The sequence below is a fragment of the Velocimicrobium porci genome (assembly GCF_009696045.1).
GTDB classification, from domain to species: domain Bacteria; phylum Bacillota; class Clostridia; order Lachnospirales; family Lachnospiraceae; genus Velocimicrobium; species Velocimicrobium porci.
The window spans coordinates 115,343-162,883 of sequence record NZ_VUMT01000004.1; the positions used below are offsets into that span (position 1 = coordinate 115,343).

The 47,541-nt window shown below is 35.0% G+C and carries 43 protein-coding genes and 1 tRNA gene (1 of these 44 running past the window's edge); 3 read left to right on the forward strand and 41 right to left on the reverse strand.

Translation table 11 applies throughout. The features are described 5' to 3' along the window. On the forward strand, nucleotides 1-1,177 hold the 3' portion of the coding sequence (locus tag FYJ58_RS04235; RefSeq protein ID WP_154517717.1) for a M20 metallopeptidase family protein. 50 nt of this gene lie to the left of the window's left edge; the window shows 1,177 of its 1,227 coding nt (coding positions 51-1,227); its start codon lies beyond the left edge, outside the window; the stop codon is at nucleotides 1,175-1,177. Nucleotides 1,178-1,754: 577 nt separating this feature from the next. Further along, entirely contained in the window at nucleotides 1,755-2,192 is a 438-nt protein-coding gene (gene tenpIN / locus FYJ58_RS04240) for a type III toxin-antitoxin system TenpIN family toxin (protein ID WP_154517720.1), read from the forward strand. A gap of 477 nt (nucleotides 2,193-2,669) precedes the next feature. Here the strand turns inward: tenpIN and metA are convergent, their stop codons facing one another. The 5 genes from metA to FYJ58_RS04265 all read right to left on the reverse strand — a co-directional run bounded on the left by metA (nucleotide 2,670) and on the right by FYJ58_RS04265 (nucleotide 8,047). After that, nucleotides 2,670-3,575 carry a homoserine O-acetyltransferase MetA gene (gene metA, locus FYJ58_RS04245; RefSeq protein ID WP_154517723.1) on the reverse strand — a complete coding sequence of 302 codons (906 nt, stop codon included), beginning with the start codon at nucleotides 3,573-3,575 and terminating at the stop codon, nucleotides 2,670-2,672. A gap of 57 nt (nucleotides 3,576-3,632) precedes the next feature. Next, nucleotides 3,633-5,585, reverse strand: a complete 1,953-nt coding sequence (gene ligA, locus FYJ58_RS04250; protein ID WP_154517726.1) for an NAD-dependent DNA ligase LigA — start codon at nucleotides 5,583-5,585, stop codon at nucleotides 3,633-3,635. A 7-nt stretch (nucleotides 5,586-5,592) separates the two neighbouring features. After that, nucleotides 5,593-6,318 (reverse strand): pseudouridine synthase, encoded by a 726-nt coding sequence (locus tag FYJ58_RS04255; protein WP_154517852.1) that lies wholly within the window; start codon nucleotides 6,316-6,318, stop codon nucleotides 5,593-5,595. Between the two features lie 221 nt (nucleotides 6,319-6,539). Beyond that, nucleotides 6,540-7,244: a DUF975 family protein gene (locus tag FYJ58_RS04260; protein WP_154517729.1), complete on the reverse strand. Its 705-nt coding sequence runs from the start codon at nucleotides 7,242-7,244 to the stop codon at nucleotides 6,540-6,542. 50 nt (nucleotides 7,245-7,294) lie between these two features. Then, entirely contained in the window at nucleotides 7,295-8,047 is a 753-nt protein-coding gene (locus FYJ58_RS04265; protein WP_154517732.1) for a hypothetical protein, read from the reverse strand. Between the two features lie 262 nt (nucleotides 8,048-8,309). Here FYJ58_RS04265 and FYJ58_RS04270 point away from each other — a divergent pair. Beyond that, a tRNA-Arg gene (locus tag FYJ58_RS04270) sits at nucleotides 8,310-8,383 on the forward strand. 119 nt (nucleotides 8,384-8,502) lie between these two features. On the opposite strand, the gene FYJ58_RS04275 is transcribed toward FYJ58_RS04270, so the two are convergent. The 36 genes from FYJ58_RS04275 to FYJ58_RS15135 all read right to left on the reverse strand — a co-directional run bounded on the left by FYJ58_RS04275 (nucleotide 8,503) and on the right by FYJ58_RS15135 (nucleotide 47,423). Continuing rightward, nucleotides 8,503-9,495, reverse strand: a complete 993-nt coding sequence (locus FYJ58_RS04275; protein WP_154517735.1) for a DUF5688 family protein — start codon at nucleotides 9,493-9,495, stop codon at nucleotides 8,503-8,505. A 112-nt stretch (nucleotides 9,496-9,607) separates the two neighbouring features. Continuing rightward, nucleotides 9,608-10,297, reverse strand: coding sequence for a hypothetical protein (locus FYJ58_RS04280; RefSeq protein ID WP_154517738.1), 690 nt, complete (start codon nucleotides 10,295-10,297; stop codon nucleotides 9,608-9,610). Then, nucleotides 10,278-11,834 (reverse strand): putative bifunctional diguanylate cyclase/phosphodiesterase, encoded by a 1,557-nt coding sequence (locus FYJ58_RS04285; RefSeq protein ID WP_154517741.1) that lies wholly within the window; start codon nucleotides 11,832-11,834, stop codon nucleotides 10,278-10,280. The genes FYJ58_RS04280 and FYJ58_RS04285 overlap by 20 nt, the downstream gene beginning before the upstream one ends. A 99-nt stretch (nucleotides 11,835-11,933) precedes the next feature. After that, complete coding sequence (locus FYJ58_RS04290; protein ID WP_154517744.1) at nucleotides 11,934-12,449, reverse strand: CYTH domain-containing protein; 516 nt, start codon at nucleotides 12,447-12,449, stop codon at nucleotides 11,934-11,936. 97 nt (nucleotides 12,450-12,546) lie between these two features. Beyond that, a complete protein-coding gene (locus FYJ58_RS04295) occupies nucleotides 12,547-16,647 on the reverse strand; it encodes a DUF5057 domain-containing protein (RefSeq protein WP_154517746.1) in 4,101 nt (1,366 codons plus the stop codon). Between the two features lie 38 nt (nucleotides 16,648-16,685). Further along, nucleotides 16,686-17,195 (reverse strand): hypothetical protein, encoded by a 510-nt coding sequence (locus FYJ58_RS04300; RefSeq protein WP_154517749.1) that lies wholly within the window; start codon nucleotides 17,193-17,195, stop codon nucleotides 16,686-16,688. Between the two features lie 15 nt (nucleotides 17,196-17,210). Further along, a complete protein-coding gene (locus tag FYJ58_RS04305) occupies nucleotides 17,211-17,684 on the reverse strand; it encodes a type II secretion system protein (protein ID WP_154517752.1) in 474 nt (157 codons plus the stop codon). A 21-nt stretch (nucleotides 17,685-17,705) separates the two neighbouring features. Then, nucleotides 17,706-19,919 (reverse strand): hypothetical protein, encoded by a 2,214-nt coding sequence (locus FYJ58_RS04310; protein WP_154517755.1) that lies wholly within the window; start codon nucleotides 19,917-19,919, stop codon nucleotides 17,706-17,708. Between the two features lie 7 nt (nucleotides 19,920-19,926). Beyond that, nucleotides 19,927-21,030, reverse strand: a complete 1,104-nt coding sequence (locus tag FYJ58_RS04315; RefSeq protein WP_205839144.1) for a prepilin-type N-terminal cleavage/methylation domain-containing protein — start codon at nucleotides 21,028-21,030, stop codon at nucleotides 19,927-19,929. 15 nt (nucleotides 21,031-21,045) lie between these two features. Beyond that, nucleotides 21,046-21,717, reverse strand: coding sequence for a hypothetical protein (locus tag FYJ58_RS04320; RefSeq protein ID WP_154517760.1), 672 nt, complete (start codon nucleotides 21,715-21,717; stop codon nucleotides 21,046-21,048). A gap of 11 nt (nucleotides 21,718-21,728) precedes the next feature. Further along, on the reverse strand, nucleotides 21,729-23,381 hold the full coding sequence (pilM, locus tag FYJ58_RS04325) for a pilus assembly protein PilM (protein WP_205839145.1): 1,653 nt from the start codon (nucleotides 23,379-23,381) through the stop codon (nucleotides 21,729-21,731). A 197-nt stretch (nucleotides 23,382-23,578) separates the two neighbouring features. Next, nucleotides 23,579-24,274 carry a prepilin peptidase gene (locus FYJ58_RS04330; RefSeq protein WP_154517765.1) on the reverse strand — a complete coding sequence of 232 codons (696 nt, stop codon included), beginning with the start codon at nucleotides 24,272-24,274 and terminating at the stop codon, nucleotides 23,579-23,581. A gap of 28 nt (nucleotides 24,275-24,302) precedes the next feature. After that, the gene (locus FYJ58_RS04335; RefSeq protein ID WP_154517768.1) at nucleotides 24,303-24,788 is read right to left on the reverse strand and encodes a type II secretion system protein; all 486 of its coding nucleotides are present in this window, start codon (nucleotides 24,786-24,788) and stop codon (nucleotides 24,303-24,305) included. A 154-nt stretch (nucleotides 24,789-24,942) separates the two neighbouring features. After that, the gene (locus FYJ58_RS04340; RefSeq protein ID WP_205839146.1) at nucleotides 24,943-26,151 is read right to left on the reverse strand and encodes a type II secretion system F family protein; all 1,209 of its coding nucleotides are present in this window, start codon (nucleotides 26,149-26,151) and stop codon (nucleotides 24,943-24,945) included. A gap of 128 nt (nucleotides 26,152-26,279) precedes the next feature. Further along, on the reverse strand, nucleotides 26,280-27,338 hold the full coding sequence (locus FYJ58_RS04345; RefSeq protein ID WP_154517774.1) for a type IV pilus twitching motility protein PilT: 1,059 nt from the start codon (nucleotides 27,336-27,338) through the stop codon (nucleotides 26,280-26,282). A 1-nt stretch (nucleotide 27,339) separates the two neighbouring features. Beyond that, nucleotides 27,340-29,076 (reverse strand): GspE/PulE family protein, encoded by a 1,737-nt coding sequence (locus FYJ58_RS04350; RefSeq protein ID WP_235912543.1) that lies wholly within the window; start codon nucleotides 29,074-29,076, stop codon nucleotides 27,340-27,342. A gap of 417 nt (nucleotides 29,077-29,493) precedes the next feature. Next, entirely contained in the window at nucleotides 29,494-30,882 is a 1,389-nt protein-coding gene (gltA, locus tag FYJ58_RS04355) for an NADPH-dependent glutamate synthase (protein ID WP_154517777.1), read from the reverse strand. Continuing rightward, nucleotides 30,882-31,772: a sulfide/dihydroorotate dehydrogenase-like FAD/NAD-binding protein gene (locus tag FYJ58_RS04360; protein WP_154517780.1), complete on the reverse strand. Its 891-nt coding sequence runs from the start codon at nucleotides 31,770-31,772 to the stop codon at nucleotides 30,882-30,884. Before FYJ58_RS04360 ends, gltA begins: the two co-directional genes overlap by 1 nt. A gap of 215 nt (nucleotides 31,773-31,987) precedes the next feature. Then, nucleotides 31,988-33,166: an iron-containing alcohol dehydrogenase gene (locus FYJ58_RS04365; protein ID WP_154517783.1), complete on the reverse strand. Its 1,179-nt coding sequence runs from the start codon at nucleotides 33,164-33,166 to the stop codon at nucleotides 31,988-31,990. 322 nt (nucleotides 33,167-33,488) lie between these two features. Next, nucleotides 33,489-34,256 carry a Rossmann-like domain-containing protein gene (locus FYJ58_RS04370; protein ID WP_235912544.1) on the reverse strand — a complete coding sequence of 256 codons (768 nt, stop codon included), beginning with the start codon at nucleotides 34,254-34,256 and terminating at the stop codon, nucleotides 33,489-33,491. Next, nucleotides 34,216-34,950 (reverse strand): ATP-binding cassette domain-containing protein, encoded by a 735-nt coding sequence (locus tag FYJ58_RS04375; RefSeq protein WP_154517785.1) that lies wholly within the window; start codon nucleotides 34,948-34,950, stop codon nucleotides 34,216-34,218. The genes FYJ58_RS04370 and FYJ58_RS04375 overlap by 41 nt, the downstream gene beginning before the upstream one ends. A gap of 1 nt (nucleotide 34,951) precedes the next feature. Then, nucleotides 34,952-35,752: an ABC transporter permease gene (locus tag FYJ58_RS04380; RefSeq protein ID WP_205839147.1), complete on the reverse strand. Its 801-nt coding sequence runs from the start codon at nucleotides 35,750-35,752 to the stop codon at nucleotides 34,952-34,954. Continuing rightward, complete coding sequence (gene modA, locus FYJ58_RS04385) at nucleotides 35,752-36,567, reverse strand: molybdate ABC transporter substrate-binding protein (protein ID WP_154517791.1); 816 nt, start codon at nucleotides 36,565-36,567, stop codon at nucleotides 35,752-35,754. The genes FYJ58_RS04380 and modA overlap by 1 nt, the downstream gene beginning before the upstream one ends. A 96-nt stretch (nucleotides 36,568-36,663) precedes the next feature. After that, the gene (locus FYJ58_RS04390) at nucleotides 36,664-37,308 is read right to left on the reverse strand and encodes a Crp/Fnr family transcriptional regulator (protein ID WP_154517794.1); all 645 of its coding nucleotides are present in this window, start codon (nucleotides 37,306-37,308) and stop codon (nucleotides 36,664-36,666) included. 163 nt (nucleotides 37,309-37,471) lie between these two features. Next, the gene (gene sigK / locus FYJ58_RS04395) at nucleotides 37,472-38,110 is read right to left on the reverse strand and encodes an RNA polymerase sporulation sigma factor SigK (RefSeq protein WP_154517797.1); all 639 of its coding nucleotides are present in this window, start codon (nucleotides 38,108-38,110) and stop codon (nucleotides 37,472-37,474) included. A gap of 175 nt (nucleotides 38,111-38,285) precedes the next feature. Beyond that, nucleotides 38,286-38,741: a hypothetical protein gene (locus FYJ58_RS04400; protein ID WP_154517800.1), complete on the reverse strand. Its 456-nt coding sequence runs from the start codon at nucleotides 38,739-38,741 to the stop codon at nucleotides 38,286-38,288. Nucleotides 38,742-38,765: 24 nt separating this feature from the next. Next, entirely contained in the window at nucleotides 38,766-39,848 is a 1,083-nt protein-coding gene (locus tag FYJ58_RS04405; RefSeq protein ID WP_205839148.1) for a pentapeptide repeat-containing protein, read from the reverse strand. Between the two features lie 81 nt (nucleotides 39,849-39,929). Beyond that, on the reverse strand, nucleotides 39,930-40,376 hold the full coding sequence (locus tag FYJ58_RS04410; protein WP_154517806.1) for a polymorphic toxin-type HINT domain-containing protein: 447 nt from the start codon (nucleotides 40,374-40,376) through the stop codon (nucleotides 39,930-39,932). A 50-nt stretch (nucleotides 40,377-40,426) separates the two neighbouring features. Beyond that, a complete protein-coding gene (locus FYJ58_RS04415; RefSeq protein ID WP_154517809.1) occupies nucleotides 40,427-40,804 on the reverse strand; it encodes a hypothetical protein in 378 nt (125 codons plus the stop codon). Between the two features lie 333 nt (nucleotides 40,805-41,137). Continuing rightward, the gene (locus tag FYJ58_RS04420) at nucleotides 41,138-41,503 is read right to left on the reverse strand and encodes a hypothetical protein (RefSeq protein WP_154517812.1); all 366 of its coding nucleotides are present in this window, start codon (nucleotides 41,501-41,503) and stop codon (nucleotides 41,138-41,140) included. 9 nt (nucleotides 41,504-41,512) lie between these two features. Next, a complete protein-coding gene (locus FYJ58_RS04425; RefSeq protein WP_154517815.1) occupies nucleotides 41,513-42,376 on the reverse strand; it encodes a polymorphic toxin-type HINT domain-containing protein in 864 nt (287 codons plus the stop codon). Then, complete coding sequence (locus FYJ58_RS04430; RefSeq protein WP_154517818.1) at nucleotides 42,373-42,804, reverse strand: hypothetical protein; 432 nt, start codon at nucleotides 42,802-42,804, stop codon at nucleotides 42,373-42,375. The genes FYJ58_RS04425 and FYJ58_RS04430 overlap by 4 nt, the downstream gene beginning before the upstream one ends. Nucleotides 42,805-43,519: 715 nt before the next feature. Then, entirely contained in the window at nucleotides 43,520-43,957 is a 438-nt protein-coding gene (locus FYJ58_RS04435; protein ID WP_154517821.1) for an SUKH-3 domain-containing protein, read from the reverse strand. Nucleotides 43,958-43,979: 22 nt separating this feature from the next. Beyond that, nucleotides 43,980-45,443: a polymorphic toxin-type HINT domain-containing protein gene (locus FYJ58_RS04440; protein ID WP_154517824.1), complete on the reverse strand. Its 1,464-nt coding sequence runs from the start codon at nucleotides 45,441-45,443 to the stop codon at nucleotides 43,980-43,982. Between the two features lie 662 nt (nucleotides 45,444-46,105). Next, nucleotides 46,106-46,594 carry an SMI1/KNR4 family protein gene (locus FYJ58_RS04445; RefSeq protein WP_154517827.1) on the reverse strand — a complete coding sequence of 163 codons (489 nt, stop codon included), beginning with the start codon at nucleotides 46,592-46,594 and terminating at the stop codon, nucleotides 46,106-46,108. Nucleotides 46,595-46,607: 13 nt separating this feature from the next. Continuing rightward, nucleotides 46,608-47,423: a polymorphic toxin-type HINT domain-containing protein gene (locus tag FYJ58_RS15135; RefSeq protein WP_328597797.1), complete on the reverse strand. Its 816-nt coding sequence runs from the start codon at nucleotides 47,421-47,423 to the stop codon at nucleotides 46,608-46,610. Between the last annotated feature and the right edge of the window lie 118 nt (nucleotides 47,424-47,541).

The following is a 47,541-nucleotide window of genomic DNA, read 5'->3' on the forward strand; positions in this document are numbered from 1 at the left end:
TATAGCTAACAGGCGTTATCTTCATACGCACGCCGAAACAGGATTTGACCTGACAGAAACCATTTCCTATGTAAAAAATGAACTTATTTCAATGGGTTGCACACCAGTTGACTGCGGAAAATCTGGCATTGTCACACTTATAGGTGGTCAAAAAAATGGAAAAACATTTTTACTTCGTGCTGATATGGATGCACTTCCAATAGAAGAGGAGGCAGATGTTACTTTCCGCTCACAAACTGGAAAAATGCATGCTTGCGGTCATGATATGCACACTTCTATGTTGTTGGGAGCCGCACGAATTTTAAAAGCCCACGAATCTGAAATTGAGGGAACGATTAAACTAATGTTCCAGCCAGCTGAAGAAATCTTCGAAGGTTCCAGCGACATGATTCATTCCGGCTTATTAAAAAATCCAGATGTCGATGCAGCTTTAATGATACACGTTATGGCAGGTCTTCCATTTGAACCTGGTACTGTTGTTATATCCTCACCAGGTGTCAGTGCACCGGCAGCAGACTATTTTGAAATTCGTATTCAGGGAAAAGGCTGTCACGGTTCTATGCCAAATACCGGAGTTGATCCAATTAATGTTGCTGCTCATATTTTAATTGCCCTTCAAGAAATTAATGCAAGAGAACTGGCATTAATGGACAAAGCTGTATTAACAATCGGAACAATTAACGCTGGTGTAGCAGCAAATGTAATTCCAGACACAGCCGTTATGGGTGGTACTCTCCGAACTTATGATGAAGACGTAAGAGATACCATCAAAACAAGAATGTCAGAAATCGTGTCAGGTATCGCCTCTACTTTCCGTGCAGAGGCAGAAGTCGTATTTGGAAGCGGTTGTCCAACTTTGGTTAACGATCAATCCCTTTCTTCTTGCGCTGAAAACTATCTAAAAGAATTACTTGGTCAGGAAAAGGCCTTTACATCTGAACAGCTTCAGGCAATGTCCGGACCGGGAAAATCATCAAAGACGGCTGGTTCAGAGGATTTTGCATATGTAAGCCATGAAGTTCCTTCCATTATGATAGCATTAGCGGCCGGTCAGCCAGAAAAAGGCTACTGTTATCCACAACACCACCCAAAAGTAAAGTTTGACGAAACAGCTTTATCAACTGGAAGTGCTGTTTATGCCTATACTGCAATGAAATGGTTAGAAGAGCATAAATAAATTAAAACTATAATCACCTTTCAATGGTATTTCGCCCACTTTACAAACTCAACAATAACACACAAAAAAAGAAAATATCAATGATAAAACTTCTTACCGTATTACACTTAAAAATGATATTCTTCTATATTACTGTAATAACACCTTAAAATTGATTGCTAAAGGTGGGATATTAAGTGGAGATATTTATCAATTATATCGTTCTGAGTATTTGGAAAGTATGAAACAACAAAACAAAATGGTTTGTTTGCTGATTACTAAAATTGAAGAAGATATAAAACAAATGTTGTCGTGGAAAAATTAAAAGTTTGTATATTATGTATAATTAATTATTATTTTTTTGATTGTTTTTCTACTGTTAATTCTGTAAAAGTTTGTTATAATATAGATAAAGATATCTCTTTATCTTCCTGGTAGAAGATTTCTCGTAGAGCCACGAGAAGTAAATTAAAGAAAGCTCATAGAGAATATTTGGTTGTAGGGCGCAACCAAGTAAAAATAAAGAAAAGTCCACTGAGAAGATATCTTCCTCTGGTTTGGAAACAGACCAGAGGTTTTTACTATAATGGAGATAACTATGCAATATACATTTTTATCAAAGAAATTTTATGAAGATTATTCTAAAAATAAATACCCACAAATAGAAATGAAAGAAAATAGACCTTATGCTCATATTTATCTTGAATTATATGGCTATACTTTCGCCATTCCGCTTAGGTCGAATATAGACCATCCACATGCATTTTTTACAGATAAGAAAAATAAATGTGGTGTTGACTATTCTAAATCAGTTGTAATTACCAATCAAGATTATATTGATACGTCTACTAAAGTTTTCTTAAGAAATAACGAGTTTAAAAAATTACAAGGAAAAGATTACCGAATTAAGAAAGAATTTCAAAAGTACATAGAATTATATAAAAGAGCTAAAACTGATAAAAATGTACCTCACAGAGATAAAATAATAAGCTTTTCTACATTACAATATTTTGAAGAATACATAATGAAATTATAAATGGTCTTTTAAAAGGAAAGAATTGAAAATAAAAAGTTATTTTAATTTATAATCGTAAATTTTAGAGTTGCTACATTTGTAGTAACTCTTTTTTATATAATCGGAAATTCCTTCTGCCGGAGGAACCTATAAAAAAAGTCCTGAATAAAAGCGGGCACAGAAACAGGGCGATTACTGAAAGAGGTCTATATAGAAACCTTCTTCTGGTTCATCACTATCCTAGTTGTCATCTTCGCTTAGGAAATAGTGCATGTCCAATAAATCTGACTCTGACATGTTTTTGACGAGTTTTGCAATCATCCTCTCGGGTGGGTTTTGAATGTATTTGTTGCGAAGTTCCTCTAGAGCTTTTGAATCCATGATTGTTTACATCTCCCTGTCTACTGATATAGACAGTATGAAGCAGACAGGAAGATAAATCAAGAATCCTTTAAAATCCCTTAATATAGCTTATTTACTGTATTTCCAAGCATTTACCTACAACTCATATGGCGTCATCTGATATACATAATAATTCAGCCAATTAGCATACATCGTATTCGCATGTCCTCTCCACCGAAGTAGTGGCTTCTGATCTGGGTCATTATTTGGATAATAATTTTTTGGCAGCGCAATTTCAAGACCTTTCTTTTTATCTCTTTTATATTCCGCATCTAAAGTCATTCGGTCGTATTCTAGATGTCCCAATACAAAGATTTGTTTTCCTTCTTTTGCATAAACAATAAAAACTCCTGCTTCTTTCGATTCTGCCAGAATTGTTAAATTATCATTTCCCAATATTTCTTCTTTATTTACTCCTGTATGGCGGGAATGAGGTGCCCAGAATACATCATCAAAACCTCTTACAAATGGACACTTTCGATGAAAAACTTCATGCTCAAATAAACCAAACATTTTTTTATCCAGCAAATATTTATGTACCCCATAATGATAATAAAGTCCTGCCTGAGCTCCCCAGCATATGTGCAATGTTGACGTCACATGTGTCTTAGACCATTCCATAATTTTTTTCAATTCATCCCAATATGCCACCTCTTCAAATTCCATCTGTTCAACCGGTGCCCCCGTAATAATCAAACCATCAAATTTTTGTTCTTCCACATCCTCATAAGTCAGATAAAACTTATCTAAATGACTCGCCAATGTATTTTTTCCAATATAAGATGCAGTTGTTAAAAAAGTTACATCTACCTGCAATGGTGTATTCGATAGACTTCGAAGAAGCTGCACTTCGGTTTCTTCTTTCAATGGCATTAAATTTAATATCGCAATTTGTAATGGTCGAATGTCCTGTGATAACGCCCTGTTTTCATCCATCACAAATATATTTTCATTTTCTAATACTTTTTTCGCCGGTAAATTATTTTGAACTTTAATTGGCATCTTTTTACCTCCCCTTTTCATTTGAACTTATACTGCTGTAACATGACCTACAAAATACTAAAGCATATCAATAAATTCCTGTTCTGTAATAATTGGTACACCTAGTTCTTTTGCTTTTTTATTTTTCGATGAATTAGATTCTATATCGTTGTTAATCAAATAATTTGTCTTTGAAGTAACAGAACCTGTTACTTTACCCCCTTTTTCCTCAATTACTGCCTTCACCTCGTTTCGATTTGCAAACTGGTGAACAGAACCGGTAATAACAAAGGTAAGCCCTTCTAATGACTGTTCCTCTTTATTCTCTTTCATTTCTTCTAAATGAATTTCTTTTAATAAATCATCAACAATTCGATTATTTTCCTCTTTCTCAAAATACGCTTCAAAAAACTTTGCAATTACCTCTCCCACACCTTGGATTTCTATCAATTGTTCGGCTTTTGCATGTCGGATTTTTTCAAATTCATAGCCAAACTCTTTACAAATCAATTTAGCATTTGATAAACCAATATTAGGAATACCCAGACTGTACAAAAATTTAACTACATTAGTTTTTCTGCTTTTTTCAATCGAATCCATCATATTTTGAAATGATTTTTCTCCAAAACCTTCCATTGTGACAATCATATCCTTATGCTCATTTAATTTGTAAATATCCGCAATCTCTTTTATTATTCCAATATTAATCAGCTTTTCCAACGTTGCCTCTGAAAGCCCTTCAATGTTCATCGCGTCCCTGCTCACAAATAAAGTAAGTGATTTCACTTTTTTGGCTAAACATTCTTTATTTATACAATATAATGCTTTTACGCCGTTTTCATTTTTAATAACTGTTTCATGTTCGCATACCGGGCAATGTTCAGGTATCGGCAAATTACCACTTTTTGTTAAATTTTCTGCAATTTGTGGTATAATCATATTTGCTTTATATACAGTTATTGTATCACCTATTCCAAGCTCCAAATTTTCAACAATACTAATATTGTGAAGACTTGCTCTGCTTACCGTCGTTCCTTCTAGTTCCACCGGCTCAAATATCGCAACCGGATTAATAAGACCTGTTCTTGAAGCACTCCATTCTACCTCAGTCAATTTTGTTTCTTTTATTTCATCTGCCCATTTAAATGCAATGGAATCCTTCGGAAATTTTGCCGTTCTCCCAAGGGACTGTCCATATGAAATATCATCGAATATGAGAACAAGACCATCGGAAGGAAAATCATTCTGCTCAATTTGCTTTGAAAACCAAAGAACGGTTTGCTCTATTGTTTCCTTTTGAACCATTTTTCCCTCAACAACCTCGAATCCCATGCTTGCAAGCCATTTTCTCTGTTCTTCTCTGGAATTCTTAAAATCAACTCCATCCGCTTGCACAAGTGCAAAAGCAAAAAAGTGAACGTTTCGTTTTGCCGTGATTTCACTATTTAACTGACGTACTGAGCCACTACATAAGTTTCTTGGGTTCTTGTATTTCGCATCAATCAAATCAATTTCCTGATTAATTGCCTCAAAATCCGAATATTTTATTACTGCCTCGCCACGTAAAACCAATTCTCCCTTATAAGAAATACGAAGTGGAAGATTTTTAAATGTTTTGGCATTATTGGTTATTACTTCACCTGTTACACCATTTCCTCTTGTTACCGCCTTCACAAGTTCACCGTTTTGATAAGTTAAAACAATCGTCAACCCATCCAATTTCCAAGAAAGAATTCCTTCTTTCTCTCCAAGCCAGTCTGCCAAAGCTGCGACCTCTTTTGTCTTGTCCAAAGAAAGCATCGGATACGCATGATTTTCTTTTGGAAGTTCACTTAAAACCTCATATCCTACTGACACAGTAGGACTACCAGCCATCACAATATTGGTTTCTTTCTCTAACTCAACCAGTTCATCGTATAACTTGTCATATTCGAAGTTACTGATTATTTCTTCTGCATCTTGATAGTAAGCCTTCGCTGCCTTATCTAACGTTAAAATTAACTCTTTCATCCGTTCCAACTTTGAATTCATATTTGTATTATTCCTCACTTCTACTATTTAGATTTGATTCTAAAATTTTCTTTTCCATTGGAGTTATTTTGCGGTATGTTCCCACTCGAAGCCGTCCAAGCTCAATATTCATAATACGAATACGTTTCAATCGGGAAACCTTATACCCTACAGCCTCACACATACGTCTAATCTGCCTGTTTAATCCTTGTGTCAAAATGATTTTAAAAGTCTTTTCATCAAGAACCGTTATCTTACATGGTCTGGTTGTCCGTTCCAGCTCTTCTAAATAAATTCCTTTCTGCATCGTATCAACCATTTCTTTTGTAATCTTTTTATTGACTGTTACAATATATTCTTTTTCATGATAGTTACTTCCCCGTAATATTTTATCAACAAGTTCGCCTTGATTTGTTAATAAAATCAGACCTTCCGATTCCTTATCCAGCCTTCCAATCGGATAAATTCGTTTTCCATAATTAATATAATCAACTATATTATTTTTATCCTTTTTGCTCGTTGTGCAGACAATTCCTCTTGGCTTGTGAAAGGCAATCAGAATATCTTCTTCCTCTTTTATCACAGGTTTCCCGTCAACTTTAATCTCCTGGTCTGGAAACACCTTTTCTCCCATCACTGCCTTTACACCATCCACAGTAATTCTTCCTGCTTCTAGCAATCGGTCTGCCTCTCTTCTTGAACAATATCCAGCTTCGCTTAAATATTTATTGATACGGATTCCTTCCTCTTTCATTGATTGCATTTCTCTTTCTCCTACTACATATCGTTAACTCTTTCGTATCCTCACTCATGAGGGACTTGCTCCACTTTGCGTGCCAGATGCGTGTTGCATACTTTTTGCAACAATACTCCTTTCGCATCTGTGCACATCCTCGCGGAGCGTTTTTGCTTTATAGGGGACGAAGTTTCCTATAAAGCAAGAGAGGGTGCACTTCTGCACCCTCTTATTATATCCTAAAAAATATTTTTTGAAAAGCCACATAACTCAGCTTCGTCTGTCACTCCTTCTTGCAGAACATGAGCTCTCTGTGCTGCATAAAGCTCTGCTTTTGTTGCTTCAATATATGGTGCAACAAATAAGATACCAATTCCACAAAGCAACAGACCCAAAAGTGACCATCCAATAAAGGATAATTCCAATACAAAAATATTCCATTTAAATCCATTTGTCATTTGACGGCTTAATTCAAATGCTCTCTTTCGAGAAATCTGTGGGTTTTCCATAATAATATATGGAACAAAATAATATTCATAAGTCTTTATTATTCCAGGTATGAAAAGCAATAAAGACCAAAGGAAGATGAATATCTGCTTTAATAATAGTGTCCCTATCGTATGCAAATAATTTCCGTTCGTAAATCCCGAAAACATGTCTGTAAACTCTGTGTCATACTGTCTGGAACGCATAAAAAAGTAACATTTTCCTGCAAGAAGCGGCAATGCCAAAAAAATCATAAACAAAAGCGTAAACGCAGTTCCTGAAAAGATAACAGTTGTAGGCAGCTCGTTTCCAAAAATCTTACTATAATTGGATACAATCTTATACGTAGAACCAACATTAGCAATTAATTCTCCTACTAAAACAACCGCAAACGATAACCAATAGGTTCGTTTTAACACCTCTTTGGCATTTTGTTTTAACTCTCTTCTAGTCCACATCCTATTTTCCCCTTTCCTCTCTTGGCAAATCCATTTGCCTATAATATATCTTATTCTGATTTTTTATCATTAGAAGTTTTCTCTTCTTTTGTTTCTTGTGTATCTTTATCAGAATTTGAAGCTTTTGTACCATTATTTAATACTTCTTCATTAAACTTCTTTAAATCTGCATCAATGCTTAACGCCTCTTCCAATTTTGTACTTACTTTATCTACTAAATTTTGGACTTCTTCCTCTTTATCGGTTTCTAAAATAAACTCACTAATCTTAGCATCTGCACCATTAAAAATCTGGAATTGTCCATCATCTGTTTTCTGCAGGTATAAACGACTTAATCCAGGTGCTAGTGTCTTTATATCTTTAAATTTATACTCACTATAAATATATACAAGATAGCTTCCTTTCTCAAGTCCCTTTACTGTATAACACTCAATATTTTTAACATCATCAACATATCTGTACTTAGCTTTTATTTCTTTTTTATTAATTAAATCAGGATTTGAATGGATTTCCTTTAAAAGATCCATATCACATTTCATTCCCCCACTATAATAACTTTTAACTAGCTTTATTATTTTTTTATTTGCTGTTTTTGTTAATACAGGTTCTTCTGGTTCTTCTGTTGGTTTTGGTGTTGCAGTTGTCTCTTCTGCTTTCTTTTCCGTATTTTCTGTTGCTTCTACTTTTTTTTCTACTTCTGTAGAAGTTTTTTTCGATGGTGATACAATCGAAAATACTACTAATCCAATAAACATTGTTGACATCGTTACTAATAAGACCATTTTTTTATATTTTAATTTCATTTTATTTCTCCTTTAATTACCCAAGATTCTATACTTTTTCATTCGGGTCATATCCTAAATAATATTATCAAATATATCCTGAAAAATCAATACTAATATTACCACGATTAACTGTTTTGTAATATTTTTGTAATATTTCTATTCTTTTCCTATTGATTATACCTCAAATTAAACTCTATGTAAATCAAATTTTTTTACAAAAGGTATTTACATTTCTAACCAGATTGTATATAATAGACTATGTGCTTATGAAAAAGTATTTGCATCCGTTGCATAGCTGGATAGTGCATTGGCTTCCGACGCCAAAGGTCGCAGGTTCGAATCCTGTCGGATGCATATAAGAATTCTAAAAACAGGGAAGAAATCTTCAATACTAGATTTTTCCCTGTTTTTATTAATACATATAATCTGGTGAAATAGTTCTTCTATCGTATTTCTTTTTATTTATCTTGCTTCTAGATAGAAAATGCATTGGTTTCTCTGGAATACAAATACACCTGATTCGATAAAACTTCTTCTTTTGGTACTTGTGTTCCATTTATATCTGATACCATCGCTTTTAAAACTTCTTTTTCTAATTTTACATCATTAGGGATTAATAGAACCTCATGAATACTACTCGGTAGTATATAGAAATCAGACTGATATGTTTCGGCGAAATCCCGAATCACATCTTCATAGATTAAAGTACCTGCTCCATTCCTTCCACAGGTATTCGTCAATACATAAATTGGCGGGCTATCACTTTTTTTCAAACCGCCGGTTAAAGAATTCATCACACTCTCGATAACTTTTTCCTTATACTCTTCTTCCAAAACCGGCATGGACTCCATCGTATAATGATCTAGAACTCTCTGTATATCTTGTTTTATAATTTCTTCTATCACTTCTTCCATTGTACAGATTCTAGCCGGAAAAATACGTGGTGTATTAATACTTGCAAGTTTTAATAATTCCTTTTTATCAATCTTCCATTCATTAAGCCAGTCATTGGTAACTTGGATTGTCCCAATCTCATTCGTATCTTTCCGAATCAGGCAGTGAAATACTATCGCCAAATCTAAAAATTTAAAATGAGGAATCTGCTCTAATAGCTCTTTATTTTTCTCATAGTTGACTAAGCGGTAAATAATACGGTTTTTTACTGCTTCAAAAGAAATATCAAGTGTATTATTCAACAACTCTTTTTCTCTTTTACAGTTTTCATAACAGCAGAGAATTTCTTCTACAATCGAATCAACCGATCTTCCATGACAAAACTCTTCATAAAACTCTTTTATATAAATACTAGGGGTAACCTTCTCTCCCTTCTTCAAAATTAAAATACTTTCGAGCTTCGTTCCATTATTTTTAATCACGGAATCTTTTGTAATCTCATACTCCTCTCCCATATAACATCTAAGCTTATTTATAACTGCATCAATAAATTGTACAATTGTATCTTCCATTCAATCTCCCCTTCTCAATTTAGTAATAGTAAAATGTTATTGTCCCTTATTTTACAAGTCTTACTCGAAAATAACAACTCCAATTTTCACCAAACTTTTTCTCTTCTTTTGTCTATTTTTCCGATGCCGCACTGTAAGCAATAAAAACTTGTCCCGGCAAATAGAAAAGCCACATACCAAGTCCGGAAATTTTTGTCATATGATTTAACATCTCAAAATCTAGATAAGAAGATGCCTGATAGATTCCTACATTCAAATCACACAGGAAATATAAAATAAAACCAATTGTCAAAAAAACAGCCTCTTTATTATGATGATAACTTATAAGCAGTTTACAAAGATTATAGGAAAAACAGGAAAAGTAGAAAATTGCGGTTTTTAAAACAACATCAATTTCTACTCCAAAAAATAAAAGAAGGAATAAAACAAACGCCGTTATGATCAGACAAATAACAACCTGGCAAATCATTTTTTTCCTTTCTCGCCCGCTCAGATAATAAGAATATAGTCCCTGAACACACAGAAATGCGAAAAGTCCTGGTAAATAATTTTCTGTGAACAAAAGAAAACAATCGGCTACCAAAAGAAATCCATAAATCCATTTAAAGATTCTCTGTTTCCAACTGCTTACTGCTTCTTTTGCACTCCAAACATAGAAAGCACAAAAGAAAATTCCAACATATTTGAAAATACCAGACAAAAGAATCTCTTGTCTGGTAATGTCTAATATGAAAAAATTAATATAAATAAAACTTTCAAGAATAAAAAATAATTCTGTTCTCCTAGAACCAAATCTCTCCATCTAATTTTCCGCCTTCCCGTACAATCTCAAGAAGCCGTCCTGCCGCTTTTGCAGGCACAGGCTCACTGTATAAAAACCCTTGTGCCTGATTGCATTTTGCATCTTTTAAAAAGTCTTCCTGGCTTCCACTTTCCACCCCTTCTGCAATGACATTGATACCTAATGCTCTTGCCAGAGAAATTAAAGTGGATATAATTGCTCTGCTATCTCTATCTTCGGTAATGCTGTCGATAAAACTTTTATCCAGTTTTAAACTATCCAAAGGAAGGTGTTTTAAATAATTCAATGAAGAATAACCGGTTCCAAAATCATCCAAGGAAAACAAAACACCTTTTTGTCTTAAGTCAAGAATACACTGCATTGTATAATTAATATCTTCAATCGCAATTTCTTCTTTAATTTCTAACTCCAAACAATTTGGAGCTATTCCCGTTTCCTCAATAATATTACTAACCATGGAAACCAAATGTTTATCTCTAAACTGTCGTCTCGAAAGATTGACTGCAAGAATCACGGAAGGAAATCCCTGATTCTCCCATTCTTTTAATTGTTCACAGGCTCTTTTTAATACCCATTCACCAATTGTTACAATCAAACCGGTTTCCTCGGCAACCTGAATAAACTCCGCCGGCAATATAACACCCTTTGTTGGATGATTCCAACGAAGTAATGCCTCGAAACCTATAATTTTCTCATTTTCCAAGTCAATTTGTGGCTGATAATAAATATCAAATTCCTGATTTGTTATTGCACTTCGAAGCTGAGCCTGAATTTCTATTTTGTCCATCAAATCTTTATTAATTGATTCATCATAATAAAAGTAAGTATTTTTCCCATTACTCTTCGCTGCATATAATGCAGAATCAAGATTTTTCAGCACGGTCTGAGTCGTCTTTCCATCCTTTGGAACAAGACAGACTCCAATACTTAATGTCACAAAAAATTCACGGGCAGCAAGCACAAACGGATAAGAAAAAATGCTTTGAATCTTTTTGATTTTTTCTTCATAGACACCAACATCTTCAATGTTCTGAGTTAATATAATGAATTCATCTCCACCAAAGCAGGATAAATAATCATTTTCGTCTGTAATCTGCTTAATCCGGTCGGTTGCATCAATAAGAAGCTCATCTCCATAGGAATGGCCAAGCAATTCATTAATTCGCTTAAAATTATCTAAATCAATATACATCAGGGCGATTGTTTCATCTTTTCGGAGCGTTTTTATCACACTATCTAATTGTTCTGTAAAAGCTGTTCGATTTGGAAGCCCTGTAATGTGATCGGTATATGCGGTTTTTTTATATTTTTCTTCGCTCTTTTTTAACTCTTCGTACTTTTCAATAATGATAGTATTTTCATTTTCTATCTTTTCATATTCTTCTTTTAGCTGATTATAACTTTCATTTATTTCTGTATATTTTTCTTTTATCTGTTCCTCTGCTTTTCTATTTTTACGATACTTTGTAATATAGTATAATAAGAAAAGAAATAAAAAAACACAAAGAATAGAAGTTGTAATTATTATCCAATTCATAAATAATCATTCTCCAACCAATTAATCTCTCTTGGTCATTATACTTGATTTTAATCGAAAAATCTACCTTTATCTATATTCTTAACAGATGATTCCATTTTATTCCTTTTCTTTTTCCGAGCGAAACAAACCTAAACCGTCTTCATAAATTAAATTTTTATTTAAATATCGTGAGTCAAAACTTACATCCTCATCAAACCACTCCGGAGCAATAAAATTTTTTGCCTGTTCTAATGAATCAAACTCTACCTCGACAAAACACAGCCCCTCCAACGCACCATGAAAAACGTCAAGCTCTGCTTTTCGCTCCCCTTCTAATGGAATGATATATCGTGTCTTTTCGATCATATTCCCATCTACTTTTTTCTTCAGATGCGTATAACCTTCTTCCGTCAAAAAGACCTCTACCTCTTGATTTACTCTCGCTTCTGCTTCTTCCTCATCCTCCGTTTTTACCCCAAGCTTTGATTTATAAGTAAGGATATAAGAATCATTACTTTTTCGAATTCGAATTACAGGTGATTCACATAAATACCCTTGTTCTATTCTTTTAGACGGATAAGTTTCATATCCTTCCGGTAAATATTTTACTGTATATTTCTTTTCGATTTCCATATTATATTATCTCCGTTCCTTTTTTTCTATTGTATCCAAACAGGCCTTTACTTGCAACTAAATTGTATTAATTTCCAAAGTAAAGGCTCGTTTTCTCTTAATCAAGTAAAAATAATGAACGTTTTTTTATTTCTACTTCTGCCACTCCCACTTGATTTTTTACATTTTTTGCATATATAATGACTTTTCTTTTTCCCTCAATGTTATAATTACTATTTTCATAATTAAAAGCATATCGACGTCCACTTACCAAACTGTTTCCGCTTTTTACCGAAAAAACATTATCTTTATCCGCATTAATGATTCTTCCCGAATCCAAATCCAACACGGAAGTAATTCTTGTACCATCCTCCATATAAATCTTTGCCTCCTCCAGATTTTCGGATAAGAGATTTACCTCCCATGGCACAAACACAATCTGTTGAGTCCCGGATTCCTCAAATGTATCCGTCTCATTTTTTGAAAAATCCTTATTAAGATACAAATAGTATGTATTTTTTCCTTCTCTTTCTTCCAGACACACAGTTCCTTCATTTTCGACCAAAACAACCGGTGGCTTATAAGAAGCCCGATAAGAAGCAATCATCGTATTGACAAATAAACGAACCTCCATATCATTTGTAACTTTTGAATGTCCCACGCCGGAATACGTTACATTACCCCTGTTATAGATATAATAATTATTTGTCGCATCTTTCGGAGAGACTCCATAAACATTACTGTTCTTATGAATTTTATCTTCAGCAAGACAATACCATACCGTTAATTTTTCATCTTCAGGATTTAATTGAAAATATTGTCCATGTGTAACAGCCGTTTCAAATCCGGGATCAATTTCATATGGATAGTGAGTTATCTGCCCTTCGTTTAAACGTTCAACACGATTTGTAGCACAATTGTCATCATTGTCTATTTTTAAATCCTTAAAATTCATATATTGCGGATAATATCCATAAGCATCTTCTAAGTATCCGCCCTGTGCAATTCGTTTTAAGGCGTAATAAGTATACCCATGTATTTCTTTATAACTATCCCTTCCATCTGGTTTTGTTGCTTTATCTTTTTTATCCAACTCCTCTTTAAGCTTTGTTCCCGAATATAAAAGCGGTGTTCTCGCCCCAAATCGGTCCATTCCCAGTGTTTCCCTAAAGTAAACACTGGCATGATATCCATAACCCTTTTGATTTTCTGAATTGTATAGGGAAGTCACGTCATGAGTAAACAATACACTTTTTCCCTGGTCAATAAAATACTGTATGTAATCCAATGCCCCATATTGATTTGAAATATCATCATACATATCAGCAAATCCGAGAATCAGCATATTATAATCCTTTAGTTCACTTGGTACAATCGGTTCATTTTTGTGAAACTCATTACCAGGCTGTTTAAAAATCTCCTCATATTCCTCTATTGTTTTCGTTTCAAATTGGATTGTATAATCATTTAAATTACTTGTATATTTTTTAAATTTCTCATCTTCTTTTAAGACCAGTGTACTATTATAGTTTGCATTGATTTGAAGCACTCGAATCTTTTCTTTTTCTTTTTTTGAACGCTTAACTGCACAATATCCTGTTTCCACCTTCCGAATCGCCCTGTTACCTGAATCAAAAATTTCAAGTTTCCAAGGTATCGCTCCGATGTACACATCTGGCAATGAGAAACCTTTTCTTGGAATTGTATATTCAGTTCCGTCTGCTCTAAAACCCCTCTCCCTGCTATAGATTACTTCTGATTTTTCATTTTCGTCAAAATGACCATCTCCATTTACATCTACAAATAACCTGACTCCATAGGATTTATCTTTTATCTCGTCCTCCGATTCAAGGCGGAATGTAAATGTAAATTCTTTTGAATCTCCATTTTCCGTTGTATTTATATAATTTGGTTTGTCAATCGTACCATCGCTATTGTTATCTTCACCATTATATTGATTTGGTTTTTTCAATAGGATAAGCTTTGGCCTTTTGGGATTTATGAAAGGCGAAAGGGAACCTGCATTCTCTTCACTGGCCAAATTATTATATTTCATTTTATTTTCTTTTACAAACCGATAAACATTAGAACTGGTATCAACAACTTTTTTTGTATAAGAAGTTTCTGTCCGATACAAATCTGAGTCCATCAATATTGGAAGACCAGCTTTCAAAAAATCCTCCAGTTTTTCTTTTTTCAAATTAGATATATCATTGCCTGGCAAACGACATGTTGTATCGTTTATTGTCGTCCCGAAAGAATTTTTTAACCATTTTACAGAATACTTTTCTCCACTAATAATTTTATCACCGACATGAAGGTATATTTTCCCATCTAAAGTACTATCATTATAAACCGGAAGCTGTTTTGTCCGAACCGAATCAATATAAAAATCCTTTAGCCGGAACGCACCACGATTTAACCCCATATAAATCAAATCATATTTGCTATTAATGTCCTCAATTCGTCCTATAAATTCAGATGAAGTCATAGGTGTTATTACAATTTTCCCTTCGATTGACGGAAGATACCACCGTAATGCAAACGAGTCCATTGTAAATTCATTACATGGTTCAATATCTAATACAGAAAATTCATCCTCTTCCTTTTCTTCTTTTCCCCTCTGATCGGGTCCGATAATATATTCAACTGCCGAAGCAGGCGATTTATCGGTATCATTTTTTTCTTTTAAATACTCCAAAAAAGAATGCGAATATTTTGTATCTGCAATTGCTCCCGTCGCATAAAAAGAAGTCATTGTATTATCTCCATTATAAGTAAACACATGACCATGAACGGATTCACTGTTTCCAACTTCCGGATCCAGTCGTTTTTCATTCCATTGCTCATTATCATTCCAATAAGTATATGGATTTTTCCCCGTTTCGCCAATTGCAGGATTGACCATTAAAAATGTATACTGTGTCCAATAAGTGCTTGCAATATCTTTTTGCAGGCTATATTTTCCATTTGCAATCAATGGTTTCTCCTCACCATCGTTTCCATAGAAAAATAAGTTATGGAATAAAACCGGATCCATTGTCCGAAGCATAATACCAAGTTTAAATACATTATTATTACTTCCGGTTAAGCTTGCATTTTCTCCGATAACCTTTTTGTTAAAATCATAAATCTGCGTTGTAACCTTTTTTGTATTCAAATCTCCAATTCGACCGGCTATCCCCTCCGTTATGAAATTCCAATCATAAATAACACTGACATAATCTTCTTTTGCAACTACCTTCTTAAATATCTTTTCAGCTGCTTCCCATGAAATATCATAAGTTCCAAATGTACTTCCTCTTTTTTTCAGTTCTTCCTGTTTAAAGTCTTTTCCATACTTCTCCCACATGGAAACTAACGCTTCATTATGAGAACGGTATTGAAATGAAATAAGATTCGCCTTATCGATCCATTGCAGATTCTGATTTAATTCATGCGGTTCAATCGTTTTAAAATAAACATAATAATTTTCCATTTCTGACTCAGAAGAAAGACCTAATGTCCGTTTTAAAAAGTTATTTTTATTTTTATATTCATATACTCCGCCTTTTCTCGTTCCTTTGTCTGTTCTCTTTGTATACCAGCGCTCTCCAGCTTCTTTCAATAATTTACCCGGTTCTGTATCAGTCTCCTTCATCCCATAAACACTGTGCCACACAATAGAGCCTTTTCCCTCTGTCGTTTTTTCCATTTTCTCCCATTGTTTATTGTTTTGGTTGAAATTTCCTCTTCCATTACCAACATACTCATAATAACCATATAATGTTGTTTCTTTTCCATCCTCCCAGCTATCTGCCAATTCTTCTTTTTCATCTAAAAAAACTGTCTTTTGAACCCATTTTACATCCGCTGTTCCCATTGACTTTAGCGTATCTAATGTAGGTTCTGTGGATGAATTTTTCGTCAGCATTTTATCAATTTCAATTGGTTCTGCACCTTCAAGCTGATAACCAAACTCAGCAACTCCTTTATAAGGAACGATTTCCAAAATAACAAAAGGATTTTCTTTACTTCCTCTTGGTTTCGTCCTATCTTTCTTAATCTGTTCAAGTTCTGTTATAATCGTTGTTTCCATAACGGGTTCTCGTCTTTCCGCTCTTTCCGCATGAAACCAAATGTTTTGAAAAAACTCACTCTGATAAAGTACAGTTCCAAACAAGCAAAATGCAACTGTTAACAGAATAATACGCCATTTTTTTCTTTCTTTATTCCTCATATAACAGACCCCCTCTTTCCTTCTACAATCATATTCTCCTAACTATTAAGTTCAACCAATTTATTACGCAGGCGAACCTTGTTTTCCACCTGGTATTCTCTGTTTCCCTGATTTAAAGTCAGAGAAACCGTAACTAATGACCCATCATTTTCAATGTTAATTGCCTTTACATGACGAGCCATCAGACATTCCTCGTTCGGTTCAAACGTTGCCTTTTCCTCTTTAAAACAATATAAGTTTGCCTGACCGTCATACCATAATATTTTCTTATCTTTTATCAGACTCGTATCTTCATTTATCTGATACAGAACACACTGTTGTTTTGCCAAATTATAATCCTCTATATAATTTGCCTCTAAAATACTGTCACAAATCTGATTCATAAGAATCTGAGATTCTGCTTGCAGGTTCAACTCTTTCTTTGCCTCATTATAACTTTTATTCCCTGTACTCAAAAAAATTGCGACTGATAACATTACTGTCATTGAAACCGCTGCTGCCAATATAATTTCAATCAGCGTTATTCCTTTATTCCCCAAGCTATTCATCCAATCCCTCCAATATCACGGCTCTAAATAGTGAAGCCCTGTATCTTTCACCAAATGAAGTCGATAAGTTCCATTCCCTTCAATTGTAATCTGACTACAGTAAGCATCATTGGAAAATGCTCCACCTTCTTTCTGATATCCTATTTTTATCATATTTTCTTCATTAATCGACTGCCCGTCTGCTTCTATAACAACCGAACTTCCTGCCACTTTTATCGCTTCTTTTTGTTCCAAATTTTCCCTTTTTTTATCTTTATCTAACGTTACAAAATAACCGTCAGCAGTCTTGAATAAATAAAAGTACCTTTTTTCTTTTTTACTCATTGTTTCCACTAAAAGTCGATCAAGCTCATCTTCAATCTTCGCAACACATTTTTTCGTATTTCCAAATTGAATATATTGAATTGCCACGAAAGAGGATCCAACGAGAATTCCTACTATTGCCATTACAACAATTATTTCAATTAAAGTAATTCCTTTGTTATTCAAGCGAATTCTCCCCTCCTCTTATCAATCCTTGTTCTTCTTCCAGTTTTCATAACTTACATACTTAGAATAATTTATTTGTTCGGAACTATTTTCCGAAACCTTATATTCTTTCAAGTATGAAACAATTATTTTAGTAGTATCTGCCTCTAAAAGCTGTTTTATCTTCTGTGGGTTTGCTGTAACTGATATTCCGCCAGACTTAAGAAATACATCTCTACCAGAAAGCAAAAGACCTTCAAAATCATCTGATACTGAAATATCCCCTGTGGCAACAACAATACATGGAAGCATATTTCCATCGTCATCGGTTCCATATTGCCTTCTCATATCACTATCCCAATTTATATCACCATCTGCCAAAATAACATTTCCATATAGAATTCCATCTTTATAAATAGCTCCTGTCTTTTGGTTCCTTTCCCATAAAGCTGCATCATTTTTTAATTTATCTACATCGACAATTCGCTCAAATAGTGGAAGCTTTGCCTTATCTTCTAACCGGACTTCTCCTTTTGAAGCTTCCGGTAATGTACCAATTAATCCTAACTGCCTTGATTTATATTCCCTTCCTTTTCTCACCGCATAACGTAACAACGTTGGTTTCAATTCATCATTGCTCAGTTTAATCCCAACATTCTGCCCATCTTTTTCTTTATATAACACAGCACCTGATAATAAAAGTGCCTGTTTTCCGTCTGCAAGCCGGATTCCTTCCTTTGTCATGTATGGGTCTGCACCAGAGGAAATCGTATGGCTTTTATAACGATAAAATTTCTCGTAAAATTTCTCTGCTAAAGCTTCGTTCTTAAAATTCAAATAGTAATAACATTCTTCCCCACTGCTTCTTTTTAAATAATAAGGAATCACCGATTGCTCCTGATTAATATATTCTTTTACAGAAAATGACAAATATTCTTCATATTTTGCATAATCTAACTGATAGGTACCATCCACATTTCGTTGAATAAAATCTTCTGGAACAAAATATGCAATCTGATTACTTCGAACAGAAACCGACTCACCTAACATAATATCTTTATTTTTCTCACTTTCTGTTCCATATCTTGATATAAACGCTCTGCCGGCTAATTCTAAAACCGAAAGCTGTTCCATATTTAATGTGCTGTTTGTTCCATTTAAACTAATTGCACTATTGTATTCTGAATTTTTGTCAATATTATTATTTAACCACGATGAACCTTCGTCTGGTAAATAATTTTTCTTGCAATGATAACCATAATACTCTCCTGATAAATAAACGCTGTTATTCTTTCCATTTATCTCCAAATCATCTTCTACATTGCAACTTCCGTTTATCTCCAAAATAGAATGGTTCGAATTTTCATCTGTAGAAATATTTTCTACCCATACATTGCAGACCTGATTCGCTGTTTTATCCCCTATTCGAAGCCTGCTATCTCCCAAAAGTAATATATCTCCTCTTGAAATCAAATAATCTGCAATAATTTTCAGACTTCCTCCATTTAATTCAATACCAGCCTGGCGTTTTGATAAATCTCCATAATCGGTTCGTTCCTTCGTTCCGGCATATACGTTACCGTCAACATTTACTGCCCATGCACCATCTAATTTTACTTTGTTATCAGCTAAGATTGCATAATTCGTATACTCCGGATAAATTCCTCCATTTTCTATTTTTAATTCTGGAATTTCCATTCGGATATCAGTCTTAATCCGTGTAGAAAATGTATTTTTTTCCTGTTCCACCCTCACATTACGAAGCACAATATAGCGTTCTTTTTTATGTACCTCTAATTTATTTTCTCCCTTGTCTAATATTTCTCTCTTTAAAAAAGCATTTCTTTCACTCTCATTCAAAAGCTGTTCCATTTTAGTTACATCATAATTATAGGTAGTTCCATCAAAGGAACTCATTCCGTCAGACAGCTTATCAAGCATATTCCGAATATAACAATTATCAAACTCTTCCTGTGCCGTTTTCGTACCATCTTCACAGATTGTTGCATATTGTTCTAAAACCTCTTGATAAGCTGCACCAGAAGCTTCCGAAGAAAGATTAATAAGACCTGCTCTGATCTGTTCTATCACATTATCGGTATCATAAAAATTCTTCTTTGTTTCTCCCTCAATTTTTCTCATCGAAATGTTGGTAATCGTTGCGCTCATTGCAGCCACACCTAACAGCCCTATGAAGGCAATTGCAGTTAATACAAATAACAACGTTGAGCCTCTGTTGTCGTTTTTTATTTTCATCTTTTTTTCACATTCCTTTCATACCAGTAAGCTCAATATATTTATCTTCTTCGTTCCGACTGTTGTATGGATAGACCTCCACCTTAATTTCAGCCCTTCTTGCTATATTATCTTTCGTATCAACCAGATAATTTTTATACTTCACCAAGTTAGTCGTTACATTAGAATAAACGGATTTTGCAAAAGTCTGGACCGGATTGTCAATATAAAGCTGATATCCGGAAGATAACATCTCTTTATTTTGGCATATTAAATACATATCATCCATAACAGGAGCTGTCGTATTTTTTGTAACAACAAGAGAATCCCTGGCCACATCAGCCTCATAAAACAAATAGACTTGTTTCAGTGTTCCACTCTCAAAACGTCTTTTTATCCAATCACATCGGTAACAATCTGTTGAATCAACACCAAAAATACTTCCTTCAAATCGATATTCGCAGCAAATATTGACATAATCATATTTACCATTTCTTGTAAAATCCATGAAAATTTCTTTTTTTAATCCATTTTTATAAACATTTAAATCTGTTTCCAACAATCCGGAATCTTTTCCTTCCCCATTCAAACGACTACAGGCGTCTGCATTTTGTGCCATAAAATAACTGGCCGCCTTTATTCTTTCCTCTTTTGTTTCAACCGCCTTTACCGATGTTGCTTCTTCCATTGGCTTCACAATCGCCTCTGAATAATTTTTATCATTATTTAACTGAACTTTTGGTTCTGCAGAAATCTTCACAAGGTAGTCGTTAAAACCAACCGAAACCCTTTCCTCCATTTGGTAGGCAACCATCTTAATCTCTCCACCGGAATAATCATGTTGAATCCGCTCTTCTCTCTTAGCATGACACCCCTCTTCACCATTTACTTCCCGCTTTTTATATTCTTTATAAATATTTTCCAAAGAAGAGTTCCCTTTTATTTCCTCCATCAAACTCTGAGCCGTCATAATCCCATTCTGTTTTATTTTTGACCATGTGCTATATTTTATAGAATCCGTAAAATACCCCATAATTGGAATAAATACAATCCCAAGAATCGCCATTGTAAGAATTACTTCAATCAACGTAAACCCTAGATTTTGGTTTTTTCCCCAATCTCTTCTCTTCATAACCATCTTCCTATTCTATCCTCTTTTTGAACGAAATAAATTAAATACACCAAAATCAATTCCTGGAATAATTGGTGGTTCATAAGCTTTATCCGTTCCCTTTAATGAATAGCAGTTGATAACCATTGTACCTTTTAAATTGCCTGTTTCACTATCATAGGAAAGTGTCATTGTATCAACTGTCATACGATTTGGAAAACTGTTAATCTGCTTCATTACTTCTTTTAATGCCTCATAAGGACTTTCAAATGACACAGTAATATTAGAACGATAGCCCATATAATTTGATTGCCCATCTTCCGATTCCTCTATATTATCTCCGTCCTCTTTTTGATACATTAACTCATTCATAGCAAAGCTTTCTTCACTAATATAAAAATCATTTATCTTTTCAAAACTGTCCAGTATTGCAATTCCTTTCTCTGTTGTCATCTTAGATGGAAATACCTTTATAATCTTTTTTGAATCAGCCTGCTTTTTCTTCGTGTCTTTTATCACTTCCTGTTTCTTTGCTACTTTATCTTTTAAAACTTGAACCTGCTCTTCTAACTTTATATCTTCCTCTTCCAATAAAGCCTTTTTCTCCATATTTTTTTGATACACAAAAAAATACGAGCCAGCAAGAATAACAAGTGCCAATAATAATAACAATAATTTCATATCTTTTGGTGATACTTTCAATTTCATCGTTTTTACTCCTATTCTTCGATTGTGGCAGGTTTAACACCTTGTTCTTTATAAGTACAATTTACCGTAAACAAATATGTAATCGTCCCATCTTCTTCCCGTTCTGTAATAGCAGGGACTTCGATTCTTTCAATAATTGGAATTTGCTTCAAATTTAAAATTAACTTTGCAACCGATATTTTTGTTGTACTTTCTAAGTTAATTACAATTGTTTTTCCTGAAATATTACAAGAAGCCACTGACATAACCGTAGGCAAACTATCCTCCAGTTCTTGAATCAATTCTAAAAACTGTTCATTTTCCGTTTTTGTTTTTCCATAACATTCCTCCAATTCATTCAACTGGCTTGTAGCCTGTTCATTCTCCTGGTAAACTTTCTCAATTGGTTTCAATTCAGCAATCTGATTTTTTAACGATTGATTCTTCGCCTTCTCGCTTTGATATTGCACAGTAGAAAATAGAATCGCAAAAAGTGCAACTCCTATAGACCCCACAAGCAAAACCTTCATGGAAGTCAGATTTTCCTTCTGTTCCTTTTCCATTGATGCTTCTTTTGATAAAAATCCAATCGGATTCATTGCAGCACCAATAACAGAACTATATTGAACAGACTCACCAATTACCGATTCCATTCCCTTTTGAAACAAAACCCCATGAAGTTGTTCCAATTTTTCAATATTATATCCTAGTTCTCTTGTCATAAGCGGAACGATTCCTTTCACTTTCGCTCCATGTCCTGTCAGATGAACTTTCTCAATTTTTTTATCCGGAAATTTTGAATTATAATAATCAATTACTCTGCTTATATTGGAAACCAAGTACCGAAGCGATTCCGTAACTTCAAATTCAGCCTCATAAGTCGTCCTGTATTCCTCTTGTTGCTGCACTTCAATTGATGTTGCCACTTCCTCCAGCTCCATACCAAATGCCGGGAAGATAAGCCGTCTGTCATATAACAGATCATTTGCCTCTTTTTCATTCTCTTTTCCAAATATTTTTTTATTATCCAACACCGCTTCTACTGCTGCCATGACCCCATATGGTATTGTCCGCTGTAACATCAGTCTACCCTGGTTTAGTACACTGACCAATGTAGTCTGCTCATTCATCTGGATAACTAAATCAACACCCGAAGTAATCTGACGCTTTAACACCTGAAAAATACTATTTCCAATATAATCAATTGCAGTTAACTCAAATCCCATCTCATTTGAAAAACTGAAATAATTTTTAATCAAATTCTCAGGTGCAGCAAGTACCAAAAGTTTAATTCCTTTTTCTTCTCCCTCTGTTATTTTCTCCAAAACGGTATAAGAAATCACATATTGTGAAGTATCTACCGGAAAATATTCCTCAGCCTGAGCTTCAACGATTGCTTGTATTTTATTATCTTTTACCAATGGTAGTGTAACCTCACGATTTGCAATTCTCGTTGATGCAATTGTAAAGATAACTTTTCTATTTTTTATTCCCGCATGCTCCAGCTGTTTTCTAAGCTCTTTGGCAAAGGCAAGCTTATCTCTAATATATCCATCTTCAATTGCATTTTTAGGCGTCACAAACTGAATCGCATGATATACTTTTGGATTCTTTTTCCTGTAGTCAATCTCACATACTTTCGTAAACTGACTTCCGGCTTCAATGCTCAATACTCTTTTTTTCATAACTCTCCCCATTCCTCTCACTTTATTTTCCATTTAAATATTCCGCTTAGATTTGCAAAGCAAAATTTTATTTTTCCATTATACAATTTTAAATCTCTTCCTTTAAAACTCTATAATAAAAAAATATTGCCACAATCTTTAAAATTGTCCCCTGCTTCTCGTTCGCTTTTACGTACTCGAAACAGGGAACATTTTCATCATAATGAAACACCAAGTAAGTGAAAATACCACTTAAGCATTTGTTCGCCATAAAGAGCAGACAAAAAAATACCAGCTGCTAAATATGGTCCCAGTGCCAAAATATGTTCTTCTTTCCTTATTTTCATTCTGGCAAGATGAATAACAGAACCTAAGATACATCCTAAAAAAAATGCAAGGATAACCTTCTTATATCCTAATAAAAGTCCTGCTGCTGCCATCAACTTAATATCTCCGCCACCAATACCTTTTCCTTTCGTGGCTAAGAATATAAGATACAAAAATCCACTTACAGAGAAAAATCCACTTACATATTCACTCCACCCAGTGAAATTAAACCCCAAATTAATAATACCCAACAGCCCAATGAGCAAATTTAGTTGCGGTGGAATTTCATATGTTTTTAAATCAATTACACTAATTGCTAACAGAATTGATACTAAAATGCAGTATAAAACACTTTCCCACTGAAATCCATTTGCCAAGAAAACGAATGTGTAGAGAGTTGCATTTAATAATAATATAGGATTATGCCAATTAAACTTCTTTTTATATTCATGATTATATAATTGGTTTACAACTACATCGTCTGAAGTTATTACGGAATAAATAGACTGATTTAATAAGATACCACTTAAAAAGCCTATTATAAAAATCCCAACGCACACAATCCAATTGTATCTAATAATTAGCATAAATTGTAACCTCTTTACATCTTATAACTTATAGTTCTCCTACCATAGCATCAAAAGCTTCTACCTTTTTTTCACCTTTAACTGGTGTAACTGTAATTTGCTTATTACTTTTGCTAATTGTTACTTCAAAGTTTTCAACTGTTTTTCCTTTTTCAGATTTCATTTTTTTCTTAAAATCGGCTAACGAATTATATGTAAGTGCTTGCACCTTTTCAATAAAAGCTTTTTTAAATTCAGCATTCTCACCTTCTTGCTTATTACCCCATACCATAATAGTTGTATCCTTGTCTGGTGCCTCTTCCGCTAATTCTGTATAAGCACTCACCGCTGCCGAACAAAATCCCCCCATAACCTGATAATCCTTTGATTCTTTTGATTTCTCAATATAAGGAATAACCTGTGCTCCGACAATTCCAACTAAGATTGCCATAATTGCCATAACTACAATCAATTCTACAAGTGAAAATCCCTTATTCCCCAAATGTTTCTTTTTTTGTTGTTCTTTGTTTTCCATTCCTAATCCTCCTATTTTACCTTAAATCTTATTTATCAATTAATTCAGTTATCCTCTTGGCAGATAACTAAAATTAATTCCCCTATTTAATGATGTTGGGGTCAAAAGATATTTTGACCCCTGATACCTACGGATGACTACGCACTTTGTGGTATCATTTAATACCTTTATAGACATTCAACATTGGTAACATAATTGCCAATATAATTGGAACAATAACAAGTGCCATTAAGATGATAATAATTGGCTCTAACGCAGCTGTCAGTGCACCAGTTGCAAGCTCAACCTCTTCTTCATAATAATCTGCCACACCATCAAGCATATCCTCCATATTACCTGTTTCTTCCCCAATCTTCATCATATGATAAACCATCGGTGGAAATACTCCGGATGCTTCCAAAACTCTTGACAATGCAATTCCTTGTTCCACATCATCTTTTGCCTTAATTAATACCTGGCAAATTATTTTATTGTCCATAATTTTTGATATAATACCGACCGCATCAACAAGCGAAATACCGGCACCAAGCAAAGTGCTTAATACTCTCGTCAATCGTGCAGACGCAGATTTTATCGTCAATTTTCCAAATAAGGGTATTTTTAAAAGAATTTTTCCATATAGAATAGATCCACGCTCTGTTTTTTTCAAAGCATGAATTCCAAAAATAATAAGACCTATTATGCCAGCAATATAAAGTCCGTTATGTTGAACAAAACTGCTAACATGAATTACTGCCTGCGTTATCTTAGGAAGTTCCATATCAATCTCCTCAAATGTTTCCATAAATTGAGGAATAATCTTCACCATCATAATAATAACAACTGCAATAACTACTAATATTAAAATAATTGGATATACAAGTGCTTTTGCAACTACACCTTTTAATTTAGCATCCTTTTCAAAATGAATTGCCATACGAGAAAACGCATTTTCAAGACTCCCTGACGCTTCTCCTGCCTCTACCATATTAATTAAAATTGCCGGAAATATTTTTCCCTGCCCTCTCATTGCTTCTGCAAGTGTGGTTCCCTTTTCTACTTCAACGGAAACCTCCCATATTGCTTTTTGAAAAACTTTATTTTCTGTCTGGTCATATAAAATGTGCAGTGCATTTACAACAGTAATGCCAGAATCTAATATGCTTGCAAACTGTCTGCAAAAAACACTCAAATCTCTTGCTTTTACTTTTGAAGTAATATTTAAACTAATCTCTTTATTCCAAATTGTAAGTGCAGATAAAGAAACAGGAATAAGTCCCTCTGCTTTTAAGGCTATTTTAACTGCTTCTTCATTTGCAGCCTCAATCGTTCCCTTTTTTTGTTTTCCGTCCTTTTGTATAGCAACATAATTATAGTTAGGCATTTCTTTTTCCCCCATTTCTCTACCACACGCATAACTCTTATTTACTGTCTGTATATATAATAGATTATATTTTTACTTTTTGCAAACATATAATCAATACTGCCAAAATAAGAACAAAAACAACAAAATTAATACAGCTTTCGTTCCAATGCAGCCGGATCCTGAGCATATTCCAATGCCTGCTCTGCATCGATCTTCCGTTGCAGATACAAGTCATAAATTGCATCATCCATCATCTGCATGCCCGCCTTACGGCTTGTCTGAATAATTGATGTAATCTGATGTGTTTTCGATTCACGGATTAAATTTTTGATTGCCGGTGTTGCATTCATAACTTCATAAGCGGCAATTCTCCCTTTTCCTTCTGTCATAGGAATCAGTTGCTGTGAGATAACCGATTCTAATACCGAAGCAAGCTGAATTCGAATCTGTTGTTGCTGATGAGGTGGAAATACATCAATAATTCGGTCTATCGTAGCTGCCGCACCAATCGTATGTAAAGTAGAAAATACAAGATGCCCTGTTTCTGCAGCTGTAATTGCTGTTGATATCGTATCCAAATCTCTCATTTCCCCGACTAAAATAACATCCGGATCCTCTCTAAGAGCGGCTCTCAACGCATTTGCATAAGAAATTGTATCTAATCCAACTTCTCGTTGATTAACAATAGCTTTTGCATGATTATGTAAATACTCAATCGGATCCTCCAACGTAATTACATGAGAACTATAATTTTGATTAATTACATCAAGTAAAGAAGCTAAAGAAGTTGACTTACCACTTCCAGTCGGACCCGTTACCAGCACAAGTCCTCTTTTCTTCTTTGTAAGCTCAACTACTGATTCAGGAATTCCCAATTCCTGAACGGAAGGAATTCTCGTCCCAACTACACGAATAACACCGGCAAAAGAACCTCTTTGTTTAAACACATTTACACGGTATCGTCCAACATTCGGAATCGAATATGCAAAATCAACTTCTCCCTTTTTTTCTAAAGTTGTTTTAAACTTATCGGATAAAATTGGGAAAATAAGCTGTTCTGTTTCCTCTGGTAAAAGTTTCTTATAATCCATATCATACAAAATTCCGTTAATTCTGCATTTTGGTGGAACACCTACTGTAATATGTAAATCCGATGCCCCTTTTTCCTTTGCCTCCATCAATAGCGTTTCCATTGTAAAATCCATGTTATACCTCCTCATACGCAATACGTTTCATTTCTTCCATCGAAGTAATTCCTTTACATACATAATTGGCCGCACTCCTGCTCAGCACTCTCATGCCTTCCGAAACAGCAATCTCATTAATCTCATCCGCTGTTTTATGACTGCTAATGGCATACCGAAGACTTGAATTAACCGGCATAATCTCATACACACCAATTCGTCCCATATAACCTGTCCCGTTACAGTATGGACATGCTACATGCCCAGGCTCGCAAATTACAAGTTTTTTCTCCTCCGCAACACCTAAAAAGTGTTTTTCTTCTCTTGTCGCCTCCCGCTCAACTTTACAATGTACGCATAGCTTCCGCACAAGCCTCTGGGCAATTACGCCAATCACCGAATCTGCAATCAGGTAATCTTCAACTCCCATATCCGATAACCGGGTTATTGTACTTGCCGCACTATTCGTATGAAGCGTGCTGACAACAAGGTGTCCTGTTATTGAAGCCTTAACAGCAATCTGTGCTGTTTCACTGTCACGAATCTCACCAATCATAATAATATCCGGATCCTGCCGTAAAATAGAACGAAGTGCAGAAGCAAACGTAAGATTTGCCTTAGGATTTACCTGTACCTGATTAATTCCTGTGACATTCGCTTCCACCGGATCCTCAACGGTTACAATATTAACCCCATCATGATTTAACTCAGACAATACTGTGTAAAGTGTAGTAGACTTTCCGCTTCCGGTCGGACCCGTTACTAAAATAATCCCGTGTGGGTGTTTTAAAATCGTATTGAACTTCTCTAAATCATCAGGAAACATTCCAAGTTCCTGCCTGGATTTTGTAAGTCCTTCCTTAGATGTAAGGCGCATAACAACCTTTTCACCATAGACCGTCGGCAAAACAGAAATACGAATATCATATTCCCTTCTATCAACAATACTCGTCATTCTTCCATCCTGGGCCTTCCGTTTCTCAGAAATATCCATTCCGCTAACAATCTTAATTCGTGCTACAATCGCAGGCAGAAGGGAAATATCGTGTCGCATCTCCTCCTGCAGGATACCATCAATTCGAAAGCGAATCCGAACCTGATGCTCCATTGGTTCAATATGAATATCACTGGCACGCTTATGAACAGCCTGCTCCACAATCTGAGTCACAAGACGGACAATTGGAGCCTGACTGACTTCATCCGTTCCCGTAAACTCATCCTTGCCATTCTTTCGTCCATACTGTTCCTCTCTCTCCCTCGTATACTGCTCTGCAACTTTCATCGCTTCCACATTTCCATAGTAACGGTCAATCGTAGCTGCCACCTCCTGAGGGGTAGCCACAACAGGAGAAATCTGGAGATTTGTAATAATCGCCAAATCATCAATTGCACGAATGTCCATCGGATCTGCCATTGCAACTTTCAAAATATTAGGATTATTTTCTCCAAAAGAAAATGGAATTAATGAATACTTCCGAAGAACTGATTCATTGACCAATCCAATAATTTCCTCTGGAATACAAATAGCATGGAGAGAAACCATTTCCATTCCCAACTGCTCGCATAATCCCTCTGCAATCTCATGCTCAGTTGTAAATCCCAAATCCACCAAAATAAGTCCTAACTTTTCCTTTCGTTTTCCCTGTTCCTTCAAAGCCAATTCCAATTGTTCCCCGGTAATCACTCCCGCATCAACAAGAAGATCACCCAAACGTTTTTTTCTTCTACCAAGTTTCCCTTTTGTTAACATCTCTCTCATAAAACCCATTCCCCTTTTCCAGACTAAATACAATTCTATCATAAGTCCCAGTAATTGAACAGTCGTTTTTCCTACTAAGTTCCAAAAACTGTTTCAAAAATACACATTTTCCCACGCACTCTTCACCATTCACTACTTTCTATTCACAAAAAACAATATAAAAATATTTTTTGTATAAATTATGAAATTAATATTGACATTTCAAAACTTATATCGTATAATAACACCATAAGATAACAACACGTTATCAATAATAGTTATACTCCCTATATTTAGGGTGCATAATATATTACTCCATCCTCAAAAAACTCATTTTATAATCAAAAACGACCCTTCCCTCAGGGTCGTTTTTGATTATATAAAACATAGAAAGAAGGAAGAAGCTCTGAAAAAACTTCTTCCTTTTTTGCATTACCATTATTTATTTAAAAATTCGTCAATTCCTTTGGCTGCAGCTTTTCCAGCTCCCATTGCAAGAATAACTGTAGCAGCACCGGTAACTGCATCTCCACCGGCATAAACGCCTTCTTTTGTCGTTTTACCATCTTCTTCATTTGCTACAATACATTGCCATTTATTGATATCTAATCCTTCCGTTGTAGAAGAAATTAATGGATTTGGACTTGTACCTAAAGACATAATAACGGTATCTACATCAATTGTAAATTCAGAACCTTCTACTTCTACTGGTCTTCTTCTTCCAGAAGCATCCGGCTCTCCAAGTTCCATCTTAACACAAACAATTCCTTTTACCCATCCATTTTCATCTACAAGGATTTCTTTTGGATTTGTAAGCAGGTCAAAGATGATTCCTTCTTCCTTTGCATGATGTACTTCTTCGACTCTGGCTGGAAGCTCTGCTTCACTTCTACGATATACAATATGTACTTCCGCACCAAGACGAAGTGCTGTTCTTGCAGCATCCATTGCTACGTTACCGCCACCAACAACAGCAACCTTTTTGCCACCGATAATTGGTGTATCATAATCCTCATCAAATGCTTTCATTAAGTTAGAACGTGTTAAATATTCATTTGCTGAAAATACGCCATTTGCATTTTCTCCCGGAATTCCCATAAATTTTGGAAGTCCTGCACCGGAACCGATAAATACAGCATCAAATCCTTCTTCTTTTAACAGTTCATCAATTGTTGTAGATTTACCAATTACTACATTTGTTTCTATTTTTACACCTAGTGATTTTACATTTTCAATTTCAGATTGTACAACCGTAGATTTTGGTAAACGGAATTCCGGAATACCATAAGATAATACTCCGCCTGCTTCATGTAATGCTTCAAATATTGTCACATCATAACCTGCCTTTGCCAAATCACCGGCACAAGTTAAACCTGCAGGACCGGAACCAATTACTGCAACTTTTTTTCCATTTTTGTTCTCCGGTGCTTGTGGTTTAATATTATTTTCTCTTGCCCAGTCAGCTACAAAACGCTCCAGCTTACCAATTGATACCGGTTCTCCTTTAATTCCACGGATACATTTGCTCTCGCACTGGGATTCCTGTGGACATACACGACCGCATACTGCCGGCAATGCAGAGTATTTGCTAATGACTCCGTATGCTTCTGCAATCTGTCCTTCTTTTACTTCTTTAATAAAGGAAGGAATATCAATTGCTACCGGACAACCTTGAATACATCTTGCATTTTTACATGTAAGACAGCGTTCTGCTTCTGCCATTGCTTCTTCTTTATTATATCCCAAACAAACTTCTTCAAAATTTGTAGCACGCACTTTTGGTTCTTGTTCTCTTACCGGAACTCTTTTCAATACATCGACTGCCATTATTTGTCACCTCCGCATCCGCATCCACCATGATGATGAGTTGCACCTTCCTGTAATTTTAACATTGCTCTTCCTTCTTCTGTCTTATACATCTGCTGTCTTTTCATTGCCTGATCAAAATCAACTAAATGTCCGTCGAATTCTGGTCCATCTACACATGCAAATTTAACTTCATCACCTACTTGAAGACGGCAGGCACCACACATACCCGTTCCATCGACCATAACCGGATTCATGCTGACTATTGTCTTAATTCCCAGCTCTTTTGTGAGAAGACAGACAAATTTCATCATAATAACAGGTCCAATTGCAATTACTAAATCGTATGTTTTTCCTTCATTATTTACTAAATCTTTTATCTTATCATTTACATTACCTTTGAAACCATAAGAGCCATCATCTGTAGCAACATACACATGGTCAGACCACTGTTTCATCTCTTCTTCTAAGATAATTAAATCTTTGCTTCTTGCACCGATAATAACATCAACATCATAGCCATGCTGTTTCATCCATTTTACCTGTGGATATACAGGTGCAGTACCTACTCCTCCGGCTACAAATAAGATTTTTTTCTTTTTTAATTCTTCTGGATCTTCACTTACCAATTCGGACGCACATCCTAATGGTCCAACAAAATCACGGAAATATTCCCCAACTTCATATTCCGCCATTATCTTTGTTGATGCTCCAACTGCCTGAAATACAATTGTTACAGTTCCAGCTTCTCTGTCATAATCACAGATTGTCAAAGGGATTCTCTCACCTTTTTCATCCATCTTGACAATGACAAATTGTCCAGGATAGCACTTTTTTGCTACACGAGGAGCTTCAACATCCATTAAATAGATATTGTTTGCTAAGTATTTCTTTTCTACAATTTTAAACATTACTTTAGCCTCCACTTTTATAATTTGCTATTCATAAATAACATTCTCTTTGATTATACTTTATTCGACATAAAAAATCTAGTACGTTACTTTATTTAAATAAGAAAATACACTCTATAAGCGAAACATAGTTTCCCTTTACTATGTCGTTTACAGAGTGTATAAATTCATTTACAATAAGAAATCAAAAAGGTATATCATTTTCTCTTTTTAATTTAGAAATCAACTTCTGTTCCGTAATATGTACATGTTAATAATTGTTCCATTTGTTTTGGTGTAATTTCTCTTGGATTAGAGCCTGTACAAGCATCACCAACTGCCAACTCGGCAATCTTAGCAACTTTTTCTTTGAACTCGTCTTCATTAATTCCAAATTCTTTTAATGTTTTTGGAATATTTAATTTTACATTATATTCATCAATCTTTTTACATAATTTCTGTACACATTCTGCGTCTGTTCCTACTAAACCGATGCTTCTTGCAATTGCAGCATATCTTCCTTCTGCAACTTTATCTTTTGCATTATATTTAATAACATATGGAAGATAAATTGCATTTGCACATCCGTGTGGAATATGTCCTGTGGAAAATGCTGCTCCTGTTTTATGAGCCATAGAATGTACAATTCCAAGTAACGCATTGGAAAATGCCTGACCTGCAAGACATTGTGCATAGTGCATCTGCTCTCTTGCTTCCATACAACCATTATAAGAATCTGGAAGATAATCAATTACCATCTGGATTGCTTTGATTGCAAGTGGATCAGTAAATGGACTATTTAATGTAGAAACATAAGCTTCGATTGCATGTGTTAAAGCATCCATACCTGTATGAGCCGTTAGCTTAGCAGGCATTGTTTCTGCCAATTCAGGATCAACAATTGCAACGTCCGGTGTAATGTTAAAATCAGCTAATGGGTATTTAATTCCCTTTGCATAATCTGTAATAACAGAGAAAGCTGTAACTTCTGTAGCTGTTCCTGATGTAGATGGAATTGCTAAGAATTTTGCTTTCTGTCTTAATGTTGGGAATGAAAATGGCTGGATAATTTCTTCAAATGTTGTATCCGGATATTCATAAAATACCCACATTGCTTTTGCAGCATCAATTGGAGAGCCTCCGCCCATTGCAATAATCCAGTCCGGACCAAATTCTCTCATCATCTCTGCACCCTTCATTACTGTCTCAACTGATGGGTCTGGTTCAACATTTTCAAATAATTTTGTTTCAATTCCTGCCTCTTTTAAATATTCTAATACTTTATCTACAAATCCGAAACGCTTCATGGAACCGCCGCCTAATACTAGGACTGCTTTTTTACCTTCTAAGTTTTTTAACTGTTCCAAAGCACCTTTTCCATAATATAAATCTCTTGGTAATGTAAATCTCATCATCGTACATTTCCTCCTTGTTAATTCGCCTTGTTCTCTTTTATCTGATAATTTTTATCAGCTTCTCTCTTCGTTCTCTATTATAGCACTGTTATTTTTTTAACACAATACTTTTTGACAATTTTTTTAATTTTTTTTATAAAATTATTTTCTTCTTCTCTTTTTTTAATATTTTTGCTTTTTCTTGCAAAGTATTCTTATTTTCCTTTGTTTTTTTATTTCATTTTCAGACGAAAGCTTTTTTAACCTTATGGGAAAATCCAATCTTTCCATTTTTTACTGTTATTATTTTGTCAATCCCTTCTGTCCGATTTATTATTTTTTCTTAAATACAGCTCTCTTCTGTAAAACAAACTCGTTCTGCCAAAAGACAAGGTGCTGCTCCTGCAAGTGTAGTTCCATAAAACAACACTCTTTTATCCAGTTTTAAATAATCCACAATTGTTCCATTGCAAAGCGTACTTCCGGTACACAAAATAAGTTCCGCCCACTCTATAACTTCTACAAAATCTCTATTTCCATCCTCAATTCGAATACCTTCTATTTCAGTACCTATATTTTTTTGATTTAAATCTAAAACCCGCAGTAAATAAGTCGAAGCCAAACTATGAATCATGGCCGGCTGATAACCAACTAAGGCAATCTTTTTTATCCGAAAATTTTGATTTAAGTATTCTCGCAACTTTATAGCACATTCTTCCGGACCGGCATTTTTGCAATGCACTGTTCGATCAACAATTCCAAGTTTTGCTGACAGTGCATTTAATGCAGCAATAAATAATCCTCTTCCATATTCATCCGTAGCCAAATCAATGTCCAATAATTCTTTCATTGTACCTTGAAACTGACTGGGATATGCCGTAAATGCCTGTCCTTTTACCCCATCTAAAGTAGCACACATCATAACTTCTTTCCCTGTAAGAATTGGATAGTCTTTTCGTTTCGTTCTGCCAATTGCTTCCTCCTTTGATAATCCTTTTGCATTAATAGAAACAACCTCCTCTAAAAGATTATGCTCTTTTAGCAACTGATATGTATACTCTTTCAACTTCTTAAATAATTCTTCTTTTGTCATATTCACACCCATATTCATTTTTCCCTTCTTTTATTCCAAAAAATCGGCTTATTTCTTCTGGCCAGGCTTGCTCAAATATTTTTTCTTTTTCACTCACCGCCAAAAATTTTCCATCAGACAATACTCCTATTTTGTCTGCCAAATAATACGCTTCGTTAAAGTCATGTGTAACTAAAAGAATGGTACAAAAAAACTTTTCTTTTACCATAATAATATTCTGATAAAGCTCCTGTTTGGTCACCAGATCCAATGCACAAAAAGGCTCATCAAGCAACAATATTTCCGGCTGAACGATTAATGTTCGTGCAAGCGCCGTCCGTTGCTTCTCTCCTCCGCTAAGTGTATTCGGATACTTTTTTAACAAATGAGAAATTTTCAACATTTCACTTAGTTTTTCTACTTCTTCTTTTATCTGCTTTTTTCTCATATGCCGGCATTTCAAACCATATCCTATATTCTCCTCTACCGACATATGAGGAAATAACTTATAGTCTTGAAACACCATCCCTATTGGAGCTTTTGAATTCACTTGAATTATTCCTTTATAGTTTTTATAACAGCCCGCAATCAGCTCTAAAAAAAGCGATTTTCCAGCTCCCGTTTTTCCTAAGACTGCAAACAATTCTCCCCGATTTATATTTAAATCAACCGGACCAAGCAAAAACTCCCCCACCTGTAATTCCAGCCCTTTTACCTGTAATATATCTTCCATATTATCGTTCTATTCTCCATAGATTCATATTTTTCTGATTCAAAAATTTTCCCGTCAACTGAACCGCCATTGCAATTATCAATAATAAAATTGCTGTTGCCATTGCAAGCTCCATATGGTTTGTCGATATGTTAAGATAAATACTTCCTGGTAAAGTTTCCGTTTTCATTCTGGTTACTCCAACCAGCATTAATGTTCCTCCAAATTCCCCAATTGCCCTTGACCAGCAAAGTAATGCAATTGACAAAAAACCTCTTTTACAAAGTAAGAATATAATACTGTAAAAAATATAAAAGGAAGAAGCCCCTAATTGCTGTGCCACTAATTCAAGTCCCGGATCAACCTCTTCTATCAAACTTCGAACCATTGAAATCGCAAATGGAATATTAAGAAGTAATTGAACAAAAACAATTCCATTTTGATGAAACACAACAGGTAATCCAAGCTCTCTTAATTCTTTACCAATCTGACTTGAAAAAAAGGTCAAAAGACATACCCCTAAAACAAGATAAGGAAGCGATAATGGAATCTCTAGTATTGCATTTACAATTTGTTTTCCCCAAAATTTCTTTCTAGCTAAAATGTAACCGGATGGAACTGCAAAAAACATTACAATTATTGTCGAAATGGTAGCTGTTTTCAGACTCATTCTCATAGAAAATTGAATTTCTTCTGAAAGAAGGGCTTCTTTTAGATAAGGGCTTCCTTTCCAAAATACAATAAATATATTACTCGCAATAAAACATGTAACAAGAAAAAGAAGCACCGTAAAAAAATAATTAATCGTATTCCTTTTCTTCATCACTCAGCCATCTCATAACCAAAATTAGTCCAAATATTTTTCACAGAATCACTATCTAAATATTCTTCAAACACTTCCTGAGCCTCTTTATCCTCTGAAGTATTTAATTTTGCAGCCGGTATTGTTTTTATGTAAACACTCATTTCATCGGTATCTAATATTTTAGCCTTTTTCTCATTCACATTTTCCTTCCATATAATAGCCGCATCCGCTTCTTTTGTCTCTAAAGCTGTCATCATCGCAGGAGCTGTCGCTGTATTAGATATAATCTCAACTTTATCTTTTATTGAAAAATCGGCTAATATTTTATTTGCAATTTTACCGATTGGTGTAGCTTCCGGATCTCCAACAATCAAACGAACTCCCTCGTTTGCCAAATCTTTTACTGAATTAATATGTTTCGAATTTTCAAGGTCAACCGCTATCACAGGAATATGTTTCACTAATTCTTTCGATTCATCTACAAAGTCTGCTACCGGTCTTACTTCTTCCGCCGAACCTGCTATAAAAAAATCGCCTTCCTTTGCAGTCTGTATCTGCGTTTGAATTTGTGCTGCATTCCCATAAGTAACCTGAACAACACATCCTGTCAATTTTTCAAATTCAGTTGCTATTTCTTCAAATGGATCCTTCATTCCTGCCCCACAAAAAATAAACAAACTATGCCCTTCCAATTTCCCTTGTTTTGCTTCCTGATTTTGTACATCGGTTTCTAACACTTTGTTTTTGCTTTCATCCTGTTTGCTTGAGTTACAACCTGTAACAAGGGCTGTAAGAGTGAACGCTAAAATCATACTAACAATAATTTTTTTCATAATATCTTTTCTCTCCTTTTTTCATTTTCTTCCATTATATAAAGGCAACTGAAAAAAATATGTTAGTACACCAACATTTTATTTCTAATCGTTTTTTTACAACTTTATAATTTCAAAATAATTTTTCTTTAACCTTATCTTTCCCTCTTTCTCCATTAATTTCAACTCATGGGACAGTACACAACGATTCATTCCTAAAAAATTAGCCATCTGTTCTCTATTTAATTTAATATAAAACGAATCATCTCCTGCTTTTTTCCGTTGTAACTCCAGATATTTTATAATTCTTTCCCTTACACTTTTCGTTGTAATGGATTCAATTTTGTAATACTTTCGTATATTTTCATCCGCAAGAAAAACCATCAAATTTTGGAACATAACCATTCTGATTGATTCATTGATTTCCCCCGGTTTTAAAATTTTATCAGCTAAAAACCAATATACACTGGACTCCTTAGGTGAATATACAATATATGGAGAATCTTTTCTCCTTGTACAAGCAATTTCTGCACCAACAAGATAAGAAGGTGTAAGCTTTTGCATTAAAAGTTCTTTTCCCTCTTCTGTATATTTTGATATGCACAAATTTCCTTTTAAAAGAATTCCTATTTCATTCACGATATAATTTTCTCTTATTACGGTTCGACCTTTTTCATACTTTTTTACAATTCCTCTCAGTTGAGAAATTGCTGCATTTTTTTGTTCCTCTGACAATCCATAAAATATTCTACATTCTTTCATACACTCTGCTAACTATCCTCTCATATTGTAAATATATCCCATCAAATAATATAACACAAATCTTTCATAAAATGAACGACTTCTGACCTTTCATAACGAGAGGAAAAAACAGAAAAATTTAGGACTGCTGCAAATTAAAGCATCAGTCCCATTTTCTATAAACTTAATATTCAAACTCTTCCTTTTCAAAGCTTTCTTTCAATTTCTTTAGGGCTTTTTTTTCTATTCTGGACACATAACTCCTTGATATTCCCATTACTTCTGCAATCTCTCGCTGTGTAATTTCTTTCCGCCCACCTAATCCATATCGATAAAGAATAATTTTCTTTTCTCTGTCATTTAAACATTTACTAACATATCGATAAAGTTTCTTCACTTTCTCATCCAAGTCCATATGCTCAATCACATCTTCATCTTCCGTTTCCAAAACATCAAGTAAATTAAGTAAATTTCCCTCTTTATCTTTTCCAATTGGTTCATACAAATATACCTCTCTTGATTGCTTTTTGCTGCTTCTCATAAACATTAGAAGTTCATTATCAATGCAACGTGACGCATAAGTAGCAAGTCTTATCTCCTTTTTTATATCAAACGTATCCACTGCCTTAATCAGCCCAATTGATCCAATGGATATCAAATCTTCCAATTCCCGTTCTCCTGTTCCATATTTTTTCGCAATATGTGCAACCAATCGAAGATTACGTTCAATGAGTATTTCTCTTGCCTCTTTACTTCCTTCCCGGCATTGTATCAGGTACTCCTTTTCCTCCTCTGTATTAAGTGGCTTTGGAAATGATTTCATTAAAAAAGCACCTCAACATTATTGCTTTCTAACAATTTATGTTGAGATGCCCGATTTCGTGCCTTTCCACTCATGAAAATTATATTCTTTTTTATACTATAGGAATTATAATTTAACATATTTCACATACAAGGAAATTTCCCATGAAACAAAATACAAAACATAAAGTTCTTATTTAACCTACCGGTACAAACTCCAAACCCAAATATCCTCTCCTCAACACACTTTCTGCAATCGATAAATGAACAATAATCGACCGAATCCCCTTAGGTGAGCAAATATAAAACATTCTAGGAATATCTCCATTATCAACTTCTATCGATTGAACCAAGCCATCTATTCTATACTGAACCACCTTTGGCTGATATTCTGTAATATTCCAGTGCCAAAATGTTTTTTCTTGCTGGTTTTCCGTGCTAATATATACATATGGCTGATATTTTTCTTTTGGCTGGTATAATTCCAACAATTCCTTGAAACGGTTGCTTACTAAATTTCTCTTTTGTATATAGTCAAGCCCTTCAACTGGTCCGATATTTTTCACTTTGCAAATTGTTACATTTTCCTCTTGCAAAGTTTCCTGAATCTCAATGGCTCGCATTTCCTTCTGCTGTACTAAAAAATAATCCATATTGTTTGCATTCTATCCTCCTCTTTACCTTATTATAATTGACTTTTTTTGCTCTTCACTAAAATTCATAAACGCCAGATGTGCTTGATTCCAAATAGAACCTGTTAAATCCGCACCCGTAAAATCTGCACCTAAAAAACTTGTTTTTCGAAAATCTGCATTTTGCAAATTTGCATTTCGAAAGCTGATTCCACGAAAGCCAACCGCTTCCCATTCTTCACTCTTATCCCAGCCACTATCTCCCGCAGCATAAGATAAATTTGCGTTTTTTAAATTCGAATTTGTAAAATCTGCTTCATTCATGTAGCTATATCTTAAATCTGCATTTTCTAAATTACAGTCACACAATCTTGTACTAACAAGTAAGGCATCCTGCAAATTTGTATTTTGCAAATTTGTTCTTCTTAAATCTGCATAACGTAAATCAATTTCTGACAAGTCCGCTCCTGAAAAATCAAGATCTGCAAAATCTTCAAATGCATATTGAAATTTTGCCCTATCTTGAAATTCAATAAGTGCATCCTCTGAACTTTTATTTTTATTTTCTTTATAAATTGGTACTGCATCCGCCATATACGTTCCTACATTTATTTCAAACTGCTCACATTTTTTTATATTTTTAAATTCCTCAAATTCCAAACATTTTAGGATTCCAAACCGACATACTACCCTAAAATATTCATAAAATGAAAGAAAATATGGAACGAGATATTCTAAAAGTTCTGTCTTTGAAATCATATTTTGATATCGTTTCCGCTCTTTCAATAACTGCTCCTGTAATTTATCCATTAGTTGAAAGTAGTCGGATAAATCCATTGTTCCCACTGTCATCTGACAATTGTCCAAATACCACATATCATCATAAACCCTGATTTCTGCAATATATTTTTTCTGAAGAACATTGGTGTATAACATTGTGTATTCTAAATATGCAATTGATCCTAATTCTTTCTTCTTTTGCAGTGCTACGATATTTTGACTAATTTTCTTAAAATTAGTCTGAAATGGCGGCAGTAATTTTTCAAACTGTGTTTGAAATCGTTCTTCCATTTCAAATAATTTTTGATTCGCCTTTTTTTTTAAAACGTCAACAAAATTTAACTCCATAGATTCCTCTCTCCCCTTATAATTTTTATACACTCTCGAATACATTGCTATATCCATTATAACGAATTACTCTAACATGCTTCAATAGCTAATTAAGACTAACTGCTTCGTTGCTGAAAACAATGTGACAACTTCCTCTTCTCCTTCTATTGTACACAACCGGTCTCCCACCTGCAACTGAATTGCACAGACCCATCCCTTTTCTTTTTCATAAAACGGATGATAATTCGTAGTCCGTATCGGTTCCGTTTCCCCTTCTCCCAGCGTAATCGTATAAACCGTATGTGCCTCCGTTTCATACACCTGTTTTACTTTTTTTAATCCAACCTCTCCGGTTTCCTCATCTCTTGCATAAACTAAATCCCCTGCCTGTATCTGCTGAATCGCTTTCCTACCAAATTCAGTCCATACGTTCGTGTCCTCTAAAAAGCAGCCATTTTCACACTTCAGCCAATTTTTTGCCTTTTCCGCAACCGCATCAAACAAAGACTTTCCTTTCTGAAATCCTGCCTTTGCTCCGGTTTTCATTTTTCCCAGCTGAAACCAATATCAAGGTTCATCTCAAAACACCGATAGACCTACTCCCACTGAGAATCACTCATCTTAAAGCCTTGTGCCATCATTCCCTTTGCTTTCTGCTCACTCTCCACCATACTGACAATGACTTTGGCGACAGCTGGTCTCCACTGCTTACCATTGCCAATATCAAGATAAGGCTCGGCTACAAAATGAAGAATGATACTCCTTTTATGACAGAATCTTGCAAAGGTATACACCTGTCGCACGGATTCAAAACGATTACAGCTAACGGTGTAAACTACATCTCCACTCTGCAGAATCGATGTAAGTTCACCAAGACTTCCAGCATAATAAATGTTATTCACTCGAATCTTCTTACTTCTAAAGAACACCTTTGTTGTATCATCATCGAGTGATGAAATAAAATCATAAATCATAATAGCCAACCTCCTTTTCGTTGTTGGTTAACTTATGCCAATATGCGTCATTCTGAAAATAATCTATAGTTTCCAAAGTTCCTTAAAGGCAACAGGAAATGGCTGAGAAACTAAACTAATTATGTTTTCTTCATTTTGAACTATACCGCTTCTTTGAATGAAAGCAGAGACTCACTTACCGCTTTTTTGACCAATTTTTATATCTGAAATACCGCTTGAGGAGATTATTTTTTTATTATCTACCATACTGAAAACGCATCATCTCCACAGCACCAAGTACCATGAAAACAATGCGTTCTAAAAAATTAATCTACAATTAATCCGAGTCACAAATTACCAAATATCAATTCTAGATACTTCAAACTGAATACACATCCCATTTGACATATCTTTTGGGATTTTGTCTTCATCAATATGTAAATTAAAACCCTTTACCTCAACAATCCCATTTTGCATATCTTTTAATTCACCTCTTAACTTATACTTAAATTCGCCCTCCATTTTTTCAATAATATTGTCCTTTGTTTCACACAATATAATATTATCTGTATCGAGACATTCTAACGGTTCTGCTAATACATCTCCAACATCACATGAACATGGGCATGAAAAACAAACTAAACACTCTGTATCACTTACAACTTTTAAAACTGCTTCTTCTCCCCCTATATCTAACCAGTTAATTTCTTCAATACGCATATTTTATACCTACCTTTCAAATCCTAAACTTGGTGCTTTCTTAATTAACTCAGAGATGTTTTTTATATGGAATGTGGTTATATCTCCTGTAGTACGGTCAAGCCCTACAAAACCATATTTTTTACCACTCATAAAACTCACATAACCATTTAACTCTGGTGCATATGTTCCATTGTTTATTATGTAATTTGCATCATCTAAGTACTTATCAATAGAATAGTTGGAATCACCTAAAACATCTGCAATTTCTTGACCATGTTTGCCATAATGTTCATCTAACAAGGATTGATTTTTAAACAATTTATTGGTATTACTACCACCCTTACTCCGCAACCACTTAACAAGCCCACACCGTTTCGCCGCATTATGTACCAGCACTTTCCCTTCTGCCACATAATACGAATTCCACTCCTCGACTTCAAAGTTATAGACGAGAACTCCTTCTTCCACCCGTTCCTTCTCAATCGAAGTGACAACTTCCTCTTCTCCTTCTATTGTACACAACCGGTCTCCCACCTGCAACTGAATTGCACAGACCCATCCCTTTTCTTTTTCATAAAACGGATGATAATTCGTAGTCCGTATCGGTTCCGTTTCCCCTTCTCCCAGCGTAATCGTATAAACCGTATGTGCCTCCGTTTCATACACCTGTTTTACTTTTTTTAATCCAACCTCTCCGGTTTCCTCATCTCTTGCATAAACTAAATCCCCTGCCTGTATCTGCTGAATCGCTTTCCTACCAGATTCCGTCCATATGTTCGTGTCCTCTAAAAAGCAGCCCTTTTCACACTTCAGCCAATTTTTTGCCTTTTCCGCAACCGCATCAAACAAAGACTTTCCTTTCTGAAATCCTGCCTTTGCTCCGGTTTTCATTTTTCCCAGCTGAAACCAATAGCAAGGTTCATCTCAAAACACCGATAGACATACTCCCACTGGGAATCACTCATCTTAAAACCTTGTGCCATCATGCCCTTTACTTTCTGCTCACTCTCCACCATGCTGGCAATGACTTTGGCAACTGCTGGTCTCCACTTCTTACCATTACCAATATCCAGATAAGGTTCAGCTACAAAATGAAGAATGATACTCCTTTTATGACAGAATCTTGCAAAGGTATACACCTGTCGCACCGATGCAAAACGATTACAACTAATCGCATACACTACATCTCCACTCTGCAGAACCGATATAAGTGCACCAAGACTTCCAGCACTGTAAATGTTATTCCCACGAATCTTCTTACTTCTGAAAAACACCTTTGTTGTCTCAGCATCGAGTGATGATATAAATCCATAAATCATAAAAGCCAACCTCCTTTTCGTTGTTGGTTAACTTATGCCTATATGCGTCATTCTGAAAATAGTCTGTGATTTCCAAAGTTCCTTAAAGTCGGCAGGAAATGTTTAAAAGATTTGTTTAAATTTATACACCTTTTTCATCTTGTTTCTTGATATCACACTTCATACTTCAGAAAATACGCATAAAATCGAGCATATACAAAAATTCAAATGCCATAACATAAGAAATATCCTGCTGATTTATGGAACTTTTCGGTATCGGTGGATGAGCAGGTTGTTGGGAATTATCCTTCATTCTCTTAGTTGTCTGTATTCATGAGCCCCAGCGAATTGTCAGTTATCTGTCTCTGAATGTCATAATTCATCTTGAAGTGAAACTTAATTACGAAAAAATCTTAGAAAATGGCTAGATTTCTAAAGGAAAAAGGGCTCCTGTATTATCTTTGATAGCAAAATCAAAAGAATCCGATACCGTCTTTATGGCAAAAATCTGTATGTGATTTACCGCCTTTTGAAGCAAAATTTGAATCGAAATTACCGCTTTTCAAACGGAAATCTTATGTTATTCTACCGCTCATAATAGAAAATATACTTTCATTTTAGAATACTCATCTCGGTTTAAATTGTGTAACCTTACTCCCGCTCCAATAAATTACAACCTAAAAATCAGCGGTATTTTTACCAGTCAAATCCCCTTAAAAATACCGCTGATACATCTTTAACTTATTACTACTGCCTCATTGCATTCTCCTACCAAACAGTCAAGCATTTGTTCAACATTCTCTCCTGCTTTTTCTAAATACCCATCTGTATAACAATAAAATACATCTTGTTCAGTCATTAACACCATTAAATTTTCTCTACAAGCAACCCCTACAGGATACACTATTTCATTAATATCATACTCTTCCAGTAACTCTTCAAAATATGCTTTATCCAAATTGCATCCTAGTGCTTTTTCTGGGATAAACTCCAAATTTTCTTTTCTTTCATCACCTTCAAAAACAAGCATACCGTATATAGTCAAAAAATTTTCTACATTCTTCGGCATGACAAGCCCAACCTTCTGATACACATCTTTAATATTAGATATATCTATTGTTCTTTTTTCATCCCAACCAGCTTTTTCTAGTCTCTCCTCTGTCACTTTTTCCATAATATTAACATTCCTTTCAATCCTATTGTTTTGGGAATAAACATCCTTCAAATGTCACTTGGCAATTTCGACACGGCAAAGCGTATTTCCCATCCTTAAAATATTTTGTATTAATAAAAATATTATCTAACGTTGCTTGATTTTGTAATGCATTGTTTACAGAATATATTTCTGCACAATTATCTACACTCCACTTTTCAAAGCTCATTCTACTTGCATATTCATTATCAATTGAATTTCCTGCCAGACTCATAGTTCTATTTATTCTTTGTTGTAAATCTGGATGTATTTCTTGAATTGAAGGATTAAACTTATTAGCACCGTTATATCCAAAATATATATCACCAGTATTTAAATCTACAGCAGCACTTATCTTTGCAGGTTTATATGCACCACCTCCTGGCTTAGTTATTCCACCATTTTTAATAAAATCAATTTGATTATCAAGAGCCTCATTACTTATCTTTTCTGCAACATCAAGCCAATGCTCGTCATACCTAGCAACTTCTTCTGGTGACATTAAATCTCTTAGATTAGAGTAACTACCACCCTTACTCCGCAACCGCTTAACAAGCCCACACCGTTTCGCCGCATTATGTACCAGCACTTTCCCTTCTGCCACATAATACGAATTCCACTCCTCGACTTCAAAGTTATAGACAAGAACTCCTTCTTCCACCCGTTCCTTCTCAATCGAAGTGACAACTTCCTCTTCTCCTTCTATTGTACACAACCGGTCTCCCACCTGCAACTGAATTGCACAGACCCATCCCTTTTCTTTTTCATAAAACGGATGATAATTCGTAGTCCGTATCGGTTCCGTTTCCCCTTCTCCCAGCGTAATCGTATAAACCGTATGTGCCTCCGTTTCATACACCTGTTTTACTTTTTTTAATCCAACCTCTCCGGTTTCCTCATCTCTTGCATAAACTAAATCCCCTGCCTGTATCTGCTGAATCGCTTTCCTACCAGATTCCGTCCATACATTCGTATCTTCTAAAAAGCAGCCCTTTTCACACTTCAGCCAATTTTTTGCCTTTTCCGCAACCGCATCAAACAAAGACTTTCCTTTCTGAAATCCTGCCTTTGCTCCAGTTTTCATTTTTCCCAGCTGAAACCCTTTTTTCAGCTTTTTTAAATCTGCTAGGGAATCCAAATACTTACATTTTTTCAGTGCGTTTAATCCTTCTACCACTTTTCGATTTTTAAGCAGTTTTCCGCCTTTTTCAAGAATCCATTTTCCGCCCTTGGACAGATACTTTCCGCCTTTTCCGACCGCAGCTCCTGCATCTCCAATCATCGGAATCGCTGCCAGGGCGCTTAACCCTGCATTGCCCCAATCTCCTTCTGCAGCATACAAACCGGCATTTAATAAATCCGGTACCGCACCAAATCCCGGCACAAATCCGGCCACATCCAATACTCCATGGCACACATCACTTGCGTTTTCTTTCACCGTATTCCACGTATCACTGAGCCATCCCATCCTTCACACTTCCTTTCTTCCACCCTCTTTCTTCTCTCTAATTTTCCTTAATCAACGACGCCTTCAAGTCAATCGTTCCATTTTAATACTCACACCACCACAGCATGAAATAATGCAGAGTTGGATGTTTTTTACGTAAAATCAGATAATATAAAGTTTTCAAGTACTTATCAAAACATCCGTTCTGTGAAGCGACTATATCTCTCCATTAGTGGAAATGCCAATACTGTATGGCTTTCCAGCATAATCTGAAAACTTTGTCCGACACTTTGGTCTGAGTGCAACGATTTGAATATACAGAAAAGTATTTCTTAAAATTACCAGTATAATGCAGAAAATCTTGAAATGTATTACCGCTTTTTGACCAATTTTTATATCTGAAATACCGCTTAAGGAGATTATTTTTTACATCCACCATACAGAAAAACGCATTGTCTTCACAGCAACAAGTGCCATGAAAACAATACGTTCTAAATCTTTGAAGAAACAATATTCAGTTTTGCGGGTGCCCTTATATACACCCAAAGGGTAAATTTCGCCCTAGGATCTTCAAATTAATCTACATGGATTACATCACCTTCGGTATAAACCATTCCGATTAATTGAGATACTAAGGTTATTTTTAGGTTGTGAGCGTCCTTAAGTAGAAACATAATTAAATATTATAATTCATCATAAGCGTCACCTATATAGCAAAAATTATCATCTAGCCAGAATAAGCTTTTACCTTCATTATGATACAATTGAGTCAATAATTCCGTGAAATTTCTTGCAACAATAGCACATTCTCCAACCACTCCATGTCTATCCCAAAAACTATCATAGCACCTTCCCAACCTTTCTTTTGCTAAATCAATAGTAATATAATTATTTTCGAAGTCTTTGCAAATAATATACCACTCTGATGATATATCTTCTTCACAAAGCTCCCCTACAATGACGGGATTAACTAATACCATTTCTTCTGGACTTACAATTGTAAACCCATACTCGCTACTGGTAAAGAAAGAAACGCCTCCACAATTCTCATAAAATACTTTTAAATCATCAGGCAAACTAACTCCATTACTTAAAACTGGTAAGCCACAAGGACTATAAACAATACATTCTGAAGTATTTCTGATTTTATCAAGCAATTTTAAAATATCCATTTCTAACTCCCTTCTAATTTCCTAATCCATAAATATAGCGATTAAATTCTCTATAATAATCATTTCTTGCAGATAGAGGAACATTTGCCGCATCAAACATTTTTTCTGACAAAGCTTGTATTTCTTGCGGTGACACACTTGTCCAATCAACTTTTCCTCCTACTTTTTTACCAGTTCTCTCATACAACCAATTCCTATATACGGATTTTGTAGCTGAATGCTGTTCTGGTGTTAATGCTATTGTTGTAGATTTACTTGCCCTTGATTTATAACCATCAATATTATGGGTTGCCCATACATCTAGAACTCCATGATGATTTTCTAGTCCAGAGGTTTTTTCTCCATATCCAACAATATCAAATGCTTTAGTCTCTCTACCACCCTTACTCCGCAACCGCTTAACAAGCCCACACCGTTTCGCCGCATTATGTACCAGCACTTTCCCTTCTGCCACATAATACGAATTCCACTCCTCGACTTCAAAGTTATAGACGAGAACTCCTTCTTCCACCCGTTCCTTCTCAATCGAAGTGACAACTTCCTCTTCTCCTTCTATTGTACACAACCGGTCTCCCACCTGCAACTGAATTGCACAGACCCATCCCTTTTCTTTTTCATAAAACGGATGATAATTCGTAGTCCGTATCGGTTCCGTTTCCCCTTCTCCCAGCGTAATCGTATAAACCGTATGTGCCTCCGTTTCATACACCTGTTTTACTTTTTTTAATCCAACCTCTCCGGTTTCCTCATCTCTTGCATAAACTAAATCCCCTGCCTGTATCTGCTGAATCGCTTTCCTACCAGATTCCGTCCATACATTTGGTCCTATGTCAAGAAAAAGTACAAGTTAAACGTGAACTTTTCACCTCAATATTCTGTCTTATGCCGCATTTATTTCCAAGTGTCTTAATTTTATCCAATATTTCTTTTCATACTCATTAGGTGAT

Coding starts and splice junctions, on each gene's coding strand:
- tenpIN (WP_154517720.1), top strand. CDS start 1,755: ATGCAATATACATTTTTATCAAAGAAATTTTATGAAGATTATTCTAAA.
- metA (WP_154517723.1), bottom strand. CDS start 3,575: ATGCCAATTAAAGTTCAAAATAATTTACCGGCGAAAAAAGTATTAGAA.
- ligA (WP_154517726.1), bottom strand. CDS start 5,585: ATGAATTCAAAGTTGGAACGGATGAAAGAGTTAATTTTAACGTTAGAT.
- FYJ58_RS04255 (WP_154517852.1), bottom strand. CDS start 6,318: ATGAAAGAGGAAGGAATCCGTATCAATAAATATTTAAGCGAAGCTGGA.
- FYJ58_RS04260 (WP_154517729.1), bottom strand. CDS start 7,244: ATGTGGACTAGAAGAGAGTTAAAACAAAATGCCAAAGAGGTGTTAAAA.
- FYJ58_RS04265 (WP_154517732.1), bottom strand. CDS start 8,047: ATGAAATTAAAATATAAAAAAATGGTCTTATTAGTAACGATGTCAACA.
- FYJ58_RS04275 (WP_154517735.1), bottom strand. CDS start 9,495: ATGGAAGATACAATTGTACAATTTATTGATGCAGTTATAAATAAGCTT.
- FYJ58_RS04280 (WP_154517738.1), bottom strand. CDS start 10,297: ATGGAGAGATTTGGTTCTAGGAGAACAGAATTATTTTTTATTCTTGAA.
- FYJ58_RS04285 (WP_154517741.1), bottom strand. CDS start 11,834: ATGAATTGGATAATAATTACAACTTCTATTCTTTGTGTTTTTTTATTT.
- FYJ58_RS04290 (WP_154517744.1), bottom strand. CDS start 12,449: ATGGAAATCGAAAAGAAATATACAGTAAAATATTTACCGGAAGGATAT.
- FYJ58_RS04295 (WP_154517746.1), bottom strand. CDS start 16,647: ATGAGGAATAAAGAAAGAAAAAAATGGCGTATTATTCTGTTAACAGTT.
- FYJ58_RS04300 (WP_154517749.1), bottom strand. CDS start 17,195: ATGAATAGCTTGGGGAATAAAGGAATAACGCTGATTGAAATTATATTG.
- FYJ58_RS04310 (WP_154517755.1), bottom strand. CDS start 19,919: ATGAAAATAAAAAACGACAACAGAGGCTCAACGTTGTTATTTGTATTA.
- FYJ58_RS04315 (WP_205839144.1), bottom strand. CDS start 21,030: ATGAAGAGAAGAGATTGGGGAAAAAACCAAAATCTAGGGTTTACGTTG.
- FYJ58_RS04320 (WP_154517760.1), bottom strand. CDS start 21,717: ATGAAATTGAAAGTATCACCAAAAGATATGAAATTATTGTTATTATTA.
- pilM (WP_205839145.1), bottom strand. CDS start 23,381: ATGAAAAAAAGAGTATTGAGCATTGAAGCCGGAAGTCAGTTTACGAAA.
- FYJ58_RS04330 (WP_154517765.1), bottom strand. CDS start 24,274: ATGCTAATTATTAGATACAATTGGATTGTGTGCGTTGGGATTTTTATA.
- FYJ58_RS04335 (WP_154517768.1), bottom strand. CDS start 24,788: ATGGAAAACAAAGAACAACAAAAAAAGAAACATTTGGGGAATAAGGGA.
- FYJ58_RS04340 (WP_205839146.1), bottom strand. CDS start 26,151: ATGCCTAACTATAATTATGTTGCTATACAAAAGGACGGAAAACAAAAA.
- FYJ58_RS04345 (WP_154517774.1), bottom strand. CDS start 27,338: ATGGATTTTACAATGGAAACGCTATTGATGGAGGCAAAGGAAAAAGGG.
- FYJ58_RS04350 (WP_235912543.1), bottom strand. CDS start 29,076: ATGAGAGAGATGTTAACAAAAGGGAAACTTGGTAGAAGAAAAAAACGT.
- gltA (WP_154517777.1), bottom strand. CDS start 30,882: ATGGCAGTCGATGTATTGAAAAGAGTTCCGGTAAGAGAACAAGAACCA.
- FYJ58_RS04360 (WP_154517780.1), bottom strand. CDS start 31,772: ATGTTTAAAATTGTAGAAAAGAAATACTTAGCAAACAATATCTATTTA.
- FYJ58_RS04365 (WP_154517783.1), bottom strand. CDS start 33,166: ATGATGAGATTTACATTACCAAGAGATTTATATTATGGAAAAGGTGCT.
- FYJ58_RS04370 (WP_235912544.1), bottom strand. CDS start 34,256: ATGAATATGGGTGTGAATATGACAAAAGAAGAATTATTTAAGAAGTTG.
- FYJ58_RS04375 (WP_154517785.1), bottom strand. CDS start 34,950: ATGGAAGATATATTACAGGTAAAAGGGCTGGAATTACAGGTGGGGGAG.
- FYJ58_RS04380 (WP_205839147.1), bottom strand. CDS start 35,752: ATGAAGAAAAGGAATACGATTAATTATTTTTTTACGGTGCTTCTTTTT.
- modA (WP_154517791.1), bottom strand. CDS start 36,567: ATGAAAAAAATTATTGTTAGTATGATTTTAGCGTTCACTCTTACAGCC.
- FYJ58_RS04390 (WP_154517794.1), bottom strand. CDS start 37,308: ATGAAAGAATGTAGAATATTTTATGGATTGTCAGAGGAACAAAAAAAT.
- sigK (WP_154517797.1), bottom strand. CDS start 38,110: ATGAAATCATTTCCAAAGCCACTTAATACAGAGGAGGAAAAGGAGTAC.
- FYJ58_RS04400 (WP_154517800.1), bottom strand. CDS start 38,741: ATGGATTATTTTTTAGTACAGCAGAAGGAAATGCGAGCCATTGAGATT.
- FYJ58_RS04405 (WP_205839148.1), bottom strand. CDS start 39,848: ATGGAGTTAAATTTTGTTGACGTTTTAAAAAAAAAGGCGAATCAAAAA.
- FYJ58_RS04410 (WP_154517806.1), bottom strand. CDS start 40,376: ATGAAAACCGGAGCAAAGGCAGGATTTCAGAAAGGAAAGTCTTTGTTT.
- FYJ58_RS04415 (WP_154517809.1), bottom strand. CDS start 40,804: ATGATTTATGATTTTATTTCATCACTCGATGATGATACAACAAAGGTG.
- FYJ58_RS04420 (WP_154517812.1), bottom strand. CDS start 41,503: ATGCGTATTGAAGAAATTAACTGGTTAGATATAGGGGGAGAAGAAGCA.
- FYJ58_RS04425 (WP_154517815.1), bottom strand. CDS start 42,376: ATGAAAACCGGAGCAAAGGCAGGATTTCAGAAAGGAAAGTCTTTGTTT.
- FYJ58_RS04430 (WP_154517818.1), bottom strand. CDS start 42,804: ATGATTTATGGATTTATATCATCACTCGATGCTGAGACAACAAAGGTG.
- FYJ58_RS04435 (WP_154517821.1), bottom strand. CDS start 43,957: ATGGAAAAAGTGACAGAGGAGAGACTAGAAAAAGCTGGTTGGGATGAA.
- FYJ58_RS04440 (WP_154517824.1), bottom strand. CDS start 45,443: ATGGGATGGCTCAGTGATACGTGGAATACGGTGAAAGAAAACGCAAGT.
- FYJ58_RS04445 (WP_154517827.1), bottom strand. CDS start 46,594: ATGGATATTTTAAAATTGCTTGATAAAATCAGAAATACTTCAGAATGT.